The organism is Asticcacaulis sp. MM231 (assembly GCF_964186625.1).
Taxonomy (GTDB): domain Bacteria; phylum Pseudomonadota; class Alphaproteobacteria; order Caulobacterales; family Caulobacteraceae; genus Asticcacaulis.
The window spans coordinates 2,506,949-2,562,571 of record NZ_OZ075108.1 but is presented as its reverse complement, the minus strand read 5'-3'; the positions used below and the strand labels follow the sequence as shown (position 1 = coordinate 2,562,571).

Genomic DNA, 55,623 nt, shown 5'->3' with positions numbered 1-55,623 from the left:
GTGAAGCCATAGCTGTGCCATGGACGCGAGCGGCGACCTGCGCCCCTGGCTCCAGGCTAAACGCGTCGTCGACGTCAAGACGACCGATCAGGTCTGGGTGACCTGCAACGGGAACCCCATCTAATAGGGCTAGGATTGGCGCGCCAGTGGGGACTGGGGCAGCAGGCCCGCCAGTTTCTTCCTCGTTTGTGTGAATGCGGCTCGCCAGGCTTTGCGGGCAGATGTGCATGACGGCTTCAGAACCTACGATGCTGTCATGTGACAATTCGATGATCCGGCGTATCTCGGAAACCGGCAGGGCTACCAAAAGCGCGTGGTAATGGATGTCGGCAATCCGTGACCGGTGCAAGACCCGCCCACCTTGGGCGGCGGTGAAGGCACGGATTGTGTTTTCATTGTCATCAGACGCTATCGATCCATGACGAAAGACCAGTTCGATCTCAAGCGTGACAAGATCGTGGTCTTGAAGGTATTCAATTTCATCTACAAGAACGCTCTGATGGAATTCGCCGAGGCGATCTCGGGGGCCCCATAGCCGAATATCGGCCAGGTGAGCGAATACGTCACGCCAAGGTGTAAAGCCGCGTTCCATCGGCTCACCACGAAGCCAACGACGCCACATCGAACTCGATATTTTTTAGGGCGGCTAGGTCTGGGACCATGAGATAAAGGTGAGCGCTTTGACCTTCGCTGACCTCGATTTCATCCTCGTCAACCAGGTCTAACCCTGTCACTTTCTGCACGGCTTTGGCAAAAGCGGCGATATCGCTTTTCACTTCGAACACCATCAAGCGTTCCGGCGCCAGCGACTCCGGATCGGCGCGCAGCACCATGGCGCCATCTTCGCGTTCCAAGACTTGTCGCAGTCGATCAAACTTAGGGCCTAGCCGGCCGTGCTGAACTTGTGGCGTAAACCCTGGCGGCCGTGCTCGCTTATCCGCGTTTCCGAGGTGTCTTTGTTGTTGCTCGCCCACGTCCAGTCGAAGGAGTGGTTTGGTTGGATCTATTGCCATCAACACGATCGGGTATTACCCGTGCTCCCCATAGCTCTAATTCGGCGTTGATTGACGAATCAATATCAGCCTCGCCTAAGCCGAGTATATTACGGCGGCGCACGTTTTGGCAAAAGTCACGTGCTTCAGCATAAGACGACGCTTGAAGTTTATTCGAAAGTGTCGACGGCTTCATCTTAGGGGCCTGGGGCCAAGATAAGAATATGCGTTCCATAAACGCGGCGACTTCCGTTCTGGTTGGTTGCGGAAACGCGATTTTGGACTGGAAGCGGCGCCAAACCGCCCGGTCGAGCAGCTCCGCATGGTTCGTCGCGGCAATCGTCACAACGTAGCTTGGCAATTGATCAATCTGCAATAACAAGAACGAGACAACGCGCTTGATTTCCCCCGTTTCATGCTCGTCACCACGCTCTTTTCCGATCGAGTCAAACTCATCGAAAAACAGCACACAGGGGCGGGTTCGCACATAGTCGAACAGTTTGCGAAGCCGCGTATTGGTTTCGCCCAGGTAGCTTCCAATCAAAGCGTCGTAACGCACCACCAGGAAAGGCAAGGCCAAGGCCTCAGCGATCGCTTCCGCATAAGAGGTTTTTCCGTTGCCCGGAGGCCCGGATAACAGAATGCGGTGGCGAGGTTCATAGCCATTCGCCCTGAGTACATCGGCGCGAATATGCTCTTCGATGATCTGGTCGGCTTCCCGACGGGCGGGCAATGTGAGTAGAAGCTGATCAAGCTGAACCTGCGGATTGCTCTCCAGAATGAGGTCTTTGCCATCACTCCCTGGCCCACGCGAGGTGATGAGGGGCGGCGGGGTCACAGCTACCGCGTGCAGCGCTTTTTCCAATCTGTCGGCGACGGAGTGGTGCGAACGCGCGCGTTCTTCTGCCATCATGGCCTCAACCGTAGAGCGCAAAGTTGTCTTGTCGCCGGCCACACCGGCGCGGACAAGGGATACAATGTGGTCGCTTCTAGCCATAGATGTACAGTAAATGAATTGTTAACTTTTGCCACCTGATTGTGTAGGTGAAACGCTAAAGGAATGCTTAAGGCGTTAGCCCATGCATGCCCTGATTAATGGCGCGCGTTCTGCATTTGTTCTCATTGTTCTGTTTGAATGTCAAGGGCCGGTGGGAGATCGCAACGCGCACGCCAGGAAGCTGCCGCCCAGGGAGGCGTGGGTGCGATGGACAAGGTCCGGCAAATTAACAATCCGCGATCATTTTTGGATGTTAATTAATATGCTACGTTCGCCGACGGAATTCGCGAATAGGATCTCTGACGTTGACCAGCAAGTTTTTAAAAGGGCTTAAATTTTGATTGAACTGTCGGACGAAGAGCGTTTCATTGCCCAGATATTTATGCCAGAAAATCTGGAACGTACTGAAAATTTTTTTCAGAACCACGGTAAGTTCGCGCACTATACATCGGCAGAGACAGCGTTTCGAATTATACAATCAAAAAAAGTCTGGATGCGCAATGCCGTCACGATGAATGATTTTTCGGAAATCATTTATGGCGAACAGTGCCTATCTCCATTGTTTCAGCAGGAAGAAATCGGAGGAAAGCTAGGAGCGTTTCTCAACAGTATTCAGGCCGGTGTTACCGAAGAATTGAGTGCTAAGTTCAATCTGTATTTGCCGCATCTGAAGAACCACACCTATTTGACTTCGATGTCGGAGCATGACGAAGGAGAGGATGTTTATGGTCGGCTCTCTATGTGGCGTGCATACGCGCCAAAAAATGGAGTGGCTCTCGTAATTAATCATCACCCATTCGCTGAAGCAACGGAGAGACTTAAAGCAAACTCAAGTCCTGTATCTTACTTCACAGAGGAGCAATTCAGCGAAAATTATAAGCAAATTGTAGAGCGCGTCACAGCCAATGGAGCTTTCTTTAGTGAAATTCCACGAGAATATCTCGTTTCCGTTATTTTAAACTGGCTCAAGTATTCACTTTTGTGCACAAAACATCCCGGATTTAGGGAAGAGCGAGAGTGGAGAGTTATTTATTCGCCCACTGTTGAAGTTTCGCCAGCTATCGAAGAATGCATAGAAATTGTTGCCGGCGTACCTCAAGAAGTTCACAAGATCCCCCTGGAAAATCGCGAGGAAAGCGGATTGGTAGGCGCGGATTTAGGAGAATTGCTTCATCGAATTATAATCGGCCCTAGTGAAGACGCTTTTACAATCAAATGCGCGTTCGTTAAGCTTCTTAGCGGTTTGCGAATTGAAGGCGCGGACGCGAAGGTTGTCATTTCGAATATCCCATTACGGACATTTTGATGACAAGCCGTAGTTAGATGCTCTCTAGTTTCTCTCCGTAGTTACGTCTAATTGCTACGCAGTCGTCGCAAAGTCTGAGCATTGGAACACCTGGCATTGCTTCCGCTGCATTCAACAAGAAATAGTCGTTCGTGGGATCGTCTCCGCAGCTAGAACAAATATAAACTGAACCTGTACAGCTTATTGACGTGCGGGCTATGGCGGCAAGGCGAGGTTCAACACGGTCGACAATTGAAAACCATATGTCAGTATGAGGTTCAACTCGCTCAATATTCTTTTTGACTTCTTGTGGATAAAACTGCTTCAACCAGCTCAACGCAACGTTCCGTCGCTTTTCGTCGTTGCGCGTCAAAAGCTTGTAAAGTGCGAGAAGCTGCGCATCCGTCGTTCTGCCGTTCGCCTTGTGCATCGCCTCGTAGTGAAGGACGTTGCACGCATAGCGCCAATTGCCCGAATGAAATTCCTTAATTGTGTCGATTGCGTAACCGCGCAGATCCTCCATGCGGTCCGGTCGATTCATCTTTGCCATTTCATCGAGAGAATAGTGCCAGGGGTTGACCTCGAAATCTATCTTCCAGAGATCGAGGTAGCCGGACTCCCGAAACACTTTGGCTATGTCGTCGTCCCACTCCGGATGTAGCTGGACAGCTTGATCGAGGTCGCTGAAACTCTCGATATCGGCGTCTAAGGTCCGCGCAAAGTCGAGTACCTTGTTGGTGGCGATTTGAGTTGCAAGAATTGGATTTGGCCTTGAGGCCCAGGCAAGCCTTTCTGCCTCTGAGACTTCCTCCGTAATGTCGCTAATTTCAATTAGTAAAGGGCTTTGTCTAAGTTCGTCTGGCGTGCAGTAGTCGGGATCTTCTGCGAGGATGACCCCAACCTGTTGAAATGCGCGTGCGACGAAACGCGAACAAAATTGTTGTCTTGTTCTAGGCTTTGGCCCAGGAACCACCACCCTGAACGCTTCTCGTTTGGAATATCTGGTTCCCACTTCTGACCTGGCGAAAGTTACGACGGCCGCTAATTCCACGTCAGTGAGCATTTTTCGCAGCCTCAGGACAATAACTGCGTCGCGAGGCCCGTAAAGTTCCCGTTGTAAATTGCTTGCCTGCACTCCACCGTCCGTCGAGTTTATGATGGAGGAGTTTTGTACGCATATCATGGCGTGAGAAACCGTCCCATTCGTGACTTCTCTAACCCGCTCGCTTACCTCATCAGACGACGTTGTAAGAATAATATCGCCAGGTTCAAGGCGCTCGGTTTTTATTCGTCTAAAGTGGCTTGAAGTTTCCATGGCCAATGTTAGCAGACGAAGCGATACATGATCAACGTTCGCGACATTAGTGGCGCATTATCCCGCACATCTAGCCCCAAGGCTCACGACCGTGGCTTTTGAGCGCCGACGCCGGTGGGCGGGCCACCATCGCTAGAGCAGCTTTCCACGTCATACTCAGATCATTGCGCTTCCTATCGCGCGCTTTCTGTAGCGCACCCTTCCCATAATACAACTTACCCCTCGAACGTCCGCTTTTAGGCATCGACCTAGCTAAATCCAGCGATGTCCGCATAGGGTGCTAGGCGACCCTTCCGCTTTGCACCGCACCAATTAGAAACGGTCGCAAGGCAGGTATCCGCCCCGCGACCGCTGACATTATTTAACAGACTTAAGCTTGAAAAGCGGTCCCATATAAGTCCGCACCGGGTTTCCGCGTTCCAAGTTTTGATGTGACGCCCACTGCTCAACCTGAGCATCCTTAAGTGCTCCGGTGCGGCGCTCTTCAAGCATTATTGCCAGTTTGAGCTTCGCTAGTTTACGATTTGCATGCTGAGATCGCTGCTCCTGCGCAGTTGAAACCAAACCAGTCGGCCGGTGTGTCGCACGCACGGCACTGTCAGTTTTATTGACATGCTGTCCGCCCGGTCCACTTGCCCTCATGGTCTGAAAGTCAATATCTTCATCTCGCAAGTCGGGCACAGTCTCAGGTGATGGCGCCGGCGCGACACCCGCGAACCAGTTGCGACGCCTGTGGCCAGGGCGAAACGGGCTGTCGCCAACCCACAGGATGGTGCCAATCCGTTCTTGGGCAAAGGAATGTGCGTTGTCGCCGCTAACCCTGAAGAGCAGCGAGGCCGGGAGCGCATCGTGTTCTTCTAGGAGTTCGCATGACAGGCCCTGTTGTACGCCCTCGCGTGTGAAAGCTTGTGCCAATCGCTCCACCACCCAACGGCACTCGTCAGGTCCTTTGCCTGAAGTTAAATGCAGAATGAATTCAGTCATGATGCCCTCGTCTTGTAGCTTAGAAGTGGTCGGAGCCGAGCGATCACCCGGATAAGGCCGGCTGCCTCAAGATCACCGATAACCCCGGCGATATCCTTATAGGCTTCCGGCGCTTCTTCGTAGATGAGACGGCGGTCCTCGCAAATCACATGGCTTGACAGCTTCGTCCGCTGCAAGTCGGCCACCGTGTATATCCGGGAAAGGCGCGCGTGGGCGTCATTGCGGCTCCATTTACGCCCAGCACCATGGGCCAATGAGAAGAGCGCGTCTTCGCCACGATCCAGCACTGGCTCAGCCAGATAGCTGAAGTCACCTCTCGATCCCGGGATCACGACAAGCCCGCGATCCGCAGGTGCGGCGCCCTTGCGGTGCAGCCAACCCGTGCGATGTTCGGTCACGCTGTTATGGACGATATCCAGTAAGCAGCCACCAGACAGGCCGATAGCGTTTAGGAATTGTTCAGCGATGATCTTCCGGTTCACGACCGCCCATGCCACGGCCTGATCATGCCGTAATAGGTAAGCCTTCGCTTCCGGGCGCGTCGCGAGAAGGCCCAGCTTGCCGGTGAGTGCCATTTGCTCCTGAAGGATCGCCTGGCCCAAGCCGCGCGAACCGCTATGGACCATCATCCAGACGCGATCATCGGTAAGATTGAGCGCGTCGAACCGTTGTGGCGCGACGATTTCCTCGACTCTCTGAAACTCGACGAAGTGGTTGCCTCCGCCGATTGTGCCGAGTTCCAGGGCTGGCCAGGTGACTGGGCAGGCCAGCAGAAACCAACGCGTCTTCAACCGCTCCATCCCAGGGATCGTCGAGCCCATGAAGTTTGCGTTCCACCCGGCCAACGCGGAACTTGCGGACCGCCAGGCTGGTTTCCCACAAGGCCATACCACAGCCGATATCGCTCCCGACCAGGTGGGGCCAGATCCGATCAGGTGACCAGAAGGCCGCGCCCACGGCGATGCCGTTTCCCGCATGAAGGTCGGGAAGTCCGACGACCCGGCCCATGCCTTCCAGGCGTGCGGTGGCGTCCAGTTGATCAAGAGCAACGGGGTCGAAACGCACCGGGTCACGCCCGATCAGGGTAAGTTCACAACATCTGTTCATGCGCGACCTCCCATCAAGGCAAGATTTGCCGCTGGCAATCTCGCGATCAGCAAGGCGTGGTCCTTCAGGACGCCGTCCTCCGGATCTACGAAGAATTCGCGCTGCCTGCACCAACGTCCGTGAGCGCTCAAAACCTCGCCTTTGAACAGCCACTCACCGCTTCGTCCGATCGAAATCCGCGTGAGAACGAAATCCTCGATGTGTTGACGCACGTGCATCTTCACCGTGCTCCCGGTGTCGAGGGTGGTGCAAATTTCGCTGAACACGCTGTCCCAGGATTTGCCACGACGGCTGCGCAGAAAGCGCACCAGCGGTGCCAGGTTCTCGTTGAACGATTTGGTGTACCGGGTGCTTTCACAGGCATGACGCTTATGTCCGATGTGTTTTATGTTGTAGTCTTTAGTCCTTTTTAGTTTGGGGGAAGAAGCATGACCGGCGCCCCAGCGCGGCCGCTCGACGATCACCTTGAACATATCAGAACGCATGGCGAGCCTCCTTTGAGAAGGAGAGCGGGGCGCCGCAAGTATGTGAGAAGTCGGAAGTAGTGAGACAGGCAGCGCTCAATGTGCTGCCAATGGAGATCAGGCGTGCTTTTGCGCCTGATTGGAAATTGCCCATGCAATTTGTTCCTGAATATTTTGGATTGGGAAATCGGTTTCGAGATTGAGGAACATTGCTCGCATGATTTTCTCCTTTCCTGATTCAGGGACAATGCCGGGACTGGCTGTAGCGCCTCATAAGAGATTGAGCGGCACAAAGCAACAAGGTTTGCGATGGCGGTAGAATATGTGACAATGCCGCCACAATTTTCCAGAGCAGATAGCCTGCGTAGCCGTTTTAATACGAGGCGATAAAGTAGTTCGGCTGTGCAACTTGCCGGGCTACTAACCCATCAAACGCTCAGATCTTTGACTTTAGGCTCAAAGGAGCCGAACGTCCGAGATAAGGCCGAGCAGTACAGAAAGCGCCCTGGAGGCCTATCTGCGTTGCCCCTGTGGCGCGGTTGCCACGGTCGGCAGGTATACCTCTCTGCTGACTTGCATATCGTTTCAAGTTTAACTATAGCGCTAACTCTGCTGCGTCATGTGCGGCCAAATGGAGAGTATGGATTGTTGGGATCGAAGAACAGCCGGGGCCTTAAGCCCGCCGCGATCCTGCCTTTCGTCTAAGCGCCCTTCGGCGCTGCGGCGGGGCGGGAACGCCCGGACCGCACCCTGGTTCCTGAATAGATAGATGGAACATCGCGAGATGCGCTTTTGAACGCGCGTCCGCCAGATTGACGAAAAAAAACAATGAACGAACATTTTATTGTCCGCAGCATAGCGCTCCGGATTGCGCGCGACATCGTGCCAAGCTCAACGATTGCCGATCGATTGATGGCTTGGGCTAATGACAATGCTGCCTGGCTTTTCGCGGGGGCATGGCCTGCGAACGAAAAGCCTGATTGGGCACATTTTCTGGCTGGTTTGCAAAGTCCCTTAGAGGCAGAAGATCAACGCCCGCAAGTCCTCGACTTGGCGGATGAACTGGGACGCTTGCTGCAATTAGCGGCATTTGATGCGCGTCTGCTCACCCTGATGATTGCGTGTGATCGTCTTCCAAGAGTTGCCGATCTCCTCAACATCGTCGCCGAGCAAATTCGAGACTTACCGTCCGTTCTAGGCGAAATTGCTGGTGCAGATCCTTTGGAGGCTGGGCCGCACGTTCGTCGCAGCGACGTTCTGAAGCTTGGCCTGATGACTTTTGGCATTAGGTCACGTCACGATAATCCCGTGGAAATTCGCTGGCCGTTATCGCGTATTCTTGATCGTGAACCCGCTCCCGATCGTTTGGCGGAAGCCCTGGCAGGCCGTCGTCAGGTAGCGAACCTGGAACTCGCGGATTTTGCCCACGTTCAAGATGTTAGCTTCCTTGTGCGTCTCCTGGAGGGGGCGGTGCGCGAGCAAGCACATGGCGTCAACATCCTTATCTATGGACCCGCGGGAACAGGCAAGACAGAATTGGCACGGTCTCTGGCCGCCGCCGCTGGCTGCGCGTTGCATGGGATCGGAGAGGCAGATGAAGACGGCGAGGAGCCAACGCGGAATGACCGCGTCCTGGCGCTTCTGCTGGCGCAGCGCGTGCTGGGGGATCGCAGTGGCGCCATTCTCCTGTTCGACGAGATGGAGGATTTGATCGGCGGGGCACAACGCTCCGACGGTGATTGGTTCTCGAAGCGGGAAGGCAGCAAGGTATTCGTCAATCGTCTTCTGGAAACCAATGCAGCGCCTGTCATCTGGGTGACGAATGCCATTGGCAATGTTGACGATGCCATTCTGCGGCGGATGAGCTTCGTGCTCAAACTCGACCTGCCGCCACGGCGCGTCGCCCATCGCATTCTTAAGCGCATCATAAATGATGAAACGGGTGAGCCAAGTGATGCCATCGGCAAGCTTATCGATCAGGCGCCGGAAACAGCAAGCGTGCTGCGTGTCGCGACGCGGGCAGCGCGGCTGGCGGGAGAGGCTGACTGCGGCGCGCGCGCAGCAACATCTCTGGTGCGAGCATTACGTGGCGGAGAGTTGCCGCCGGAGGGGTTTGGCGCGCTCGACCTTCAGCTCTATGAGACCGATCGACCCCTTGATGCCCTTTTCGGATCTATCCGTGACCTGGGCATGGCCGATGTGTCCTTGCTCCTGACCGGACCGCCTGGAACAGGGAAGACTGCCCTGGCGCACCATTTAGCGCGTATTCTCGACCGGCCGCTGCTCGTCCGTCGGGCATCCGACCTTTTATCAAAATGGGTTGGCGAAACCGAACAAAATATTGCCGGTGCTTTCGAGGACGCGCGCCGGCAGGAGGGCGTTTTGCTGTTCGATGAGGCAAATTCCTTGCTATTTGACCGGACAAATTCCCGCACGACGTGGGAAGTCGGTCAGGTCAACGAGATGCTGACCTGGCTAGACCGCCACCCGTTTCCGGTTATTGCCGCAACAAACTATCGACATCGCCTTGATCCGGCCAGCTTGCGGCGGTTCGTCTTTAAGCTGGATCTTGCGCCACTGGGGCCAGAACGTCTGGTGCGCGCCTTTGAGGAATTTTTCGGCATGACAGCACCGAAAGCAATTGAAGGCTTACGGAACCTGACTCCGGGAGATTTTGCCGTGGTGGCGCGCCAATTGCGTTACTTGCCACCGCAAAATGCGCCGGCGATACTTGAGTGCCTTCGCCAAGAAAGCCTGCTTAAACCGGATGTGGGTGTGAAGATTGGCTTCTGACTTGTCCAATCGAGTCATTTTGATTTCGAAGGCGCGCCACAGATGCGTATCCGGCGATATGGACGGAAGGTAGAAATTATGGCGCGATGTGGGCTTCGCAAATTTGCTTTGTCTTCTCCGTCAGCAGGCCAACCCGCTCTTGCAGCCAGGTCAGCTCTTCGGCTGTGATTTCATATTCCGCTGAATAACGCGCCTCGACATAGGCGCGTTGTAACTTCGCGAAACAGCGCCGCGCGAATTTACTGTCATCTGGCCATACGTCCCGGAGCCGTTCATCTAAGCCTTCAGCTTGCGATCGCAGAAAGCTGAGCCGGTGCGATTTCGGGCTATAGAGAGTAAAGGTCAGAAGGGTACAATGGTATAGGCGCTCAGTGGCCTGGTGCAACAAGAATGCTGCGTCCTTAAGCTCATGTTCAGAGAGATAAAAGCCGACGCCTTTGATCGCGCTCTCTGCCTTCGGCATCCACTGTTCGTAATAGCCCTTCGCCTCAGCCTTGATCTCCTCTGGCGACAAAGGCTTTGCCTTCGCCAGCGGATGCCCCTCCGCCTCGAACAACATGATGCCATCGCGGGCAATGTCACTAAAGAATGGCCGCCCTTTGGCCAGTTGGTCATTCACATCCTGAAGGCTGTGCACGATAAAACTAACGGGGGTCTTCAGCTCGTGCGTCAGGGTGTATTCGCGCACGAAGGTGTCGTCCGCCACCGACCAGTATTCCTGCAGATCGGTGAGCTCATGGCTACTGACCACGATCAGGATGTCATAATCAGATCGATAGCCTGAAAGCCGGTCTTCAATCCAGTCGCCGCGCGCATAGGACCCGAACAGGATCACCTTGAGGATGCGGCCGGCCTTGCGCTTATCAGACTGCTTCGTCTTTGTGGCATCTCCAAAGGCGTCAAACAACACCTTCACCACGTGCTCAAGCTCGCGGCGTTTGATGTCCGGAAGATGGTCCAGGGCGTCTGGCGACATGAAGATTCCCGCAGTGTCCTACCGGTATAGTTCGCCCGGAACTCGGTCCGCAATACCTGCAAGGTTCCCTCTGAAGCAGAAGGCGCCTGAAGCGACCTCATTCATGCAACTTTGGACATAAGCCGGACCATCCGGCAACGCCGGGCTTGCGCCCGGCGTCCTCCACTGCGTTTCAGCCCTCACGGGGTGCAGGAGGTCCGGTCTCACGTCCATGGGCGCGGCATCGAGGTCGCGATTGGCGCGATCCGATTTCAGATAAGGAACGCTTTCATGGCTATCATCGGCACCTTTACGGCTTCGGGCCAAAACTTCACAGGTAAGATCAATACGCTCAAACTGGATGTCGACATCCACATCGTGGCAACCGAGGCCCCGTCAGAAAACAGCCCGGACTTTCGCCTGATGGCTGGAGATGTTGAGGTCGGCGCGGGCTGGAAGCGAACTGGACGCGACAGCCGTCGTGAATACCTTTCCGTCAAGTTGGATGATCCGACGTTTCCGCATCCGGTCTATGCCAGCCTTGTTGCCAGTGATGCGCCCGACGTCTTTCATCTGATCTGGAGCCGCCCCTCGGGGAGCTGAGCCAAACGTCAGGCCTCGTCGGTCATCGGCGAGGCCTTTTTTCATCCATCACGCCGACCATCTTATGCCGGATCAAACATCCCTTTGAACTCCGCGCAATCGCAAAAACGAAGCTTCCTGGCGCCCCTCGGCCTTTGAGCAATCAGGGAACAGAAATTGGAAATCCTGGCGCGGATTGTGCGTCTCGTCTGGTGTCAGACGCGGACGACACATATGCCGCTCTTAATATGACAATCGGCTGTCATTGCTGTCGAGGGCGCGGGAGTCGTGCTGCCAAAGGACGGGGGCTGAGCCAGGCGTTCTTTTGTGTGTTTGTTCAATGCAAAATTCCGCCACTACAGGCCGCCACTGCCCAATGTTATCGGCGCAGGTATGCCCTCTATTTGGCAGGCTTTTCCGAGCCGATCAGATCATCAAACAAAGCCTTGTCCGTCTCGCGTGTAAGAAACCCCGGTAGCTCGCGTTTGATGAAGTCGCGCAGGTAGTCGGCACTGGCTGCGTTGCCGTCTTCAATGCGGTGAAGAACCAATGCACCCAGCAGCACCTTGCGGCGGGTGTCTCTGGCTCGCTCGTCCTTGGTCAGCCTGGCCTGCAAGGTCTTGCGCTGAGCATCCAGTTGGGCCAGCCGTTCTTCGATGGATTTACGCGCCATTGTACCACCCCTGTAACAACTCCACGATGCTTTATTTTGCCAAACTCAACTCTTGATTGCAAGTGCTTTTATGGTACTCTGAGACCGTATGTGTTGTGTATCTCGTGCCTGACAAACGTGCAGCACACCTGAGCAATCGTAGCGTAGCGGAGATTTTGAAGGGCGCACTTACGAGTTGCTGTGCAACTCAGATGCGCGCCGGCAGGGGCCGGCGAAGGGATAGGTCAATGGCGATTTATCATCTGAGCATGAAAACCGTCTCCCGTGCATCGGGCCGCTCGGCCGTGGGCGCGGCCGCCTATCGCTCCGGTATCCGCCTGACCAATGAGCGCGATGGCGTGACGCATGACTACACCCGCAAGGGCGGTATCGAGCATTCGGAGATCGTCCTGCCGGAAGGCAGCACCGCCGAATGGGCGCGCGATCGGGAGACCCTGTGGAATGCCGCTGAGTTTGCCGAGAAACGCAAGGATGCCCGTGTCGCCCGCGAAATCGAAGTCGCCTTACCGCATGAGCTGACGGGGGAACAGAGACTGGAACTGGTGCGGGAGTTCTCGCAATCTCTTTCCGATCGTTATGGCGTGGCGGTGGACTTCGCTTTGCACACACCCGATCAGGATATGGATATCCGTAATCATCATGCCCACATCCTGTTCACCACCCGTCAGGTGACAGAGGAGGGGCTTGGCGAGAAGACCGACCTTGAACGCGAAAACAAATGGCTGAAGGCGCGCGAACTGCCGACGACCGACGAGCAGCTAAAGGCCTTGCGTGTCGAGTGGGAAGAAACGGCTAATCTTCACTTGGCCCGCGCCGGTCATGACATTCGCATCGATCACCGCTCGCACCAGGACCGGGGCCTGGAGATCGAACCGACCCAGCACGTCGGGGTTCATGCCACCCAGATGGACCGGCAGGGCAAGGAAGTCGAGCGCGAACGGCTGGCCGAGGAGGCAAGGGCGCGCAATGCCGAGCTGATCCGCGAGAACCCGGACCAGGTGCTGACGTTGATCACCGGCGAAAAGAGCGTGTTCGACCGGCGCGATGTGGCTCGCACCCTGCATCGCTACATCAATGACGATCCGTCTGAGTATCAGGCGCTTTACTCGAAGGTCATGGCTTCCGACGAATTGGTGCGTATTGCTGACGGGGCTGACGGCGTGCGTTATTCGACACGGGAAATGGTCGAACTGGAAACCGGCATGGCGCGGGATGTGTCGGCCATGTCCGGACGCTCAAAGCACAGCGTCCGTGATAGCCATGTCGCTCGTGCCATTAACGGCCAGGATGAGGCGATACGGCGCGGCATCGCTGCCGGCTTGCCGGATGACCTGGCCGCCGATCAGCGCGCGCGCCTGCTGCAAGGTGTTGGGATGAGTGACGAGCAACGTGACGCCGTCCGGCATATCACCGGCGACGCACAAGTGTCCGTCGTTGTAGGCTTTGCCGGCGCTGGCAAGAGCACCCTGCTGGCAGCCGCCAAGGACGCCTGGGAGGCAGGCGGGTACACTGTCCACGGGGCGGCGCTGGCGGGCAAGGCCGTCGCCGGTCTGGAGGAGAGCGCCGGCATCGAAGGACGTACCCTGGCGTCATGGGAGATGCGATGGAAAATGGGCACTGCCCAGCTCGGACCGCGCGATGTCATGGTCATTGATGAGGCCGGCATGGTGGGATCTCGTCAGCTCGCCAGGTTTGTCTCGGAGGCCGAACGCACGGGCGCCAAGCTGGTGCTGGTTGGCGACCATGAGCAGCTTCAGGCGATCGGCGCGGGGGCGCCCTTCAGGGCCATTGCCGAAGAGGTTGGTTACGCCTCTGTCGAGGATATACGCCGCCAGCGCCAGGACTGGCAGAAGGAGGCCTCACGCGCCTTCGCCACCGAGCGGACGGAGGAGGGGCTGTCGGCCTATGAGCAGCGTGGCCACGTCCATCTGAAGGCCGACCAGGACGCAGCCCGCGCGGGGTTGGTGCGTGACTATGTCGATGATGTGGAAGCCCGGCCGGATGGCACCAGAGCGGCCATGGCGCATCGTCGCGTTGATGTTCACGCCCTCAATGAAAGCATCCGCGAGGAACTGAAGGGCAGGGGCTATTTGCAAGGCCATGAGCTTGCCTACACGACTGAGAACGGCGAGCGCCAGTTTACGGCCGGCGATCGCATCGTCTTCCTACAGAACAATCGCGACATGGATGTGAAGAACGGCACGCTTGGCACGGCCGCCTCCTAACGCGCCTTGATGGCAGTGACCGGGCCGTCGCAATAGACGCTACAGACTACAAGACGTTCGATCACGGCTACGCCACCACCATACATAAGACGCAAGGGGCAACCGTAGACCGATCCTATGTGCTGGCATCGGAGACAATGGACCGGCACATGACCTATGTCGCCATGACCCGGCATAAGGATGCGGCAACGCTCTACGCCGGTGAGGACCAGTTCGCCGACATGGAGGCTCTGAAGTCCCGGCTAGGCCGCTCAGGCGCCAAGGAGACGGTTCTGGACTATGTAGATCGCGACGGCCGCCGTCGTGACACCGGTCAGCAGGTCAGGGCCACCGAGGCCTTTGCTCGGCGACGCGGCATCGATAGCGATATTGTCTATCCGGTCGAGCGCCAGCCATCGGGGCACGCGCGCGACAGGGACGCTGACCGCGATAGATCAAACGGGCCAGCCCAGCCGGCGAAGAAGCGCAGCATGTTCGCGGGCCTGAAGCTGAAGGCGAACGCGCCGGAGCGTGACAACGACCGCAGCAGGGATGCCATTGACGATCGACCCGGCAGACACGGCGCGTCACCGTTGGAGAAGGCGACGGACCGATATGCCCGCGCCTATAGCGATGCCGCCAGAATGCAGCGGGACGGCCTGCCGATCCTGGAAGGCCAGAAGCAGGCTCTGAACGAAGCCCAGCGTTCACTTGACCGGGCGCAGCCGGGTGCGGCCGGGGCCATGGAGTCGGCCCTGCGGCATAATCCGGCCATGCGGCAGGCCATGATGGATTTGTCGGGCGAGGCGCGAACGCAGACCATGATCACCGGCATGTCGCAGGAGCGCCAGGCGCTCGCAGACCCGCACGTGCGGGCCGAGCGCTTTGTGGGTCGGTGGAAATCACTAAGTGCTCGCCAGCAGAGCTTGCAGGGCTGGCAGCATGACGAGGCCCGCGCGCCCGTGGAGAAGGCCATGTGTGACGCCGCCAAAGAGATAGCCCGCGATCCTCAGGCGGAGTCATTGTTGCGCAATCGACGTCAGGAACTGGGGCTGGGCAAGGCAGGTGGTCAGGACAGCATCAGTCGTGAGCTGGAACGATCGATCCAGCGAGACCGCCACCGTGATCGGGGATTAGGACTGTAGGAGGGGAGCATGGCAGACAATAGGGCACCGACAGGTAGCGAAGAGGAAGCGGACGAGGCAACCAAGGCGTTTGAGGCGCTGCGCAAGTCCATTGACAGGCGCAACACCGCGACGACGGCTGAGCTAAAGACGATACGTAAAGGCGTCGAGGCCTTGTTCGACCAGATCGAGGCTTTGCAGGCCAAGCCTGACTTCGCGGCGGACCTGGCGCAATTGAAGCAGTTGGGTGTCGTCGTCGCCAAGCGGCTGGAGGCACTGGAAGCCTCGCCAGCTTTGAAGCAGGGGATCAATGCCTTCGAGCGCGCAGGCACCGAGCTTGTGAAAACATCGGCCCAGGCGTTCGACCAGAAGGCACAGCGTTTCGACTATGCGGCGGCCTCGCTCGAACGCATTACGAGGAATATCAACGACCGGCACATTTACCGACGGTATGTGGCGATCGCCGGTGGCGCCGGAATGGTCGTCGGAGCACTGCTATTGCTGTTCCTACCCCGACTTTTGCCATTCGACGCTGACAGCCATGTCGCGGCCGCCATAATGGGCAAATCTCGCTGGGATGCCGGTGCCGCTATAATGCGCGCCACCGATCCGAACAGTTGGAAAGCAATTACGTTTAATGTGCAACTAGGTACGGACAATGCCGAAGTTTTGGCCCGATGCCGGCAGGCTGCAACAAAGACCGGTCAGGCTCAGAGGTGCACCGTGAAGGTTATCCCAACTCAAAGCTGAGGGAAGAGCGGCCAACCTACCGCTCAATCTGCACTGTAATCAACAGTGATGTCGTCACGAAAGGACAGTGTAGGGTTAGCCTGCCTAAAAGGGCCAGATCACCTTATCGAATGCCAATTGGCAGGCGGCGCCGTAGTCAGGCTCAATTTGATTGGCAAACGTAATGAGCCCTTGGATATGGTTTCTCATGCCTACGATGGATGTGAATTCACGCTCGCGTGCATGACTTGCAGGGCCGTAAAGTGGGTCGCTTAGATAATGTAGGTGTCGGCGCATATTGCTTTTGAAATCACGTTTTAATTTGGGCGTATCGCCGCTGACAATTAGGCCAAGCACAACTTTGCGACCTCCTGGTGGAGAAACCTGTGCTTTTGTGATGTTCGGCGACAATCCAAAAGCTCCTAAAGCCGCATAAACTTCGCCAATAAGCTTTCGGCTTTGTGTACCAGTGAATGCCCGGTCCTTAGTGGAAAAAGTTAGGTCATCAGCGTATCGGGTGTAAGTGACGCCGATACGTTTGGCGATGGCCGTAACAACTCGATCAAACTTTTTCACGGCCAGATTTGCTAGCATAGGACTCGTTGGGGCGCCTTGAGGCAAGTGTCCCATGCGACCATTGATGTACGAGGTAATTATAGCCGGCGCGTCCAAGTTGCGCGTCCAACGCTTTGTAGATCTTAACGGCGAAACGCCGCCCAACCTTGTACAAAGCCGTGTCAACTCGAACGAGATTAGCGGCTGATACCCCGCCTGAAGAAAGACATTGTAAACGGCGATTTCATTTATCGATTCAAAAAAATTGCGCACATCCAGTTTAATTAGCCAGTTGCAACCGCAATGTATTTTGGCGGCGTCCACTAACCTGTCCCCGGACGAATAGGCGACACTCGCATCATGCACTGTCAACTGCTGTAAAATTTGCCTGTTGATCCATCGTTGAACCACCATCAACCGAGGATCAGGAATGGCGATTGTTCTGAACCTTAATTCGCCATTGTAGGCTGGCCGCTTACCTATGCGGAACACCCGATATGGGTTCTCATTTGCCCGAGAAATTACGTGCCTAAGAAAACCGTAATCGATTCCAGTTAAATGGGCTAAATGTCGAAGCGTCAGTATCGGTGGAAGGTTCGGATTTGAACCAAGCGTAATTTCCGCAGTGACAATAGCGTTGTCTAAAATTGACGGATCAATGCCCTTTTTCAGACCTTCCGACTTATAAAGTTGAGAGCGCCACCTAGACATCTACTTCGACACCCAGAGGTGAGACATGTCGCGCAGGAAAACCAGACCTCGCCGTGGCCGCCCTCTTGGGCGGATTACTGCGCGACAGGCCTTAGCTTCAAAGCGGACGCTAAATCTTAGAGACGCAGAATCTGCGCTCCGCAGATGGGTTTGCCTAAACTCCCCCATCGGTGCTGACACGTAGGCCAGCATCAACTAGACGTTCCAATCGGCGCCCTCAACGACCTTGGATGGTACAGATGTTCTTGGACAAGGAAAGAGATTTGTTTCGTTGTAGAACTCTGCCTGGCTCGATTTAGCTCGCCATAGCCCGTATCTGTCAAATGTCTGGCGCCATCAATCCATCCATTTGCCAATGCCGAACTTATGGCACTTTGAACCTCGGCAATGGCTAACCCCGTCTTTCGCGACAAATGCTCATCATTCCGAGGTGGGGTGCTCAGCGCCGCCATGACCGTAAATATAACCCGTGCTTCTGGACTCGCAGTCGTCAGCCAGTCGCCAGCAGAAAGCCGTAGTTGCCGCATGTTTTCCAGCTGCAACCTGATCGCGTCAACGTTACTGTCATCATCATCCCATTGCTCGCGTGTTTCAGAGGTAATTCGCTGAGGGAATAGTGGTATCCAGCCCTTCGAGGGCTTTCCTCGCTTGTATAATAAGCGTGGAGCGTTATTCGGAATGCCATGAGCAAATGCTATCAGTGCGCCACCGCCAGCATACCCCATAGAGGCATTCCAATCCGGCCGCACGGGGTCCATTTTGACGCACAACTTTTTAATTCTTAAGGCGTTAGTTCGACCAAATTTGGTTGCAATGGTCGGACAGGCAGAAACTATGCTCACGACCGGCCCGCTTGGATGGGCTTGGACAATTTGTTGACCTTCAGGTGTGGCGGAATAGGCGACAACTTCAAATGTCAGCCCTTTTGTGCGCCTTGCTGACCACCAACTTTTGACGCTGCCGACCTTCCAAGCTGCCTCCAAGTATGTTTTAGCGCGATGTCCACTTCCGATAAAATCGGTGACGAGCATCAAGCGTCTGATCTTAAACTTGCGAATGATGTCAGGACCTGGGTGATTATAAAACCTATCTGGGTTTAATCTGCACAGTTCAGAGATTAACTGGGTAACTATGCCTTCGCTCCCAACGTCCGCGCCTCTAATGGGAAAGATTGGGGACGGGCCTGGGCCATGTGCCCGGAAAGGCGGCCCGTCACTTTCGGCGAAAAGTTTCACCGGAGATTTGTCGATTAGTTCGATTTCTCTTTCGACGTACAACCCGACTGGCTGATTACCATTTCCCAGCCGCTCTAGTATGAGGGAACGAAGCCGGCTTATGAAGGCGTTGCGCGAAACTAGCTTAATTGATTTTAGCAGCCGCCCAGCAAGCTCCTGGTCCTCCTGATCAAACTGCGCAAGCCACGCTAACGTTGATGGCGCGTTTAGAAAATTTGATTTCTGGCTCACGTCAGTTCCGAAATTGCTTGTGCTGATTTCATTCGTTGTTCAACCCGAAGAAGAATTACGGACTTTTTTTCCGTTATGTCGAGTCATAGTTTATAGGTCGATAATCTAAAGCTCAACGACGCCTGCACGCTTCACACGCCGAGCCGTTGTGTTACGGACCTTAACCGCCACCTAACGGTGCCGATTACTTTGAGCCTTCTCGCGGCATGGAGTTTCCAATTGTATCATATTCTCGATGATTAGCGTCTGGTCGCAAGATCGCTTTGAAATGCGGGCCGTCCTAGTCTAAAGGTCAAGCCGTGCTAAGCAAGGAGAGCGGCCATGGCTTTTTTTTGGAGTAATATTTTTCCGGCACTGCTGGCCGGAGGATTAGCTGGGCAACTTGTAACCGTTTTTGGTGGCGCTTGGCTTACCAACAGGCGCGAGCAAAAGAGGTGGCTGGTTTCTGAGAGGTACAAGATTTTTGCTGAGCTCCTATCTATCGTAACCGCGATCCCGAAGTCCGAGGAAGACAAGAGTAAATGGACATATCAAATTCGAGCCTGCTCGCAACGTCTACACGTATTATTCAAAGAAGGCACGGCCCCTCGCGACCTAGCCGATGCACTTGAGGCAGTTTTTCAATTTGCTCGGCAAAGGAAAGATAACTCCATGCCTGCCGATTGGTCGGAAGAACAGCGAAACAGCGTCAGGAGTTTGCGGCAAGCTATGTCCAAGTCTCTGAACCGCGACTGAATCTGCGGTACTTTCAAGGCGCCGCTAAAAAGCATATTATTAGCTTCGCCCGCCGCCCAGGTTTATTGTCCAGGTTCTGCCGTCGCCATAACCTACTACGCAGCCAACCTTTCGTCTATCGACGCCGGCAGTTGGTAGTGTCTCAGTTTGAAATTTGCTCCCCTTTTTATACGGCCCACGCTTTATGGGCTAACTGACACGTGCTTCGATGCGTTCGGCAATATCTTCCAAAGTCCAGAGCTTGTCCGTGATACCAGCCGCCATAGCCGGGGTAACTTTAAGCGTCTTGTGTATGCGGGTGAAGTTATCGAAGGCGAAGTACAGCGCCAGAGCGTAAACGTGGTTATCGATCTTCTTTGAGAAGGCATTTGTTAGTCGGGTGAACCGGCGCATTGACATCCGTATGGTCAGATTGGAGCGTTCAACGTAGGACGTTGAAACGTGTTTCATTTCTGAGCCATCCTCAATTGGTGTCTTCTTGGCAGCGGTGAACTTGGCGGGGCTGTAGCGGCCAGCCGGGCCTTGAGCTTGGCTGTAAATTTGCAGGAGTTGCGCGTAATCGATATCGCCACCGAAAGCGCCCTCTACGGCTTGAAGATAGGCTTTATGGCCGTCCGTAATTAATTGAACGCGGTTGGCAATACGGCAGCGGAGATCGTCCAAAACGACCATTGCGCTTTCAGCCGACCGATCACCGACATAGTACGAAACCATAAGCTTCGTGTCGGCATCAAGGGCGGTCCAGGTCCATACATCGCCATCGCCTTCCGGTGTATCTTCTAGGCCGAGAACAGTGTGGGCCTTGGTATAGCGGAACGACCAGATTTCATTGCACTGTATGCGCGAGGCTTGAACGTCGCGCACAAGTTCATTGTGCAACTCAAGGCAGGTCTCGCCAGCGTCAACCAGCAACTTCGTCACCGTGTTGATCGAAACGTCAACCACGCGGCTGATAGAGCGCATGGAAGAGCCTTCGCAAAGCATGGCGAGGATTTGGGTGCGTTTGGCGAAGGTCAGCCTATTCATGAATTCAACATGAATTCTTCCAATCTCCAAGTCAAGCATTATGTTCATATTGACGTTTATAGTCAATTTCCATTGACGGCTTATGGTGCATGGCGTACAAGCGATCATGAGCGGTATGAGAATCGTGTTTGCTGATTGCAAACTTGCCTTGATAGAGACAGAAGACGCGGGTGCGACAAAGCTCCCAGTGGCCGTCATTAAGTCTGCACGTCGCAAGCTGACTGTCTTAAGGGCGGCAGTCGATGATCGTTCACTAAGGAACTGGAAAAGTCTCCACTACGAAAAACTAAAGGGAAACCGTGAAAGCCTGCGTTCAATTCGATTAAATGACCAGTATCGTTTGGTCTTTGAGTTGGATGAGACTACAGACCCGCAGACAATCACGATATTGGCAATTGAGGATTACCACTGATGGCTCGTGATGCACCATTGCCGGTCGAACACCCCGGCACATTTATTGAAGAGGAATTGGACGCCCGTGGCTGGTCTCAGGCGGACTTGGCGTATGTGTTGGATATTGATGTTAGCCAACTTAACCGCCTTATAAAAGGCACGACTAACATTACTCCCGACACCGCGCTGGCTCTTGCCGATGCTTTTGATATGCCTGCCGATTTCTTCTTAAATTTACAAAAAATGTACGATCTGAGGAAGGCCAAGCCCGCCGATCCCGGAGTAAAAACGCGTGCATCATGGCTCTCCGTCTTTCCCATAAGGGAAATGATAAAACGCGGCTGGATTGAGGACGCCGAACCGGAATTGCTCGACCTTCAGATGATGCGGTTTTTCGGCAAGAACCGGATTGAAGACATTCCTTTCGTAAGTGATGCGCCATTAATTGCGCACGCTGCCAAGAAGAGCGCATACGACGAAACCACACCGATCCAATATGCATGGCTTCACCGTGTTAGGAAAATTGCCGAAGGTGTTCCTTGCCCACTTTATTCCGAAGAAACCCTCAGAAATAACTTGCCTGCTATTCGGGCGCATATGCTCGACAAGGATGATTTTGTTCGCATACCGGAAATTCTACTTCAGTGCGGGGTAAGGTTTGTGCTTGTTGAAGGGTTGCCAGGGTCGAAAATCGACGGCGTCTGCGTTTGGCTAGGAGGTCAGCCGGTTATTGGAATGACCCTCAGGCTCGACCGGCCAGATAACTTCTGCTTTGTTTTAAGGCATGAGATTGAGCATATCCTCCGTGGAGACGGGAAGGCGGAAACCTTCACGCCAGTTGATGAGTTCGAGGCAGATGAACGTGACGCGCTGCCTGAGTGCGAAATTATTGCAAATGATGCTGCGGCCGATTTTTGCGTTCCGCGTGCGAGGCTTAAGTCATTTATCCTCAGAAAAAGCCCCTTCATTTCTGAACGAGACGTCTTGAGCTTTGCGGCGCTTATGGAAATTCATCCGGCTGTTGTGGTCGGGCAAATACAAAATGAGACTAAAAAGTTTAACTGGCTGCGTAAGTACCAGACAAGCTTACGAGATTATCTTTTGGAATGGGAATATAAGGACGGTTGGGGCTACCAAGCTCCAACTGGTCTGTAGGAGAGCGAAATGGCCGACTACAATGAGCAGGTGAACCGCCTTTGGGACGAGTGGATAGAAGAAACCCGTCAAACGTCTGGTGATGCTGGAGAATTCGTCGAGTGGGCGCTGGCGGGGAGGCGTCTTGCACCAAGGCCGCAGGACATAAAACACATCCTACGAAAGCAAGTGACCCAAGCTCTACGGCAAGCCAAGCGCTATGACGAAGATGGTGGCTTCACCTATCGTGCCAAGCAGTGCGTTACCCTGCTAGAAGGTGGGGTGGCGTTGAAGCACTATTTTGATACCGACACGGGAGGAACATCGACGCTGCGCCAGAAGTCTGTGCATCAACGCCGTGAGGCGGTCGCGCATGACGTATATCGTGCTGTTTGCGATGTTGAGCGGATGAACAAAATGTTCCCCAAAGACCCGCAATTGAGCTTTTTTCTTGAGTTCTCTGATGACGTGGAAGAGCTACGTGCCGCAGAACGATTGGATCGTGACGATGAGTCCGACGCGGCCTAGCTCTTTTTCCAGCGGGCGGTAGCGGCTAAACTGGCAATTTCCGATCTTTGAGCCGGCGTTAGCGCTTTCGCCCTAGCCGGGCCTCCTTTGGCTCCACCTTTTTTTGCTCGTGATACCTTGGGGGTATAACTTCCCTCTTCAATCTCGCCAGTCGCAATCTTAGCGACCATTACAGCGAGGCCGATAGCGTCGGCAGGGCGCTTTTGTCCGTTAGGGCCTTTAGGCATTAGTCATCCTTGCTGGCGCGTCGATCGACTTCGTTGTCTGTCGCCTCTTCTAAAGCTTCCGCGATGTAGTCATGGAGGTCGCCTACATATTCCTCCAAATCGTCCTCGCTAATCCCAGCGACCGCTGCGTCGGCTTTGAGCTGCTCGACGTGTCCAGATACAATCCGCTCGCCGGGGTCGTATGGACCGGCATTTATATTCTCTAAAACCCAGGTCTGTGCGAAATCGGTGATGTGCTTGCTCATATTGCCTCCATGCTTTTCGCTAAGCATATAGGAGGCCGGGACGGGATGCGATAGGCGATGCGTCAAATTTCAAACTGAGACACTAGGCAATGTTGACAGTCCGAAACCCTGCTGCTTTTAACCGCCTTTCGACACGACCAAGACTGCACGGAGCATGGCCTATACCGTGTAGCAGCATGATCGTTTCGGCAGGTTGTTCCATATCAGCATTACAAAGCCCGAAATTTGAGTGAATTGAACTGTCAAATTGTAAAGGGGGCCGGGTCCAAAAAAGTCGCCCTCTCGCACGCCACCCGGTCGAAGTCCGATAGGCCAAAACACTCGCCTTGCAGGCAGGAACAACATCTTGATTTCTAACACATAGGCTAGCACAAGTATTTTTCAATTGGCTAAATTATGTTTAAATTCATGATGATATGAGAATTTTTCTCAGGCTCATAACCTGAAGGTCGTCAGTTCAAATCTGGCCCCCGCAACCAGTCTTTATGACAACAATATCAAAGAGATAGCCGCCTCACAAGGCGGCTTTTCTGCGTCCAAAATCCGTCTTCAGCTACCGCATAGCTACCACTTGAATCAAAAAGACACACACGGAAAAATGTGAACAAAGGTGGACGGTGGAGTCGGCTGATTTTGGTCAATTGGCCCGTTTGACTACTGTAGTGACACGATGCCGAGTTTGATCAGGGCTGGATCTGAGAAGTGGTGTCGAGGTCTTACGACCTCATCAATATGAAACCCTACCAGATTGTTGATGCTGGCCGCCCGTTGCTGAGTAGAGGGTTTGTGGAAACTGGCTCGTGTAGGTAAGGACCGTAGCCAGAAACGCCTGGCTTTTCCCTTTGAGCTCATTAGTTAGAGAGGGGGAGGTGGAACCGAGCAGGAGTGAAAACATCATCGCTTGGTCTGTGAGTTGCCCGAGTTGATCAATCTGTCTCAAGGCGATCTGTATCTGTATCAACGTTGAAATTATTTGAGGCGTGAGAGTTGTACGATTGAAATCATTCACCAAAACAGCAGCCTCAGCTATGAGCCGAGAGCGCATAGCGGTCGCTTGTTCGCCTTGGAATATTTTTTCGGCGTCCTCAAATGCTGTTTCTAAACCCAGCCGGCCAAGCGAATTTCTCCAAGTTAGATGCTGCCCTACGACATCGTTATAGAGTGAATGAGTTTGGTGGTTATCAATCCAGTTTGCAATGACTTCATGTACTTGGGGGTCCGTGATGTAGTCGGCCTCTATCTCCAGCACGACTTCGGGCCATGATTTCATCTGAGAAGTGTTCTTTAATAGCCAAGCTTTGGCAATCTGCTGGTGCTCCTTAGAACCTAAGTAGACGCCGCAGGCCCGCCAAAGGCTCGGCCAGTTTGAGAGCATTGGATTTCCATTTTTGAGATACTCAATTGATTTTGAGACAACAAACGCGGAGGGCTGCGCCGTCGCGTTGAAAACTGTGATCCAAAAATTAGAAATGTCCGCAAGCTCTAAAAATCGCTCCCTGTCACCGTTCCAAATATCCGAAGACTGCGGATCCCAAAAAATGAGATTGAGAACGTTCTTTTGAAAGCCGAAATCGTTGTGATGAGCCCCCATTTGTTGGAGGCCTAAATGTGCTAATTCACTTGTCAGGCCAACCTCGTTTACCATCCCGCGAAAAACTTGGGCCCAACTCGATATTCTCACGCCCTTGGTTTTCGCGATGATCGCATCACGCAGAAACTCTGTGCCAAGTTTGGCGAGTGCCGGCGCTGCCTTTAGAAATCGTTTTCGAGTCGCTTTTCCCAACAACGACCAAATTTGGACCCAGTTCGAACTATAACGTCGTCCAGACAGTGCTGACAGGCTCAGATCGAAAAATCGAGCGTAGCTATGTGAATTGAAGAGCAAGGGTACGAGGACAAGCTCAGGCTTATGGCGCCCCCAGAAATCAGCGAGCCACTCTGACGCAATGTCTTCCAAAGTCCGTCTAAGGTATTCGTCGCGGGTCGAATTCCATGTGTTCGACCAGTAGACACTCCACATCCGATCATGAAATGTCGATCTCAGGCGTTGTATCTGTTCGGTTTCAGAAGCGCCTGTCGTACGACCGGTGCGGGACCGTTGAAGGCCCAGTAGTGGAGAACTGAGCTCTCGTCGTTTCCATGAACGCCTTACGTTGCGATTTTTGAACAAAGACGCAGCCGCTTCTACGGCCTTTGTCCGCTTCATGGCATCGCCAATAAAGGTATAGGCGTCTACGTTGAAAAACGGCGTTCCGAGCTTTCGCAGATTCACTTGTCGCAGTAGCCGAGCCAAATCCATGGCGGTTCCGTTGAGAATAGAACCATCTTTCAGTCTGACGGCAAAATGCGCAGCATCTCCCGAGGCGAGATTAATCTCTGCCGGCACTTTGTACTCCTGATAATACCCGTCGATAGATATTTCATAGAAAAAATCAACGCGGCCCGCCTCATCCACCTCATGCGCGAAAATCAAATTTGAGTTTGGTGCCGAAAAGTACGGGATGAGAAAACACGCGCTGTTCGGTCGAAATGATAGGTATCCAGCGAGACTATAGGTCAAGGCAGCAGGCCGTTGCGTTGGTAAAAATCCAAGACGCGGTCATAGATAGAGCTGTAGGCGCCTTGGACGCTTAACGTATGTACGGGATATGAAATGGGCTCGGCACCCCACGTCTCCGTAACTTGCTTTCGAAAATCAGCGTCGTCGAAATATTCGGACGGCGCTATGACTGCTAGGGGATTGTCAGCAACAAGATCTATTGGCGAACCATTTTGAATTTCGATAGTCATTCGTCGGTCGTCAAATTTATCGGAACCGCTGTCACCAGATAGACGGTGGAGACCGCGGACTTCAGCGTCGAATGCGCCCAAGTTATGTTCTGAAATGAAGTCATCTTCATTTACAGGTTTGGAACGAAAATAGTTCCAAGGGCTTCCGAAGAAAGCACCAATGATTTTGCCAGGCGTCTCCGTAGACGTCTCCGCTGTAAATTCCTCCAGCGGCATTCTCTGTATATAGCTTGGATAACGACCGCCAGCGAATGCGCCAGAATCGAACGGAAAAATGCGACGAATGTCCGAGAGGACCTTAATGTCGAAAATGAAACAGCAGGGATATTCCCAAGGCGATCCCTGGCCATCAGAGTCTAATTTGTAGGCAGGTCGACCAACAAAAAAGTAATTTAGCTCCTCGGTTTTAAAGACATCACACTCGGTTACTTGGAGCATGTTGCTTTGTCGAAGTTGGCCGAGATTGTATGCTCGTGTCGAGTGCACGACGGGAAGACCGTCGGCCACTTTTATAGTGTTCTTCGCCAAAAACGCTTTAAGTTTGCTCATTTATTTTTGCCCCTCGCGAAATTCAATATGCCCGTAAAGATTGAAAATACAAGGGCCGATTAGTAAAATTTGCAGTCAAGGTCGTCTGTTTCCGGCAAGTTTTGTAAGGTTTAAACCTGCGGATTGGGTAATGGAGCCCATCCTAGTATCTAGGTGCCTGTGGCTCTCGAAAGTCACTTCGAGGGGAGCCGTTCCCCATCAGGATGTCCGCTTTGGGGGGCACACCGGGCAGCAGGGTCATCTTGAGAAAATGGTAGTATGAGGCCTCACGGCACTCAGGAGGACAAGGTCGGACTGGCGTCTCGGCAGCTTTGTGTCGCCGTGAATTGCATGCAATCATCTCCGGGACACAAATGCAGGTGCGACACGTATAGTTGCGGGGCTCCACAGCTATAAATTTATGAAACAAATCAAAACTTGAAACAACCGGGCAATTTGTAGCCGACTTGACCAGGGCGCGTCGGCGTATGAAAATTTTTTGTCGCCTTCAGATATAGATATGGGTAGGTTCAACCGGGAAAGCACAAATGGGTCGGCTAGGGAACTCGCTCTATGATAACTCTGACATTTCATCAGTCTCACTTATCAATTGTTAGATTTCCACAAACAAGTCTGCCAGACTTTACTCTCATCACTGGGCCAAACGGCGCTGGAAAAAGCCACCTGTTGCAAGCCATTTACCAAGGCTTGATCAAGACTGACGTGGCACCAGAACAGAATGCGGGAGATTTATCACGGATACGGTTATTCGACTGGTCCACAATGATACCGCAAGATACTGGATTCTTTTCAAGTGAAAACATTAGGCAAGAGCGCCAGAATTTATATTCGCAATATACAAACCTAAAATTAAACCATGGGTGGCTAGAACCCGCGCGAAATATTATTCGCGATTATGGTTTGAGTGACGAATATTTGAGCGAGCCGGGCAGGGTGGCTTCACTCTCCGATATTGATTTAGCAAGCTTGCTAGGTGATATCGAAAAAGTAGCAGCCCTAAGGCAGGGCCTAATTCCTCAACTCAATCAGTTTGAGCATAACGTTTTGAGTAATCTTAGCGTGGATATGCGAGAGCAATTGCGCGCGGTTTCCGCGTCCACAAAGCGTCCGATTTCGGCACTCTTGGAGCGTGACATATTGTCACCTGCGATACCCACTTGGGGGCAAAATGACCTCTTTCAGCAGAATTTTGCGAAACTATTTGTCGCGTACCGGGATTTGTTGTTAGCCAATAATCTCGCGGAATACCGTGCGTCAAAAGGCAATGAGGCGACGTTCCTAACTGAACAAGAATTTATCGAGAAACATGGTCCCGCACCATGGGACTTCGTAAACGAATTTGTCCGGGACGCAGGCTTGGATTTCTCAATTAACTCCCCAGTGCTCGATGAATACACCCAATTTCAGCCGATGCTCACCAAGCGATCAACAGGTGTTCCTGTTGCTTTCAGCGCGTTATCATCTGGTGAAAAGGTACTAATGTCATTTGCGTTTTGTGTTTATTATTCGAATGATAGGCGGCAACTTTCAGTCCAGCCTAAGGTCCTTTTATTAGATGAGATCGATGCACCTCTACACCCCTCAATGTCAAAAAATGTAATCGATACAATTACTAAAACACTTATCGGCACTTTCGGCATTAAGGTTATCGCTACAACCCACTCGCCATCAACTGTTGCATTGGCGCCTGAGGAGAGCATTTTTACGATGATCCCAGGGCAGTCAGGCCTTCATAAAAGTTCCAAGGCGAGTGCGCTGAATATACTTACTGTTGGGGTGCCGACAATTTCGATTTCTTACGATGGCAGAAGGCAGGTCTTCGTTGAAAGCCCCACAGATGCACAAGTCTATGACAGCCTCTACAAGCTAATAAAGCCCAAAATAGTGTCGGATAGATCTCTTGAATTTGTGGCAACCGGAACTCGCACCTCAGGTGGGGGAGACGTAAACACTGGTTGCGACAATGTTAAACGTATCGTCGAAGATTTATCGTCGGCAGGAAATATTTCGGTATTTGGGCTGTTGGATTGGGACGGTAAAAATCGGCCCACGGATCGGATATCGGTATTAGCCTTTGGAAGTCGCAACGGTATCGAAAACGTTGTCTTTGATCCTTTGCTGATCGCAATCACCATTTGTCGCGGGTTTCCGGCCGAACGGCACCAGATTGGAGCAACTGGGGAATTTAGCTATTTTGAGTTGGCAACGTATACTAAAGAGCAGTTTCTGCCGTTAGTTACTACGGTTTGTGAAAAAATATTCCTCTCAGCCGCTTCAGAAACCATTGTGTCAAAATATGTTAATGGCTTGGAATTGGAAATTGACGCGCGCTGTGCAACCACGGATGACCATGAACTTGAGGGAATGATCCTAAGGGCTTTTCCCTTTTTGAATTCAATTTCAAAAAATCAAGCTGGCAAATTATTGGACCATGTCATCAATTTGGTTCTGGCCGACGGAGTTGGCTTCATGCCAATGGAAGTAATGGATGTGATGGTCGAATTACTGGAGCGACCTGCACACAGTTAGGTGCCTATCAAATCTACATGTGAAGCAAAAGCAAGATTAAAGCAATGCCTCCATGCCATCCGCAATGCCTTGTCTGCACGTCATTTGAGGGGGCACGATATGCCGCCAGTCGGCGTCGAACAGGCGCCAACCTAACTCAAGCGCCGAGGCACTCCTGGCAAACCGTTTGAACTGTATCGCGGAGACTGGCGATCCGCTCTTCAAGCCATTTCAGCTCATGTGTAAAGGTCGTACTTTGCAGGCAGTGAGTGTTGTTATAGTCGGGACAAAGTGGGATGATGTGCTACGTTTTTCAAAACGATATGAGCGGGTATCATCCAGTAGATTCGGATTGGGTTGCGATCATACGCGGTAACAGCTCAGAGGGCGCAGATTCAGACCATATAAGCAGCTTATCCAATACCGGACACAAGGACTGGCCCCAGTCTGTCAGGTGGTATTCGACTTTTGGAGGAACCTGCGCATGGACGATGCGGACGACGACGCCATCCGCTTCAAGCTGGCGCAATTGCTGAATTAGCATTTTTTGGGACACGCCCGGAATAGATCGTTCAAGTTCTGAGAACCGGCGCACATGACCGCCAAAGAGCTGGAAAAGAATCACCAGCTTCCAGCGTCCTTCAAGCACGCGAATAGTATTCTGCACGCTTTGCGCAGCGGAATCAGCTGTGTATTCAACACGCTTACTTTCGGGTAAGTCCCTTACTTTTTCGTCTGTTCTTGTCATTCCCGGAGCCTAATCCTAGTTTTGTGTAGACGCAATGCAGGATGAAAAGAGTTCCGATATGATTGATCTACCTAAACCTATCGCCGACTATGTGGACGCTAATGCCCGGCTCGATGCAGAAGGGATGCTCAAGTCTTTCACGACGGACGCGGTCGTCAAAGACGATGGCGGAACGCATAGTGGCCACGCCGAGCTACTGAGGTGGCTCCAAGAGGCAACGATCGCCAGTGAAGCGATCTTCACACCCGATACGGTCCGACGCGAAGATGGCCAGTTTGTTTTGGAGGGACTGACCTCAGGTAACTTTAACGGTAGCCCGTTTCGCTTCACCTTCCGCTTCACGATTGAAAACGATCTGATTACCGCCCTGGTGATTTCGATATGATGGCGCGTCCCGATCCCAAGGAATTTGACGGGCGCCGTGTCCTTATTACAGCCGGCACTAAAGGTGCGGGGCGGGCGACCGTGCAACGCTTTCTAGCGGGCGGCGCAAAGGTTATCACGGCGGCCCGGACAGCGCCGGACGACCTTAATGGCATCGAATTCGTGAAAGCCGATCTGACGACCGGCGAAGGGTGTGCGACTTTGGCGGAGGCAGCCCTTAAACGTTTCGGTGGCGTCGATATATTGGTTCATGTTGTAGGCGGCTCATCTGCGCCTGCAGGTGGTTTCATGGCGCTGACCGATGAGCAATGGCGGGCAGAGCTTGACTTAAACCTGATGACGGCCGTGCGACTGGATCGTCTGCTCATACCGAAAATGGTTGAGCTGGGCTACGGCAGTGTCGTGCACATCTCTTCGATCCAGCGCACGCTTCCGTTGCCGGAATCGACCATCGCCTACGCCGCGGCAAAAGCAGCGCTGTCCACCTATAGCAAGGCGCTTTCCAAGGAGCTCGGCCCGAAAGGCGTTCGGGTTAATGTGGTGTCGCCCGGCTGGATCTATACCGAAGCATCGGAAGCCTTGATGGAAAGGATCGCTGAAGCGACAGGCGGTACTTTGGAGGAGGCTCGTCAGAGCATACTCAAGGCTTTGGGGGGGATTCCGCTCGGACGTCCCGCCGAACCGGCGGAGGTTGCAGAGCTGATCGCCTTCTTGGCTTCTGACCGCGCGTCGGCCATCCATGGCGCAGAATATGTGATTGACGGCGGAACCATCCCCACCATCTGACGCCGATGCGTTGGCCTTTTCGATGAGGGCTGATGCGGGCGTGCAAAGTTATGGCTGCTGCCCTTCGTGTGGTTTGTCCGCACGTCTTCATATCTTGAAAAAAATACTGGACAGGCCGGAAAAAAGAATATATTCCGATAAATGTTATCGCGATAATGATTATCGCAAACTTTAAATAAGGAGCTATCATGAGCCAATCTAATCAAACATCCCGCCGAACCGCTTTGGCGGCCAGCCTCGGTCTGGCGACGGCAGCCTTGTCCATCGGTACGGCTGCTGGGGCCGCTTCGAAAAGGGCAAAGCCCACTGTCGCAAACCCTAAGCGCGTGGACAGCGGTTTCGTCACGACTTCTGACGGCGTGCAAATTTTCTATAAAGATTGGGGCCCGAAGACGGCCCAGCCGATCGTGTTCCATCACGGTTGGCCCCTGAGTGCCGACGATTGGGATGCCCAGATGATGTTCTTTCTTCTGAAGGGGTATCGCGTTATCGCGCATGATCGACGTGGGCACGGCCGCTCGACCCAAACCGACACCGGAAATGAAATGGACACCTATGCTGCCGATACTGCTGCGCTTACCGAGTACCTCGACCTGAAGAACGCCTTTCACGTCGGCCATTCCACGGGCGGTGGCGAAGTTGCTCACTATGTTGCTCGCGCCAAGCCCGGACGTGTCGCCAAAGCCGTCCTGATCGGCGCAGTACCGCCAATCATGCTCAAGACATCCGCCAACCCAGATGGTCTGCCTATGGAGGTGTTTGACGGCTTCCGCGCTGCGCTGTTGTCAAACCGGGCTCAGTTTTTCAGGGACATTCCTTCCGGCCCCTTCTTCGGCTTCAATCGACCGGGCGCCAAGGTCAGCCAAGGCTTGATCGATAATTGGTGGCGCCAGGGAATGATGGGTGGTGCCAAGGCCCACTACGACTGCATCAAGGCGTTTTCGGAGACCGATTTCACGGCCGACCTCGAGAAGCTCGATGTGCCAGTCCTGATCATGCACGGCGGTGACGACCAGATTGTCCCAATCAAGAACAGCGCAGAACTGGCTATCAAACTCGTCAAGAAGGGTACCCTGAAAGTTTATCCAGGACTGCCGCACGGCATGGCCTCCACCCACCCGGACATCATCAATGCCGACTTGCTGGCCTTTTTCCGAGGCTAACCTTGGCGCGGCTGGTCGCTCATTCAATTTTGGGCGACCAGCTCCTCAACACCACCCCGTCACGCCTTCTTCCGAGAGTCACATGAAGACGAAAGCACTACCGCTCCTGGCGCTCTTACTCGCCAGCACGGCGTCGGCAAGCGCCGAACCCTCCAGGCAAAGGATTGCTACAGAAAACGCACCGGCGGCGATCGGTCCTTATTCCCAGGCTATAAAGCTAGGGGATACCTTATATGTATCCGGCCAAATCCCGATAGACCCTAAGTCCGGGCAACTTGTCGCGGAGGACGTCCGCTCGCAGACCGAGCAGGTATTGCAAAACATTGACGCTATCCTGAGTGCAGCTGGTTATTCCCCCCGCCATGTGGTGCAGGTTCAGGTCTATCTCACGGACATGAATGACTTCGCAGCCATGAATGGTGTTTACGCGCGTTACTTCAAAATCCTTCCAGCCAGGACGACCGTCGCTGTCACTGCCCTGCCAAAGTCTGCAAAGGTCGAAATTGCTGTTACGGCAATAAAATAACACAAGAGCCTCCCGTACCGCTCCGGAGGATTTCCCGACGGACAGGCCGATCTGACAACCACAGACGGGGGCGCAAGGGCGGTTCAAGGACGGCTGAGTTGCGCATCTACGGCACGAAGCCGGGCCTGCACCGCCACCTGTTTGAGGGGTTCAACCCTTATGATCACTTGCCCGTTGCGGTCACGCACCTCGAAGATCAGGGGTATTTTATCCCGCTGTGACAGCGTGCTCCAGGCAGCAAGCTCTGCAAAGTCTTCGCCTGCCGATGCCGTGGAATAGAGGCTCACAAAGGGGGAGCGGGCGAGAGCGGCGTAAAGCGCTGTGCTTTTCGCCGCAGGGAGGCGAGGAGCGCGCCGATACACCGACTGCGCTAGCGGGCCCTGCGCATAGGGCTCGGCCAATTCCCGATAATCTTTCCACATGTCACCGAAGCTGCCACTGTTCCGCGTCAGGCCCAGCGAACGGTCAACCACGTGACTGGCCTCATGCAAAAGAAGGTAGGGCAGGGCCGGTGCCTCAGAGGCGATGACCTGCACACTCAGGCCGGAGCTATCATCGCTAAAGAGCGTACTCTCCTTTTGGGTCAGGAAGTACGACAAGGAGGCATCCAGTATGTCGGCGCGGATGGTAATATCGAAGAGAGGTTCGCCATTGGGCCCCTCGTACATGCGGGTGAGCGCCGTGCCAACGCTTGCCGGGGCCTCGATGAAGCTAAGGCGTGCAAGGTGCTTTTCCAGTATGCGCTGATGAAGGGGAGGCAGGCTGTTGATGGCCTGCTCTACCAGCGCCCATTCCCGATCCGTCAGTTCATGCGCCTTCGTTTCCGTGGCACCCGCCTGTACATAGGCGGCAATGGTGTCCGGATGCGGTGGGCCTACGCGGTCTTTGAGGGCATAGGCCAGCGCATTGGCTTGGGGTTCCGGCGTTTCAGAGGCAAAAGACGCGGGCGCGGCAAGTAGGAATATACCCATAAAAAAGCCGTAGGTGCCACGCCGAAGGATGACCGGCAGACAAGGGCAGTTCCACATCGGCAAATGTCTTTCATAAAAGGGACGGATGGCGGGTCATTGATATCCGTTTGAGCGTAACCCGATGCCTGTATCACGCTGAAAAAGCAACTGGAAGCGGCAGAGTCTGGAGCGCCGTTCGCTCCGGAGACAGACGGGCAGGCCGGTTAGCGCCCTTTTGAGACGGTTTGGGCCGCCACCTTCCTATCGTCACCGGCTTCGTTGATGACGGCCGACCCAGGCGGGCGAAACCGCCAGCATGCTCGGCGTAGCGGCGGTGGCAGCGAGAACCGAGTGGATCTGCTTTTCATCATGGTCTCCATTGTTTTTTTACAACTATTATCGCGATATTGTTTTTCGCAATGTTGCCACCTATATAGAGGTCAAAGGAGCGTCATATGTCAGACGAAGAAAGCGGTCCGCCTCCGCTGGAGGCGCAACTGTGCTACTCGATCTATTCGGTCGGGATTGCCATTCAGCGCATCTATAAGCCGCTTCTGGATGAGTTGGGGCTTACCTATCCGCAATACCTCGTGCTCAATGTGCTGTGGCTCAAGGATGGACAAAGCGTCGGTGCGGTCGCTGGGGCACTGGCTCTGGAATCTAGCACGTTGACCCCCATGCTCAAACGTCTTGAGGCGGCTGGGCTGATCATGCGGACTCGTAATCCGCAAAGCGAGCGCCAGGTGCTGCTGACCCTCACGCCCGACGGGAAGGTCATGCAGAGCCGCGCCGGATGTCTGGCGCAGGCCCTGCTTGAGGTCTCCGGGCAGCCCCCCAAGGCTCTGGACGACCTGAATTCGCATATCCGGGATCTGCGTGATACCCTCTATGCCGGGATGGACGGCTGGCAGACACCTGCCTGAGGGAATGCGCCCACTGACGATGCGGCTTTCACAGCTCAGATACCACCGGATTTTTCGCTTGCGAACCACCTCAACCTTATCGAGTTTCTGGACCAATACGATCCGCCGAAATCAATCCTTTAAGCTCTATGTGCTCAAGGAAAAAAATGGGGATGGCACGATTAAAGCAATGGTGGACCTATCGCCCGAGGCGCTCCTGGCAGACCGTTTGAACCGTATCGCGGAGAATGGTGATGCGCTCGTTGAGCCATTTCAGCTCTTCCTCTGAGACGGCATACTCTGCCGAATAACGCGCCTCTACATAGGCCCTACGAAGGCGGTCAAAGGCTTGCCGGTGCAGTTTGGCATCATTGGGCCAGATGGCCTTTAGGCGGTCGTCTAGCGCCTCTGCTTGCGACCGCAGCATGGTAATGCGGTGACTTTTGGGCGAATAGAGCGTCAGTACCAACAGGACGCAATGGTAAAGCCGCTCTGCCGCCTGATGAAGATTGAAAGCGGTGAGCTTTGCGTTGCCACGTTCACTATGGAAGTTTGCGGCTGCCTGAAACTCGACAGCATCTGGAAACCATTGGTCGTAGTTAGCCTGCGCTTCGTGTCTGACATCGACCGCCGTGAGCGGCTTCGGCTTAACCAATGTGTGCCCAGGCGCTTCGTAAAGCATGATGCCGTCACGGGCGATGTCAGTGAAAAACGGGCGGCCCTTGGCAAGCTGGTCGTTTACATCGGCCAGATCGTGGACGATGAAACTGACCGGCGTTTTGATATTCTGAGTGACCGTCACCTCGCGGATGAAATGCTCATCCGCCTTGCCCCAATATTCATGCAGATCGGTGAACTGATGACTGTTTACGACAATCAAAAGGTCATAGTCCGAGCGATAGCCTGAAAGCCGATCTTCGACCCAATCTCCCCGTGCGTAGGAGCCGAACAGGATGACCTTCAAAATACGACCGAGCTTACGTTTGTCCGATAGCTTGGTCTTGGTGACGTCCTCGAACTCATCGAACAACACCTTCACCACGCGCTCAAGCTCGCGGCGTTTCGTGTCCGGTAGGTGAGAGAGCTGATCGGCCAGCATCGAGATTCCTGTGAGGTGGAAATCCGAGTCTAGCACCGCTGCCGGGCGTGGGCTACCGCTTTTGCGGCGGCCCAGTTACGAGTGAGGCCTACCTACGCTTCTTCAATGGCAATTCGAGCTGTGTCCATTGTGGAAGCCCGTTGGCGTCGGGCTTCGTTGCCGGCACCTTCGCGGGCGCGGGCGGCGCGGGTGGTTTCACTGAACTCCCGCCATCGATAAACTCCAACAGGTCACGGTGCATGATCAGACGCCGTCCGCCAATTTTCACCGACCGCAAGGCCCCTTCGGCGATCCTTTCGTAAAGGAATGACCGGCCCAGGCCTGACGCCTTCGCAGCCTCGTCTATGCGGTATGAAATCTTGTCGTTGGCATCTGGCATGGGGAAGCCCTCCAGACCGAATAATACCATGCCAAGCCGGTTTGGCTGAAAGGCCTAGGAGGGTCAGGCAACGCCAAATGAGGTCAGGCGGCGCGCCGAGCGAGACCCTAATAAATTGGATCGGGGCGCAAACATCGCGGTCTGTGGGCTCTTGCCGGCCCGACCAACCATAGGCCAAAGGGCCAAAAAGAGCCCATTTTTTGTGGAATTTTGGCGCGCTGCAGCAAAAGTCAATTAACGCAATAAAAACAATATATTACAGCGAAATAACTCCTAATTTTTTTGTTAAATCCTGAAAAACGATGTGCAGACAAGGGCTTACGCGAAACGGGAGTTGAGCCTTTATCTTGCCTTCACTACGTACCTTTTTCGTTCCGATTTTATCGCGGTATTCAGGTGCCACATTTTGTGCGCCGCACACTAAGGTTGAGCGGATCGAGGAAATACTATCACTTCCCCCTAACTACTTGATGGACCAGTTTGCTGTAGGGACGGTTCAATAATAGTTGCGTAGAGTAAGATTTCGCACTTCTCCGGTGGCCAAAGTCAATCGCACCGACACGCGTGCATCCTCATGTTTCCATTTCTGTGTTTCAGCGTCCGTGAGCGACGAAACCGGGATGCCATCAATCCTGGCGATTTGATCGCCTTCCTTAAAAGCGCTTTCGGCGCCAGGGCTACTAGGCGCAACAAAAATTACCTTAAGAATATCGTTCTGTCGTTCGAAGGCTAGGCCGCTTCGTTCGCGTTCAAATGGGGCGCCCAAATTCCTTGAGGTTGCTGCCACCCATAGTTTTCCTCCAGGAATATCCCAAAAACTCCTAAACCGCTCCAGAAACGGTAAGCCAAGGTTGATTTCATATGAAAGTTGGGTCTCCGAAATCTCGGCCGGGACGTCGGTGAATAGCATTCCCCCTAACGCAGCGTGCTTTAGCGTGGTCATCGCAATTGTATGAATGCCGGTAAGATCGCCAGTTATCCAGGACGATAAAGCTCGGCCCTTCAAAAGGTCGTTTTCACTTGCCCACGATTTGCTGATCATCAATGGCGTATTGCTTCCTGAATCGAGCGAGGCTTTTGCCGACTTGCCCTCAATAAGAACATCCGTAATCAGAGAACCGCGTTTCCCTGCCGTAATGTCGACAGGTACCATACCTTGCCTGGGTTTTCTTTTCTGAAAACTTGCACGAAGATTTGGAGCATCAAGATCGAGGCTCGCCCTTTGGAGGATGTTTCGGCCGATCAAAAGATCCGCCCCCAGGCCTGCCGCGTCAAGTGAAGCAATAATTATGGGATATAGGAAATCTGCGTCTCCTATGCGGCATTTGATCGGGTCAGTGATTCCGGCATTAAAGTCGCCATAAATAGCTTTGCCTGTTAAAGGCTTTGTGGGTTTTATCCCCAATTGGTTTGCTATCTTTGTGTCTAGAATACAGTGGCTTGCACCACAGTCGAAAATTCCCCTTAAGTTACTCCCATTCAAATTGACCGGCATTATCAGCCCATCGTCAGATCGTAGTAGCTTGAAGCCTGTATCCGCCAATGCGGGACTAGCTGCGCACAAGCCTAGCGCAGTGCCCGCTTGTAAGAAATAACGCCTGTCCATAAATGCCCTCGCCTATGTCGCCACACCTTCAACCTAATATTTAATATCGAAAGCAGAAATGTGGCGTAGGTTCTGCCAGAAAGCCCTTGTCATCCGAAATTGAGAGCCTCGCTGATACTGTCTGCAATCCTGCTGGCGGCAACCTTGATTGGGGTATTGGCAAGGTGCGCATATCTCGCCGTGGTCTGTACCTGACTATGACCGAGCAATTTGCCGATCATCGGCAAGCCTTCACCGAGGGCGAGGGCGCCGCTGGCGAAAGAATGGCGCAGGTCATGGATGCGAACGTCATGCAAGCCGGCCACTGCGCGGATGCGTCGCCACGGATGTTGCAGATCGGTGAGGGGGCGTCCATCATTCTTTCCGGCGATGACGTAAGGGTTGCTGTTGATGCGGTCGATTTTGAGCAGGACATCAACCACACTCTGCCCGATATGTACCGTTTTCGCTCCAGTCTTGGAGTTTGGCAGGCGTAACTCATAGTCGGCCAGATAGACGTCGTCCCACCTGAGCGTCATGATCTCGTTGAGCCTGCAGCCGGTCAACATGAGCAGTCGGATGGCGTTGATCGCCGAAGCTGTCTCCGTCTGCCCGTGTTCGGCTTCATGCAGCGCCTGGCCTAACGCCTTGTACTCTTCCGCACTCAAGAAGCGGGCGCGCTTGCGTTCGGGATATTTTTTGACGTGCAGACAGGGGTTGCTACCGTCCGGGCGGATATTCCACACCTCGGCCAGATTGAACAACACCGACAAGACCCCCAAGGTGCGATTGGCCTGGTAGGGTATATGACTGAACGCGCCGTGCAGTTCGGCGATGTCCGCCCGACCGATATCCGTCACCTTGCGCGACCCAATACGTGGGACAATGAACAGATCTACATTGCGTTGATATTCCGCCTGCGTCCGGGGCTTGCACCGCACGGCGACGTGGTCACGCATGAAGCGCTCACATAGCAGCCTAACCGTTGGCGACTTGCGCATCTGATCGAGCTCGAAGGCCGGATCACGGCCGTTCTTCGCTTCCGACAGGATGTTGTACGCCCTGCTCCGGGCTTGTTCGGGAGACACCGGGCCATGTGGTCCCAGCGTGATAAAACGCTGCCGTCCTTTGACCCGGCACTTGACCAGATAGACCTTATGACCGGTGGGCCAGACGCGCAGACCGAAGCCGCGTAGTTCGTCATCCCACAGGCAATAGGTCTTGTCCTGGACGGCAGCGGATTCCACCGCGCGCTTGGTCAGTTTTGTCATGCCGTCAAACTCCCGCAGCTACCGCATAGCTACCACTTGAACGAAAAACAGGCGTGGACAGGAGCGTATCGCTACGGCGCGAAATGTCAATAAAGATAAGTTAAAACAATGCTCTACAAAACAAATGCGGACGGCGGCGGACGAAAAAGCCGCGTTTTCAGCTATCTCATAACCTGAAGGTCGTCAGTTCAAATCTGGCCCCCGCAACCAAAGACCCGCACACGGTGTGTGCCGGTGCAGGCTCATCAAGTAAAATCCTAAGCTTTCCTTGGATTACAGCTATCAGACCCCCAGCGGAAACGCCGGGGGTTTCTGGCTTTTGGGCGTCGGGATAAAGCGTGATCGAGTTGACCAGCTCACGCATCAGTTCGCCCATCACCGGAGAACCACCGTCGACACATGCGTGGATCTCGTCGTTTAGGCGCGTCAAGGCCATCTCATAGCGCTTGATCGTCTGAGGATGCAGTGCAGCGGCATCGAGCGGCGCAGGTTCGCGCTCGAATTCGGCCTTTGCTTCCTCGTATTCGGTCTGCTTGGCTTTCATCTCTTCGCCAAGCCGGCTGACATCGCCGACTCCGGCAATCAGCAATTCCATGATGCGCCGAATCCGGCCGTCGAGATCGGTGACCTTTTTTTCTAGCATGTTCCGCCGGCGCGCCGCTCCGCGTGCCAGTTCCTGCCGGGTCTGGTTATAGGCTGTAACGTAGTCGACCAGCATTTCAGGGTTTGTCAGCTCACTGCGCATCTTCTCGATCACGGTTTTTTCAACAGTGTCGAGATAGAAGGTGCGGGGATCGGGGCAGTGTTTCCCGTCACGATGGTTAGAACACATGATGCGTGGCCGCTTATTCCGTCCGGCGCCATAGGCAGACATGCCGCCGCCGCACGCTCCACATTTCAGGAGGCCTGACAGCAGCCGCTTAGGGCGCTGGGCGTGGCCGGTCTCTTGCCGGGTCATGACGCGGCCGGAACATATCGCCTGGGCGGCATCAAAGACCGCCTGATCGACTATGCGATATTGCGGAGCCTCTTTCACGATCCACTCTTCAGGCGGGTTCGTGCGCGACACGCGGCGGCCTGTGTCAGGGTCTTTTATCCAGCGGTTGCGATTCCAGACGATGCGGCCGGCATAGAGCTGATTACGCAGGATGCCTACGCCGGTCTTTTCCCAGCCATAAATTGTATTTCCCGCCCAGCCATTGCCGCGCGGGGATGGCAAGCCCTCGGCATTCAGCTCAACGGCGATCTTTTGCGGCGATTTACCGGCGACATAATCGGTGAAAATGCGGCGAACGACATCAGCCTCTTCCTGCACGATGATCGGCAGGCCCTTATTTGCCGCGTCCATGCGGTAGCCGTAGGACTTTCCGGAGGCGAGCAGGCCTTCACTGACCTTGCCCTGCATGCCACGTTTCGTCTTGTGAACGTTGTCTTCTCGGAAAAGCTGCCCGACCAGGCCTCGAAGGCCGATATCCATGGTGCTGGCCTTGCCTTCATGGATCGAAACGATGCTGATGCCGGCGAAGGTCAGGCGCTTGTGGATGCCGGCCATGTCCTCCATGTCGCGCGACAGGCGGTCGAGGTGTTCCACAATAACGACATCGAATTGACCGCGCTTAGCGTCGGTCAGGAGTTCCAGCAGGCCGTCACGCCCCAAAATCGATGCGCCGGACATGGCGGCATCGGAGTAGGCCCCTACAACGCTGAAACCGGCGCGGACGGCAAAGGCGCGCGCGACGGCTTCCTGATGTTCGATCGATTTCTCGTTCTGAAGATCAGTTGAAAAGCGGGAATAGATGACGGCGCGGTTGGTCACTTTCTTATGATGCTCAATAGCCTGTTGCGATAATCGATATCCGTCTCGCCCTCAGTGCGAGGGCACCCATACGCCCCTCCCCAATTATCTAACTGAAGGCCGGACATGAGCATAAAGCTGCCGTCCGGTTGATCGTCATGGAAGGCGTTGCCGCTACCATCATTGCCAGCTTCGGCAAGCGCCCATCCAGCACCATCATCTTTGATCACGGTGAGAAAGCGCTCTAAGGAATCAGCATGGTGTTTGTCGAAAATTTGTTCTACTTCGACCTTTTCCTTTTCATTCATGTCCGTCTCCTCATTGCCGCCTGATGATCCTCAAAAGCGGCCTGTCTGGCAAGCTCTCTGATCATTTTTCGCATGGCTTCCTTTGCCTGGGCGATTTGCTGGTCGCGCACGTCGATCAACGCCACGACATTGCTGTCATGGGAGGGTATAGCCTCATTTTCGTTGACCGGCGGCTTTTTCATTAGATACGCACATCCTCCGGCCGGAAGTGCTTGGCGCGGAGGCCTAGTGGCAGATTGATGCCGGTGTATGGGCCGGTGTGACCGCGTTCATAATAGAACCACGCGTGTTCCTGCGGCTTGCTGCACCTCGGATTATATAGGCCGAGCTGCATGGGCGCGCGTTCGCTACACGGCATGAAATATTTCAGGTTGCCGAGTGGGTTTTGATGGTGAAGCGCATAGCGGCCGGTGCTGCAAATGAAGGCCAGGCGGCACAAGACAAAGACGCGATCGCAGGTTTTTTGCGCCTGACGAACGAATTTCTCCGCCATATTGCCCAATTCGCCGTCAAAAGGCGGGTTGAAAATGGCGATGCTGTCATAGGGCGCACTGTCCGCCTCGAAGGCCATGGCGTCGGCTACCGGGTAGCCCTTGCCCCAATCGATGATATCGGACGGCCGGACATCGGAGAAATACTCGCCCAGGGGCACGGACATGTGGCCAAGGCCGGCACAGATGTCATAAACGACCATTGCCGGCGGGGTTTCCGGCCATGTCGGGAAGATCAGCGGGCACAGGGTTTCGACGGCCGCGCGGACATTCCACGGATGCGATGGGAAAAGCTGATGCTTATGGGCGAGGTCCATATAATCGGGCGTCAACAGGAGGTCGCCCTGTTGCTCGACAGGACCCTTTTTACGGCGTTCCGAGGATGCCGCGGATTTGAGTTTCGCGGCGGTCATGCGGCCAGCCTTTCCGTTTGGAACTGCGCCGCGTTGGGGCCGAAATTCGGCGCCGTCAGCACCTTCGCCATGATCGGGGACACGCTGTTGCCGATCCGGGCGATTTGATGGGTTTTCGGCAGACGGCCGAACTTCATCTTTCCGCTTTCGGTCTTATACCAGCACTCCGGATCAAGGACGTAGGTATCAGGGAAGCCCTGGGCGCGGGCCAGCTCACGTGGCGTGAGCATACGCATAGCGATATCGACCACCACATAGTCCTCGCCCTCGACGGTGACCATAACCAGCCCAAAGCGCTCTTTGGTAGTGACCGTGTGCAGAGGCTCATTGAGTGTCTGGCCGTTCGTCCGATTGCCATAGTATTTGACCAGATAGGCGTAGACCAAGCCCATATGCTGACCGCTGGCAGTGACGGTGTGAAGTGGTTCGCTGACCGGCTGGCCATGGCGATAACCGGTGCCGCGAAGCTTCACCAGGTGCGCGGTCACTAGCTGTTGCTGGGTGCCCTGCGCAGTGATGGTCGAGAGTGGTTCATTTAACGAACGGCCTGCGCCATCGTAAAAGCCGCCATTATGTTGCGCCATGAAGGCGACCACCTTTTCGGCGCGTTCGAGATCGACTGTTACCAGCGCCTGCTTACCCATGCCGTCGGCCGTGACAGTCGGAAGCGGTGCCTCGATGTCGGCACCTTTGGAATTGCCATACTGGCTGTCGATGTAAGCGAGTGTTTTGTCGGCACGTTCCAAGATCGGCGTGACCAAAGCGAATTCGCCGCCCTTGGCCGTAGTTATGGTGCGCAATGGTTCATCGATGCTATAGGCCGCGTTGCCGCCGCTGGTGTGGGTAATTGGAACGATGAACGGGCGGGGATTATTGACCACGAACTTGAAGAAACCGGCAACAATGCGCTGGTTGGTTTTATCCTTCAGGGGCGTATCGCGGTGAATGACGGATTTGCAGGGGATAGACCAATCGATACATTCGGCGGCCGTGCGGAATGGAAGAAGACGGCCGGATAGGACGCCGATGGAATTGGGCGCGCCGTGCGTAGGTTCTGGCCAGATGATCTTCAGGCCGTCGAATTGAGCGATCAGGAAAAGCCGTTTGCGGAGAGTAGGAGCGCCATAATCGCAGGCGCGAAGGGTGCGCCACTCAACTGAGGTGGCGCCGGCGGCGCGGATTTCGGAAACCCAGCGCTTGAACTCTTGGCCACGGCGATCAGGGCAAGGCACTAGGCCTTTGTGGCTTTCGATCAGCGGTCCCCACTGCTCGAATTCCTCGACGTTTTCCAGCAACAGCCCTTGGCGTATCTCACATTCGTTCGCCCATTTGACGCCGACATCGGCGAGACAGCGAATTTCCTTGCTGACAGGACGTCCGCCTTTGGCCTTCGAGAAATCTCGGCAGTCGGGTGACATCCACAGGATATCGATGGGCTTTCCGTCGCAGGCGCCGTTAGGGTCGAGTGTGAGAATGTCTTCCTGATAGTGCTTGGTGGCCGGATGGTTGACCGTATGCATGGCGATGGCGGACGCGTCATGGTTGGCCGCGATATCGACTATTCGTTCCATCCCCTGCTCAATTCCTTCGGATGCACCTCCGCCACCAGCGAAGAGGTCAACGATCAGGCCTGGTGCAGTTGCGACAACGGCAGATAAGGCGGTGGCGGCAAGTAATTTGCTCATTATGCAGCTTTCTTATTTTTGAAGATTTAGGGATTTCAGGCGGTTTGGATTTTGGGGAGGTCGATTTCGAAGGACGGCGGGCGGGGTTCCCAGCCGTCTTCCATCAGGGCGTCGCGGGCTTTGGTCAGCGCCTCGAGCGTGAGGCCGTACATGATCCGGCCTATGGAGCGCTCGGCGCCGTCAGGTGCGCGCATCAGGATCAGGACTTCGCCGGGGGCTTTTTCCTGATCGCCTTTGCGGAAGCCTATGCGGATCGGCGTCAGGCCGAAGCGGGTCAGCATCCGTTTCAGGGTGGCGACAGCGTTCTGGCTGAAGAGAAGGTCGTGCTCGGCAACGCAGGGGCTGTTCGGCAGGTACTCGACCACGGTTGAGATATCGGGGATGGCCATGCCTAAAGAGCCTCCCCGATCGATGCCGCGTAGAGCTCCAGCAGCTCGCGCTCTTCGCGCCGTTTGGCCGGGTCTTTTTGGAGTTCGGACAGGAGCTTGCGCATGACCTTCACGTCGAAACCTTCGCCCTTGGCCTCGTCCAGGACCTCTTTCAGGTCGCCGCGCAGACCGGCAATATCCTCCAAAAGGCGCTGGCAACGTTCGACCAGGGTGCGCAGGCGAGTTTGAGCGGCCGATGTGATGGCGTCGGCATCGGCCCCTGCGGCGGCGATTTCCTCGGTTGACATGCTGCTGGTAGCGATGCGCACGGCATTTTTGGCGGCGCAGTCAGGGCAGCGGTGCATGGTGCCAAGGATGGCTGAATATTGCTCATACCAGCCGATCGGCAGTTGTGCGGCGTTGCCGGCTTCCTCAATGTCACAACCGCTACAGGTGTAAATCGTGCCATCATCGGGTAGGCGTTCGACGGCCGGTGGAGGCGCGGGGGGAGGCGCTTCGGCTTCCGCCAGCGTTTCGGCATCCGCTGGTTTCTCTGCCACATCATCGCCTTCCCAAGGCGGCGTATCGTCGGCGGGGACTGACTTGGCGTGTGCAGCGAGCAGAGCGCCGGGCGTTAGATACTCGGTCGGTACATTGATGATCTTGCGCTTGCCGACATGATTGGCGGCGCTGACGATGCCGTCCGTCTCCATGCGCTCGATCAGGGCTGCAGCTGAGTTGTAACCGATCTGAAGCCGACGCTGGATGTAGCTGGTCGAAGCCTTGCCATCCGTCAGGACAATGTGTTTTGCCTTGGCGTAAAGTTCGTCGGGGGCGCTCATACGGCACGCCCTGCGACCATAGCCGCCAAGAACCCGACCGTAATTCCGGCCCAGAACCATAGCATCGCGATCTCCGCGATGCGGAAGTGCTTTGTGGTGCGGCTGGGGCCGCGCGCGCAAAGTTCGTCTTCCATCCATGGGTCGCTAAGGTGACCGATGTTCGTCGGCGGCCAAGACTTGCTTACGGTGTAGGTGATCTCGCCCGTTTTCAGCTTTGCGCTGATACCGGCGATCCAGAGCGGCACGCCACGCCATTCGTCGTATTTGCAGGTCATATTGGCCTCGACGGGCTGGCCGATGGTGAAACGTGTGGGAAGGCTCAATGTCAGGCTCCTTTTTTGGCCGCTTTGGCGGCTTCGGCGGTTTGGAATACCCAGCAGTGGACTTTCTTGCCGGTGATGGAATCGACCGTCTTGTCGTCAACGAATGGGCGGGATTTGGACGAACGCAGGTGCTTGCGCAGATCATCGAGCGGCGGGCAGGCATTGCCTTCGCGGCGGCATCGCGCTTCAAATTGCAGAAGGTTGATGGCGATCGTGTCGGGGTTTTTGGAGTGATTGAGCTGGTTCGGGTTGCCAGACGGATCGAGCGTCTTATCGCTAAGGGCGAACCACTCGTAGCTTTCCCAGAATTGCGACACGACGGGGTGGTCGCCCTGTATGAGCTGGTCGCGCGTCTTGGCGATATGCTCAATATGATCATGACCGGCCGCGATAATGGCGGGATCTATCTTCATGATGGCGGCGAGCGCATCGAGGCCAGCATGAAGCTGGGAATGGGTCTTGCGGATACGGTCGTTCCGGACCTTCTTTTCCGCCATCATCCGTTGAATATGAACCGGGAAGGCCTTGGTGAAAGCGTCAATCCATCTGTCTTCCTGCCGGATGATATGGATGATGCAGCCTGACAGCTCTTCCATCGGCCACTGTTCTAGCTTTTCCGCCGCCGCCTTGGTGGCTGGGGAATATCCTTCCTTGGTGAAGTTGAGGGACATAATCCGCTCCATCACCGCCTCGGTCGAATTGACCCCGAAATTCTGCATAATCACAACCGAAGCGCGGAAGCTCGGTTCGTAAGTTTCGTTGCCGCCGGTCGCCTTGCCGCGCGCCCTGACCGTGTTGCCGCCGTAAATGTCCTTCAGCTCGTCAAAATCGAACTTCTTGGCATGTGAGGCCTCCTGCCTGTCGCCTTCCATTAAGACAACGGGGAGGTTCGCGACCTTGGCCAGATTGCGGGATGTCGCGGCCAAGGTGGCTTTTGCGGGGTTGAAGCCTTCGTAGTTTTCCCGACCGCACATCTTCCACATCAGTTCAACCAATGTGGATTTACCGGTTCCCGGCAGACCGCACATTTCTAGGAAGCCAAGGCTTTTATGGAGTGGTTTGCCCTTGCGGATATGCTCGGCAAACATCGACATCACCCAATAGGTGAGGGTGACCAGGCCATTGCCGCGATACGCGGTCCAGAGGTAGGGGAACCAATCGGTATTAAAGCGCTCGGCGTCATATTCGATGTCGAGCTTCGGATCGGCCGAACGCAGCTTAAGCTGGCAGTCGCCAAAATCGAAATAATCCTCGTCGTTCACATCATAGATGCGCCCGTTTCTGACGGCGATATCGCCAAGCAGCCAAGCCTTGTTGTCGCGGCAGTAGCCGACGAAATCGACTGTCTGGATTTCCTTGATGTGCGGCCGCTGACGCTCCACGATCTTGTCAAGCTGGTAGGATGACCCTGTCCAAAGACCGGCGGTCGAAACATCCGCCAATACCTTGCGAAATTCACCGGCGCTTGTAATCGCGGCGGTGGCACACTTGCCACGATAGACGTGGTTGCTGTCTGACATTTCGACGCGCAGGAAGTAATGGCTTTCGCCAATGGCCTTGTCAGTCTGTTTGTAGAGAAGGCGAAATGCGCAGTTAGCGATCTCTGAAACGTTGGCGCATTTGCGGGCTGCGAATTTTTCGCTGACCCCTTCTTTGTTCATGGACTCGGCTATCTTCGTTTCATCAAATGTGGCCCACCATGTGCGGTTTTCATGGATGAAGCTGAAGCTCGACCATTTGTGTTTTTGCCACAGCAACAGCGCCTTATCGGTGGCGTTTTCAGCCAGAAGGACTTCGCCATTCCAGAGATAGTTGGCGAGGTCTTCCGGCTTTAGGCGGTCGCGGCGCTTAAGGTCATTCCAGTCATGCTTTTCAGTTTCGCCCTCTGGCCGAGGCTGCGCAGCCGTGGCGCGCCAGCCTTCGTCACGGGCCTGCTCAACGAATTTTCGGGTGTATTCGGTCCCTGCTTTTCCGATGTCATAGGCAAAAACGAGGCGCGGGCCGCGAACATTTAGGGCGGCACAGACCTCCTTCAGTTTGTGAAGGGCCTTTTTCGGATAGACGTTACACGACATCGTGGAAACGGCGTGACGGCTGGCGCCGGGTGCAACATCGCCCAAAGACCAGGCATCGAATATGCCTTCGGCAATCCATAAATCATCGGCGCGGGCTAGATCTTCCCATGACTGGTCTGGACGCTGCCACCACCAGCCGGACCAAGAGCCGTCTTTCTCGAAATGCGCCTTGCGATCAAAGCGCGATTCCTGATCGATCAGGCGCTCCCAATAGGTGCCGCCTGGCAGGGTGAAGCGGACAGTGGCCGACACCATGTTGCGTTTGTAATCGCGGAAGGTCTCCTGACGATACGCACCCTTCATGCCCGTCAGGTTCAGGCCACGCTTATAAATCATATAGGCGTCGGCTGAGGCGTTCGGGTCTTGCTCTGTCGGCTGATATCGAGTTCGACCAGCTCTCAAACAGATCGCGGTATTCGTCTTTTACGTCGATTTCATAGCCGCAACGATTGGAGCGGCCACACCGCACTACCCACGGATTGTCCCGGCGGGTGAAGAGTTCTCGCTTTTTACAGGACGGGCAGCGACCTTGCTGCATCCACGCGCCCTTGGTCTTGAAGCCGAAATCGCTTTCAAGCCGCGCTTGGACGTCTTCTAAAATGTCGGGAGCCATAGGCATCGGTCAGGGCATCTTTCAGGTGGTCCGGCATTCGCCGGATTGCAGGCAAGGCGGTAGCGTGCGCGCTTTGCAGCGCGTCGTTTGGTCGGGTGTGTGGGGCGGGTCAGTTAGCGGGCGTGAAGGTCAGGAGGCGGGGATCGGTCTTTGAGATTGAGGTGCGGCACCTCGCCGGGGAAACTGCCGAGCCGGGACGGGGTGGTGGTCCTGACGTAGGACAGGTGCGCCGAGAAACGCAGCAAGCACGCCTCATTTCGACAGCGATAGTTAAGCTGCCTGACAAGTGGGCTCATATCCTCGGAGTAGCGGGCATGAACGGCGCCACCGCATTTTGGGCAGGTGAAAGCAGGGGAGCGGCCGCCTATCCACTTGCGCCGTTCAGTTTGAATTTCAGGTTGTTCCATATATTCCCCCTTACGCAGCATCAGAATCACGCGTTTTACTCAGGCCGAGCAAAACCGCCCGGAAGGTTTCGAAATTTTTGAGGGCGTAGCGGCGCAGCTCTTCGCGGACGTGCATGCCCAGATCGACGCCGACCAGCTTTTCAAGGCACGTCCAGCCGAACGTGATCAGAAGTTCCTTGTCGAGCGCGCGATCGCGCTGCAAGGCCTCCGCGCCCTTGATCAGGCGCATAAAGGGATTGTCGCGGACGCCCTGAAACTCTTCTGGCAAGGTCGCCGCGGTTGCCTTGATGGCCGCTTTTTTCAGCGGGCCGAGGTCGGACACCTTGGGGTTGGTCAGGCGGATGGCCTGGGCGATCAGATCGAGCCAGCGGCCTTCGTCGCGAGAGGTGATGGGCAGGCTCATGCGTGCCTCACCATTTCGACAGGTTCACGTGAAGGCCAGTCGTTCATGCAAACACCGCCCAGGGTATAGATCTCGATCAGTTGACGGGTCTTGCTTGACGCCGGCACAAAACGCCTGTGTTCCGGAGGAAGAATATTTCTTTCCAGAACCTGTTGTTTGACGCCAATAATTCCGGCGACGGCGGCAATGCTCATGCCTCGGTCGTCACACCACATTTTCAGCGGCGATCTGTACGCAGGCTTAGGGGGTGGTGGAAAGGTATGGGTCAGTATCATTGGTCTCACCAGAATCGGCACAAATTAGCCATTCAGGTGATTTGGTGTAAATTACAATGGTAAATGCGTTATTAACACAGAATGTACACCGTTTCTTACACATCTTCGGTGCGCCACAATCCGATTATGACAAACATTTTCGGTATCAGTGACGCGGACAAAGCCAATCTGGCAAAGGCTTACGGGAAGGCTTTAAAGCGTCTTCGTGGCCTCGCGGATATGTCCCAGCAAGAAGTGGCGGACCTGACGCCCTATACCCAGCAGACCATCCAAAGATATGAAAAAGGGACCGGCTTTGGCTTCTTGGACGTTGAAACGCAAGAGAAGGTTTTGCGGGCACTTGGGTTTACTCTCGCCGATTTGGAGAAGCAGGTCCAAGCTTTAGATGAGCCTATCGCGCTGGCCGTTTCAACTCCGCCGTTGCGGTTGTCGGTCCAGGTCGAAACCGAGGCGAGGTTAGGCGATGAAGGATATAATGTTTATGAAAGCAACAGGGTTGCGGACTTTGACTTAGAGTCCGCACTGGGTGCTGACACCCGCCTGTTGCAGGTAGTCAATGAAGATGCCGTTCCCTACGCCGAGCCGGGCGGGTTCGTGATCTATCATCTGACCAATGCGCCGCGTCGAAATCAGGGCGTGGTCATCAAATTGAAAAATGGCGTTTTTATCATTCGGAAGTATCTGCGCACCACAGCGTCACATATTGAAACAACGCGCCTAGAGCAGAAAACGCTTGAGGGCGAAGCGTGCTATGTTGAGGTGCAGCATAATATCCCGTTATCCGAGGCGCGTCGCCCGTACCCTATCACCCTGCGGGGCGATTGATTCTGTGTAATGTGTAAATTACACAATTTCTATTGACGGAATTACACGCGTAAATTACACATTCAACCCATGGCAAATCACGCCATGGGAGAATGCAATATGTCCGCAACTGAAAAGAAGACGCCGCACGCCATCGATTTGCAGGTTGGCGCCAATATCCGCCAGCGCCGCCGCGCGCTGAAAATGTCGCAAGAGACACTGGCGCAAGGCGTCGGTATGACCTTCCAGCAGATCCAGAAATATGAGCGTGGCTCGAATCGCGTGTCCTGCTCGGTGCTGGTGCAGGTGGCTGAAACCCTGGGCGTTTTGCCCGCAAGCCTGTTGCCTCAATCGACGGGCGCCGTCACGGCTTTCACCGCCGACTGGTCCGAGCGCGCGCGCCTGGTCTACATGACGTCGCCGCGTCTCTTCGACGCCATCGCCGCGATGGATGACACCGAGCTGAAGGCCTTCACGATCGCCGCCGAACTGATCACCGGCCGTCAGAAGCGTCGGCTCGCCGCCGTGCCGAAGGTTGAGCGCTATTCGCTCGGTGACGCCGATTGCGATGATGACGCCGGCCGCGATGCCAATATCTTCCGCAACACGCGCCATGACGATGATGACGAAGACGAAAGTGCCGATGTTCAGCAGTTGGCGGTGGCGTGATGGGAACGGTTGTCGATCTTTCCAAGCGCCGAGCCGCCAGCCCGACGCGTACCTATGGTGTCAGTGACACGCCGTTTGTCATGCTCGCGGGCGCTGACGGTACTGCCGAACAGTCGGCCTCTCACGCGCCGCCTTCACCGGTGGCGACCGCCGCGAAGTTGCTGGCACGGGCTATCCTGTGGGCGCGGGATCTCACGCCACGGCAGAAACTCGAAGCGCGTTTGTTGCGCCAAACCCTGCTGGCGCGGAGCGAGGCGTTTCAAAAGATGTGGCAGGAGAAAGCCGATCTGGCGGCGCTGTCGGTGGCGGCAAGGATCAAGCCGCGTCCGGCCTTGGCCATCACAGGCCGTCGCTACCGTCACGTCACGCTCTGGCCCTGGCTGCTAGTAGGCGTTGTCGTCGCCATGGCGATCGCCGTCACGCCCGTCGTGTGGTTCGGGCTGTGAGAACGCTCTCTCCGCTCGGCTGGGTTCTCCTCGCTTGCGGCCTTTTTGGGGTCGCTGTCATCGTCCTTCTTGTCAAGGTGCTCTCATGATGAACAAGATGATAGGCTCTTTTGGGCCTTATTGTATTTTCCAGACGCGCGAGGGCATTTTCGTGCGGTTAGAGACATTGACCGAAGATCCGCGTCGTCCGGGCAAGCCTAAACGCACCTATCGCACCCTCAATACCTTGCCGGTCGCCAGTCGAGAGGATGCGGATGATATCATCACCCGAGCGATGCTGCAATGAGCGCGAGCCTTCCCCGTATCTATTTAGAGCAGGAAGAGAACGCACAGCTCATTCGGGAAAGCTCAAAGCATGGTCCGCTGGCTTGTAGCTTCGGCGGCGGGCGTGTCTGGCTCGCGTATGATGATGAAGGCAAGCTTCGGTCGTCTTGGGCCTTGCCACTGCTGTCTGAGTGGCGAGGCTACACCGTCAGCGACGGCGCCGGAATTTAGGGAGATCTGCCCGCCCTTTACGCGTCCTGTTCCGGCGGGGCGAGTTGTCTTTAGGTCTCTAAAAAGTGTTAACAGCTTTCGCGTAACGGTTTACCATTTGGCTTGACTCGCGCCCCCTAAAAAGAGAACAAAGGAGGAACAAATAGAGCTCGAAGGGGACAAGAAATGAATGCCATCAACCTGACCGATGTGATCCATGCCGCAACTTACGTCAAAGATGTTACGCATGCGCTGAGCATAGACTTGCGGCAGCTTGCGGCGGTGGCCGCGATAGATGTGCGGCATCATCTGACCGTGGCGGCGGCTGCGGCCGAAGCGGCTTCGGAAAGGGCAATGCTGATCGTTGAAAGCACAAGGGAGGTCAACTAGCGGGCAGAGGCCTCGCTCGGTGATTTGGGCGGGGTCAGTCCCACAACTGGACTATCTTATTCTCTGGCACCGCCTCTTTTTCTTTGTCGGTCAAGGAGGCAAGGCAAGCTTCATATTTTTCAGTTACGTTTTTCTTGTTACTATTAAGAACAACGTTTGCGCCGGCTGATGGCTTTGCATCAAATTTAGACTTAAGCGCACCATACCTTCCCGCTGCCTCAAGGAAGGCAGGACATTCGCCAACTTTCATAGTCGAATATATGTCAGTTTGACCGGTTGGCGTTAGATAGCCAGGTATATTCTTTACGGCGCATTGCTCAACAATATTTGCCGATACGCCCGTCTCAACGGCTTTCTGACATGTGTCGGCCGTCGCTTTAACCGCTACCAATTGCTGACGAACTGTCGCTTCATCGGCAAGGGTGGGCGTCGCCAACAACAACATGACTGCGTATAATACGGTCTTCTTCATGGTAGTCCCCAAATGTGATTTGGTTGCGTTCATGCCGTAAATCTTTCTTAATTGCAATCTAGACGAAATGCCGAAATCAAAAAAGCCCCGGTGCATAAGCGCCGGGGCTTTTATATTCAGTGGACGGACGCGGGCCTATTCGGCGGGCGTGAAATCCACATAGTATTTTTCGCCAACGGTGAACTTCCCGATCAATTCGGGGTTTGCCACCATGATTTCCACCTTGGCCGAGGGCGAGAACTTGGCATAGGTATTGTCTTCGTCCGAGCCATCTTCCGGGTAGCGGCTGGCGGCTACGGCGTTGAAATTCAGTTGTTCCGAACCGGTATATTTCGTGATCGAGTTCAGTTGCAGTTTTGCGCGCATCTTCGGCATAGTCGTCTCCTAAAACTTCCCCTCAAATCCATAATCGCTGCCAGCAGGGGAAACCGGTAACGGGAAGGGCGTCAGGCCTTGGCGGCCGCCTCCAGCGATAGCCGGGTCGAAAGCGCGCCGTTGCCGTCCATGCTGTGCGACGTCTCGATCACCAGCCAGTCGATAGCGTTGACCTCGGCTTTCCATCCGGTGAGCCTGATCGGCCTATCGGGAAAGATATCCGGTCGGCCCAGCGCCAAGGGGAAGCTCATGGTGGCCTTGCCGCGTTCCATGCGCCCCTGTTCGGCTTCGGCGGCCGTTCGGGCATCGGCCTCGTTGGCATAGACTTTCCGCAGGAGCTTGGCCTTCGGCTCTGCCGAGCCGCCCACCACAACCGTCTCCTGCTGGTTGGTGGCCTTATTGTGCCACTTGGCCTCGACGCCGTCATAGGTGCCGCGATCTGGCTCTGAGAAGGTAAAGCCGGGGCTGGTCTGCTTCCGGTCGATCGTCTCGGTGGGGATGGCCTTGCCGCCGGGGCTGGCGCTCTTGCCGATAGGCGAAAAGATCAGGGTTCCGGATTTGACAGTGGCCACAGCATCGAAGCGTTTTCCCAGTAGCTTGAGCAGGGCGGCATCGCTCTTGGCAGTATGGCCGAGCGCCGGAATCACCTTCGCGCCTAGATCCGCGTCGATGCTGAGTTTCAGGCCATTGTCGGCGGCGATGGCGGACATGATGGTTTTGACCGTCTGGCCGACAAAGCTACGCTGTTTCCGCACCTTGAAGGTGTCGGTGAAATCGGCTGAGCGGGCGCGAATGGTGATGATATCGGGCGGGCCGGACAGGCTGCGCTCATCCACCTTAAAGGTGCCCTTATAGACCAGGCCCTGCGGCAGTCCGGTGCCACGTTCCCAGCCCAGCCACACCTGAAGCACCACGCCCTTCTTCGGCATGGCCACGGTGCCATCGCGGTCATCGACGCGGATCTCCAGCTCATCGGCCTCATTGCCGCGCTTTTCCGTCAGGGTGAGGGCCAGCAGGCGCGGATTGATCCGGTCGGTGATATCCTTGTCCGCCTGCTCGACCTTCCATGCGGCCTTCGGCAAGACGCTCGGCTGGCTAGTCATCAACGCGCTCCAGCTCGAGCGTGAAATCCGCCTTGCGCGGCACACCGTCGATCAGGAATTCTGATCGGTTCTCATTGAACGACAGGATGATCCATTGGCCCATCACGTCTCCGGTGCCGGAGATCAGGGTGTAGCTAAGCCCCTTACTGCCCATCGTGCGGATCTGCTCGATCGAACTGAAGGTGCCCGCAAAGCCGGGGTATAGCGCGCCGGTGAGCGTGATCTTGTCGTCGCCGGGGCCGACAAACTGGACAGCGTCGCGCGCGCCGAAGCGCTCCGACTTAGCGAACTTCCATGCGGTGGCGCGCTGAAGCTGCTGATATGGCAGGGTGCCGATTTCAAAAATGAAATCCTCGAGCGCTAACATCATGCGTCATCGTCTCCATAGCTGGCGCGGCTAGTGGCATTCGCCTTGTCGAGGACGTTCTGCACGGCGTTCTCGACGGCCGTTTGCAGCTCGGTGACCGATTGACCGGGCTGGGCGTAGATGTTGATGGTGATGCCGCCCATATGCACCGCCGCTGCACCGCTTGCGTGGCGCGCGGCCGGCAGTTGCGAGGCCGTGATGCCGCTGGCGCTGGCGGCCAGTGATGGCGTTCCGGCCGTGATCGCCATGGCGCCTGCCACACCGGCCGCGAGATTGCGCGCCTGGTTGAGAGGGCGCTTCACCGATCGGGCGATGCCGATATTCAGGCCCTCGGTGATATTTTCACCGAAGCCCATGAAGACGCGTGACGGGCTGTGGATCTCGGCCTTTTGCTTAAAGGCATTGATGCCCGCCTCGGCCGCGCCTTTCAGCACCTTGCCCAATGGCCCCAGCATGAAGACGATGCCGTTGATCAGGCCTTGGATGATGTCGCGCCCCATGGCCGCCCAGTCGATGGTTTTCAGCCAGTTGATCACCGGCATGATGCCCGAAATGATCGCGCCCAGGGGGGTGAACTGCAGAAAGATATCGAGCGCCATTTTCAGTCCGGCCGCCAGCGGGGCCTTGATCTTGTCCCATATGCTGCCAAGGAAACTGATCACCGCCATGATGGGCGCAATGATCGGCTGTAAGGCGGTCATCAGATAGGCGGCGGCCGCGCCAAACCCTGCCTTGAGCGCGTCCCAGTTCTTGATGATCCATGGCACGGCGAAGGCCAGCACCGCGACCAGGGCGACAATGGCCAGAATGATCGGGTTGGCCATCAGGAAAGCGCCGGCCGTGGCCATGGCCCCGCCAAAGGCGGTGGCGGCGGTGCCGATGACGGCGAAGTTCCCGGCCAGCAGCGGACCGGCCACGCTGACAATGCGGGCGATGACGCCGATCTCCTTCAGCCAGCGATAGGCCTCGATGGCTTGTGTGATCGGGCCGACAACAGAGCCAAAGGCAATCCGGCCGGCGCCAAGGGCCAGATTGAAGGCCAGAAGCGCCACAACGCCTTGCATGATCATGGCGGTGAGCTTGGGATTCTTTTCCGTCCAGGCGGCGACCTTGTCGGTGACCGCAAGCACCTGCCCGGTGATTTTGACCAAGGGCGGCAGGAGCTGGGAGCCCGCGGTTATAGCCAGCCGCTGCAAATCACCCATCAGGGCGCGCGCATTGGTGCCGGCGCTTTGCGATCGCACAGCAAAATCGGCATCGACCGTTCCGACCGCCTGCATGGCATTGGCGCGGATCTTGCGATATTCGTCCATGTTGGCGATCAGAGGCCGCAAGGCCTGCTGGACCTGCATATCGCTAAACAGGAAGGCGAGCTTTGACATATCGCCGCCGGTGGCCTTGGTGGTCAGCTCGGCAATGGCTTCAAGGGGCGTCTTGCCCTCGGCATAAGCCTTCTTCATCGCTGCCGGCAGATCGACGCCAAAGTCCTTGAAATTCTTGATCGTGTCCTTGGTGTTGATCTTGGCCAGCAGGTTCTGCACGTTGTTGGCGGCCGAGGCGGAATTGCCCGCGCCTTTACGGGCGATCTGAAGCGCGGCGGAGAGGTCAGCCACCGCGCCGATGCCGCTCTGACCCAGACCTTGCGCGGCGGCGGTCAGGGC

General features: G+C 55.2%; 59 protein-coding genes and 3 pseudogenes (2 of these 62 only partly in view). 22 read left to right on the top strand and 40 right to left on the bottom strand.

What is annotated here, in order from left to right; translation table 11 throughout:
- From ABQ278_RS12590 to ABQ278_RS12580, 3 genes are all read right to left on the bottom strand, one after another.
- Nucleotides 1-592, bottom strand: the 5' end (the start) of a protein-coding gene (locus ABQ278_RS12590) for a S8 family peptidase (protein ID WP_349319911.1). It extends 1,511 nt beyond the left edge of the window; only the first 592 of its 2,103 coding nucleotides appear in the window; its start codon is at nt 590-592; its stop codon lies off the left edge, out of view.
- Nucleotides 593-596: 4 nt separating this feature from the next.
- Nucleotides 597-833, bottom strand: coding sequence for a hypothetical protein (locus tag ABQ278_RS12585; RefSeq protein WP_349319910.1), 237 nt, complete (start codon nt 831-833; stop codon nt 597-599).
- A gap of 100 nt (nt 834-933) precedes the next feature.
- On the bottom strand, nt 934-1,905 hold the full coding sequence (locus ABQ278_RS12580; protein ID WP_349319909.1) for an ATP-binding protein: 972 nt from the start codon (nt 1,903-1,905) through the stop codon (nt 934-936).
- A gap of 421 nt (nt 1,906-2,326) precedes the next feature.
- Between ABQ278_RS12580 and ABQ278_RS12575 the strand changes: the two genes are divergently transcribed.
- Nucleotides 2,327-3,295 carry a DUF2971 domain-containing protein gene (locus tag ABQ278_RS12575; protein WP_349319908.1) on the top strand — a complete coding sequence of 323 codons (969 nt, stop codon included), beginning with the start codon at nt 2,327-2,329 and terminating at the stop codon, nt 3,293-3,295.
- A 13-nt stretch (nt 3,296-3,308) separates the two neighbouring features.
- On the opposite strand, the gene ABQ278_RS12570 is transcribed toward ABQ278_RS12575, so the two are convergent.
- The 5 genes and pseudogenes from ABQ278_RS12570 to ABQ278_RS12550 form a co-directional block, all read right to left on the bottom strand.
- Nucleotides 3,309-4,589, bottom strand: coding sequence for a YiiX/YebB-like N1pC/P60 family cysteine hydrolase (locus ABQ278_RS12570; protein ID WP_349319907.1), 1,281 nt, complete (start codon nt 4,587-4,589; stop codon nt 3,309-3,311).
- Between the two features lie 357 nt (nt 4,590-4,946).
- Nucleotides 4,947-5,573 carry a peptide chain release factor H gene (gene prfH / locus ABQ278_RS12565; protein ID WP_349319906.1) on the bottom strand — a complete coding sequence of 209 codons (627 nt, stop codon included), beginning with the start codon at nt 5,571-5,573 and terminating at the stop codon, nt 4,947-4,949.
- A complete protein-coding gene (locus ABQ278_RS12560; protein ID WP_349319905.1) occupies nt 5,570-6,394 on the bottom strand; it encodes an RNA ligase RtcB family protein in 825 nt (274 codons plus the stop codon). The genes prfH and ABQ278_RS12560 overlap by 4 nt, the downstream gene beginning before the upstream one ends.
- Nucleotides 6,395-6,479: 85 nt before the next feature.
- Nucleotides 6,480-6,581 (bottom strand): annotated as a pseudogene (locus tag ABQ278_RS12555) (hypothetical protein); the annotation flags it as partial.
- Between the two features lie 95 nt (nt 6,582-6,676).
- The gene (locus ABQ278_RS12550) at nt 6,677-7,165 is read right to left on the bottom strand and encodes a hypothetical protein (protein WP_349319904.1); all 489 of its coding nucleotides are present in this window, start codon (nt 7,163-7,165) and stop codon (nt 6,677-6,679) included.
- An 807-nt stretch (nt 7,166-7,972) separates the two neighbouring features.
- On the opposite strand from ABQ278_RS12550, the gene ABQ278_RS12545 reads away from it, so the two are divergent.
- Entirely contained in the window at nt 7,973-9,937 is a 1,965-nt protein-coding gene (locus ABQ278_RS12545; protein WP_349319903.1) for an AAA family ATPase, read from the top strand.
- Nucleotides 9,938-10,013: 76 nt separating this feature from the next.
- Here the strand turns inward: ABQ278_RS12545 and ABQ278_RS12540 are convergent, their stop codons facing one another.
- Nucleotides 10,014-10,913 carry a HEPN domain-containing protein gene (locus tag ABQ278_RS12540; protein WP_349319902.1) on the bottom strand — a complete coding sequence of 300 codons (900 nt, stop codon included), beginning with the start codon at nt 10,911-10,913 and terminating at the stop codon, nt 10,014-10,016.
- Between the two features lie 270 nt (nt 10,914-11,183).
- On the opposite strand from ABQ278_RS12540, the gene ABQ278_RS12535 reads away from it, so the two are divergent.
- Nucleotides 11,184-11,495 (top strand): DUF736 domain-containing protein, encoded by a 312-nt coding sequence (locus ABQ278_RS12535; RefSeq protein WP_349319901.1) that lies wholly within the window; start codon nt 11,184-11,186, stop codon nt 11,493-11,495.
- 379 nt (nt 11,496-11,874) lie between these two features.
- Here the strand turns inward: ABQ278_RS12535 and ABQ278_RS12530 are convergent, their stop codons facing one another.
- On the bottom strand, nt 11,875-12,147 hold the full coding sequence (locus ABQ278_RS12530; RefSeq protein WP_349319900.1) for a mobilization protein: 273 nt from the start codon (nt 12,145-12,147) through the stop codon (nt 11,875-11,877).
- A 227-nt stretch (nt 12,148-12,374) separates the two neighbouring features.
- On the opposite strand from ABQ278_RS12530, the gene traA reads away from it, so the two are divergent.
- The 4 genes and pseudogenes from traA to ABQ278_RS12510 all read left to right on the top strand — a co-directional run bounded on the left by traA (nt 12,375) and on the right by ABQ278_RS12510 (nt 16,225).
- Complete coding sequence (gene traA, locus ABQ278_RS12525; protein ID WP_349319899.1) at nt 12,375-14,372, top strand: Ti-type conjugative transfer relaxase TraA; 1,998 nt, start codon at nt 12,375-12,377, stop codon at nt 14,370-14,372.
- Between the two features lie 32 nt (nt 14,373-14,404).
- Nucleotides 14,405-14,509: pseudogene (locus ABQ278_RS12520) on the top strand (hypothetical protein); the annotation flags it as partial.
- 12 nt (nt 14,510-14,521) lie between these two features.
- Nucleotides 14,522-15,496, top strand: coding sequence for a hypothetical protein (locus ABQ278_RS12515; protein WP_349319898.1), 975 nt, complete (start codon nt 14,522-14,524; stop codon nt 15,494-15,496).
- Between the two features lie 9 nt (nt 15,497-15,505).
- A complete protein-coding gene (locus ABQ278_RS12510) occupies nt 15,506-16,225 on the top strand; it encodes a DUF6118 family protein (protein WP_349319897.1) in 720 nt (239 codons plus the stop codon).
- Nucleotides 16,226-16,309: 84 nt separating this feature from the next.
- On the opposite strand, the gene ABQ278_RS12505 is transcribed toward ABQ278_RS12510, so the two are convergent.
- Together ABQ278_RS12505 and ABQ278_RS12500 are read right to left on the bottom strand one after the other, a co-directional pair.
- A complete protein-coding gene (locus ABQ278_RS12505; RefSeq protein ID WP_349319896.1) occupies nt 16,310-17,470 on the bottom strand; it encodes a reverse transcriptase family protein in 1,161 nt (386 codons plus the stop codon).
- Nucleotides 17,471-17,661: 191 nt separating this feature from the next.
- Nucleotides 17,662-18,504 carry a hypothetical protein gene (locus tag ABQ278_RS12500; protein WP_349319895.1) on the bottom strand — a complete coding sequence of 281 codons (843 nt, stop codon included), beginning with the start codon at nt 18,502-18,504 and terminating at the stop codon, nt 17,662-17,664.
- Nucleotides 18,505-19,257: 753 nt separating this feature from the next.
- Between ABQ278_RS12500 and ABQ278_RS12495 the strand changes: the two genes are divergently transcribed.
- On the top strand, nt 19,258-19,671 hold the full coding sequence (locus tag ABQ278_RS12495; RefSeq protein ID WP_349319894.1) for a hypothetical protein: 414 nt from the start codon (nt 19,258-19,260) through the stop codon (nt 19,669-19,671).
- A gap of 189 nt (nt 19,672-19,860) precedes the next feature.
- On the opposite strand, the gene ABQ278_RS12490 is transcribed toward ABQ278_RS12495, so the two are convergent.
- Complete coding sequence (locus ABQ278_RS12490) at nt 19,861-20,697, bottom strand: IS1 family transposase (RefSeq protein WP_349319893.1); 837 nt, start codon at nt 20,695-20,697, stop codon at nt 19,861-19,863.
- A 106-nt stretch (nt 20,698-20,803) separates the two neighbouring features.
- Here ABQ278_RS12490 and ABQ278_RS12485 point away from each other — a divergent pair, with 106 nt between their 5' ends.
- From ABQ278_RS12485 to ABQ278_RS12475, 3 genes are read left to right on the top strand one after another with little or no spacing between them, the layout of a single operon-like run.
- Nucleotides 20,804-21,109 (top strand): type II toxin-antitoxin system RelE/ParE family toxin, encoded by a 306-nt coding sequence (locus ABQ278_RS12485; protein ID WP_349319892.1) that lies wholly within the window; start codon nt 20,804-20,806, stop codon nt 21,107-21,109.
- Nucleotides 21,109-22,245 (top strand): HigA family addiction module antitoxin, encoded by a 1,137-nt coding sequence (locus ABQ278_RS12480; RefSeq protein ID WP_349319891.1) that lies wholly within the window; start codon nt 21,109-21,111, stop codon nt 22,243-22,245. Before ABQ278_RS12485 ends, ABQ278_RS12480 begins: the two co-directional genes overlap by 1 nt.
- Nucleotides 22,246-22,254: 9 nt before the next feature.
- A complete protein-coding gene (locus tag ABQ278_RS12475) occupies nt 22,255-22,752 on the top strand; it encodes a hypothetical protein (RefSeq protein WP_349319890.1) in 498 nt (165 codons plus the stop codon).
- 226 nt (nt 22,753-22,978) lie between these two features.
- Here ABQ278_RS12475 and ABQ278_RS12470 read toward each other — a convergent pair whose 3' ends face one another.
- From ABQ278_RS12470 to ABQ278_RS12460, 3 genes are all read right to left on the bottom strand, one after another.
- Nucleotides 22,979-23,224, bottom strand: a complete 246-nt coding sequence (locus tag ABQ278_RS12470; protein ID WP_349319889.1) for a hypothetical protein — start codon at nt 23,222-23,224, stop codon at nt 22,979-22,981.
- Nucleotides 23,225-23,951: 727 nt separating this feature from the next.
- Nucleotides 23,952-25,784: a hypothetical protein gene (locus tag ABQ278_RS12465; protein WP_349319888.1), complete on the bottom strand. Its 1,833-nt coding sequence runs from the start codon at nt 25,782-25,784 to the stop codon at nt 23,952-23,954.
- Complete coding sequence (locus ABQ278_RS12460; protein WP_349319887.1) at nt 25,781-26,563, bottom strand: hypothetical protein; 783 nt, start codon at nt 26,561-26,563, stop codon at nt 25,781-25,783. The genes ABQ278_RS12465 and ABQ278_RS12460 overlap by 4 nt, the downstream gene beginning before the upstream one ends.
- A gap of 552 nt (nt 26,564-27,115) precedes the next feature.
- On the opposite strand from ABQ278_RS12460, the gene ABQ278_RS12455 reads away from it, so the two are divergent.
- Nucleotides 27,116-29,092, top strand: coding sequence for an AAA family ATPase (locus tag ABQ278_RS12455; protein WP_349319886.1), 1,977 nt, complete (start codon nt 27,116-27,118; stop codon nt 29,090-29,092).
- A 313-nt stretch (nt 29,093-29,405) separates the two neighbouring features.
- Here the strand turns inward: ABQ278_RS12455 and ABQ278_RS12450 are convergent, their stop codons facing one another.
- Nucleotides 29,406-29,819 carry a helix-turn-helix domain-containing protein gene (locus ABQ278_RS12450; RefSeq protein ID WP_349319885.1) on the bottom strand — a complete coding sequence of 138 codons (414 nt, stop codon included), beginning with the start codon at nt 29,817-29,819 and terminating at the stop codon, nt 29,406-29,408.
- A gap of 58 nt (nt 29,820-29,877) precedes the next feature.
- Here ABQ278_RS12450 and ABQ278_RS12445 point away from each other — a divergent pair, with 58 nt between their 5' ends.
- From ABQ278_RS12445 to ABQ278_RS12430, 4 genes are all read left to right on the top strand, one after another.
- Nucleotides 29,878-30,204, top strand: coding sequence for a nuclear transport factor 2 family protein (locus tag ABQ278_RS12445; RefSeq protein ID WP_349319884.1), 327 nt, complete (start codon nt 29,878-29,880; stop codon nt 30,202-30,204).
- Entirely contained in the window at nt 30,201-30,989 is a 789-nt protein-coding gene (locus ABQ278_RS12440) for an SDR family oxidoreductase (RefSeq protein ID WP_349319883.1), read from the top strand. Before ABQ278_RS12445 ends, ABQ278_RS12440 begins: the two co-directional genes overlap by 4 nt.
- Before the next feature lie 188 nt (nt 30,990-31,177).
- Nucleotides 31,178-32,152 carry an alpha/beta hydrolase gene (locus ABQ278_RS12435; protein ID WP_349319882.1) on the top strand — a complete coding sequence of 325 codons (975 nt, stop codon included), beginning with the start codon at nt 31,178-31,180 and terminating at the stop codon, nt 32,150-32,152.
- Nucleotides 32,153-32,234: 82 nt separating this feature from the next.
- On the top strand, nt 32,235-32,678 hold the full coding sequence (locus ABQ278_RS12430) for a RidA family protein (protein WP_349319881.1): 444 nt from the start codon (nt 32,235-32,237) through the stop codon (nt 32,676-32,678).
- An 83-nt stretch (nt 32,679-32,761) separates the two neighbouring features.
- On the opposite strand, the gene ABQ278_RS12425 is transcribed toward ABQ278_RS12430, so the two are convergent.
- On the bottom strand, nt 32,762-33,649 hold the full coding sequence (locus ABQ278_RS12425; RefSeq protein WP_349319880.1) for a hypothetical protein: 888 nt from the start codon (nt 33,647-33,649) through the stop codon (nt 32,762-32,764).
- 434 nt (nt 33,650-34,083) lie between these two features.
- Between ABQ278_RS12425 and ABQ278_RS12420 the strand changes: the two genes are divergently transcribed.
- A complete protein-coding gene (locus ABQ278_RS12420) occupies nt 34,084-34,551 on the top strand; it encodes a MarR family transcriptional regulator (RefSeq protein ID WP_349319879.1) in 468 nt (155 codons plus the stop codon).
- 178 nt (nt 34,552-34,729) lie between these two features.
- Here ABQ278_RS12420 and ABQ278_RS12415 read toward each other — a convergent pair whose 3' ends face one another.
- The 17 genes and pseudogenes from ABQ278_RS12415 to ABQ278_RS12335 form a co-directional block, all read right to left on the bottom strand.
- The gene (locus ABQ278_RS12415; protein ID WP_349319878.1) at nt 34,730-35,629 is read right to left on the bottom strand and encodes a nucleotidyltransferase and HEPN domain-containing protein; all 900 of its coding nucleotides are present in this window, start codon (nt 35,627-35,629) and stop codon (nt 34,730-34,732) included.
- Nucleotides 35,630-35,717: 88 nt separating this feature from the next.
- On the bottom strand, nt 35,718-36,008 hold the full coding sequence (locus ABQ278_RS12410; protein ID WP_349319877.1) for a helix-turn-helix domain-containing protein: 291 nt from the start codon (nt 36,006-36,008) through the stop codon (nt 35,718-35,720).
- 496 nt (nt 36,009-36,504) lie between these two features.
- Nucleotides 36,505-37,614 carry an aspartyl protease family protein gene (locus tag ABQ278_RS12405; RefSeq protein ID WP_349319876.1) on the bottom strand — a complete coding sequence of 370 codons (1,110 nt, stop codon included), beginning with the start codon at nt 37,612-37,614 and terminating at the stop codon, nt 36,505-36,507.
- Nucleotides 37,615-37,703: 89 nt separating this feature from the next.
- Complete coding sequence (locus ABQ278_RS12400; protein ID WP_349319875.1) at nt 37,704-38,864, bottom strand: tyrosine-type recombinase/integrase; 1,161 nt, start codon at nt 38,862-38,864, stop codon at nt 37,704-37,706.
- Nucleotides 38,865-39,030: 166 nt separating this feature from the next.
- Nucleotides 39,031-40,680 (bottom strand): recombinase family protein, encoded by a 1,650-nt coding sequence (locus ABQ278_RS12395; protein WP_349319874.1) that lies wholly within the window; start codon nt 40,678-40,680, stop codon nt 39,031-39,033.
- Entirely contained in the window at nt 40,677-40,967 is a 291-nt protein-coding gene (locus ABQ278_RS12390; protein WP_349319873.1) for a hypothetical protein, read from the bottom strand. Before ABQ278_RS12390 ends, ABQ278_RS12395 begins: the two co-directional genes overlap by 4 nt.
- Nucleotides 40,964-41,149, bottom strand: coding sequence for a hypothetical protein (locus tag ABQ278_RS12385; protein ID WP_349319872.1), 186 nt, complete (start codon nt 41,147-41,149; stop codon nt 40,964-40,966). Before ABQ278_RS12385 ends, ABQ278_RS12390 begins: the two co-directional genes overlap by 4 nt.
- A complete protein-coding gene (locus tag ABQ278_RS12380) occupies nt 41,149-41,871 on the bottom strand; it encodes a hypothetical protein (protein ID WP_349319871.1) in 723 nt (240 codons plus the stop codon). The genes ABQ278_RS12385 and ABQ278_RS12380 overlap by 1 nt, the downstream gene beginning before the upstream one ends.
- Nucleotides 41,868-43,556 (bottom strand): DNA cytosine methyltransferase, encoded by a 1,689-nt coding sequence (locus ABQ278_RS12375; protein ID WP_349319870.1) that lies wholly within the window; start codon nt 43,554-43,556, stop codon nt 41,868-41,870. Before ABQ278_RS12375 ends, ABQ278_RS12380 begins: the two co-directional genes overlap by 4 nt.
- A 35-nt stretch (nt 43,557-43,591) precedes the next feature.
- Nucleotides 43,592-43,945, bottom strand: coding sequence for a hypothetical protein (locus ABQ278_RS12370; RefSeq protein ID WP_349319869.1), 354 nt, complete (start codon nt 43,943-43,945; stop codon nt 43,592-43,594).
- Between the two features lie 2 nt (nt 43,946-43,947).
- A complete protein-coding gene (locus ABQ278_RS12365) occupies nt 43,948-44,484 on the bottom strand; it encodes a GapR family DNA-binding domain-containing protein (protein WP_349322161.1) in 537 nt (178 codons plus the stop codon).
- 96 nt (nt 44,485-44,580) lie between these two features.
- A pseudogene (locus tag ABQ278_RS12360) lies at nt 44,581-44,754 on the bottom strand (DNA translocase FtsK); the annotation flags it as partial.
- 8 nt (nt 44,755-44,762) lie between these two features.
- Nucleotides 44,763-45,089, bottom strand: coding sequence for a hypothetical protein (locus ABQ278_RS12355; protein ID WP_349319868.1), 327 nt, complete (start codon nt 45,087-45,089; stop codon nt 44,763-44,765).
- A 2-nt stretch (nt 45,090-45,091) separates the two neighbouring features.
- Nucleotides 45,092-47,500 carry a toprim domain-containing protein gene (locus ABQ278_RS12350; RefSeq protein ID WP_349319867.1) on the bottom strand — a complete coding sequence of 803 codons (2,409 nt, stop codon included), beginning with the start codon at nt 47,498-47,500 and terminating at the stop codon, nt 45,092-45,094.
- Nucleotides 47,490-47,777: a hypothetical protein gene (locus ABQ278_RS12345; RefSeq protein WP_349319866.1), complete on the bottom strand. Its 288-nt coding sequence runs from the start codon at nt 47,775-47,777 to the stop codon at nt 47,490-47,492. The genes ABQ278_RS12350 and ABQ278_RS12345 overlap by 11 nt, the downstream gene beginning before the upstream one ends.
- Before the next feature lie 417 nt (nt 47,778-48,194).
- Nucleotides 48,195-48,587, bottom strand: a complete 393-nt coding sequence (locus tag ABQ278_RS12340; protein ID WP_349319865.1) for a hypothetical protein — start codon at nt 48,585-48,587, stop codon at nt 48,195-48,197.
- A complete protein-coding gene (locus ABQ278_RS12335) occupies nt 48,584-48,781 on the bottom strand; it encodes a hypothetical protein (RefSeq protein WP_349319864.1) in 198 nt (65 codons plus the stop codon). Before ABQ278_RS12335 ends, ABQ278_RS12340 begins: the two co-directional genes overlap by 4 nt.
- A gap of 162 nt (nt 48,782-48,943) precedes the next feature.
- Between ABQ278_RS12335 and ABQ278_RS12330 the strand changes: the two genes are divergently transcribed.
- From ABQ278_RS12330 to ABQ278_RS12310, 5 genes are all read left to right on the top strand, one after another.
- Complete coding sequence (locus tag ABQ278_RS12330; protein ID WP_349319863.1) at nt 48,944-49,687, top strand: helix-turn-helix transcriptional regulator; 744 nt, start codon at nt 48,944-48,946, stop codon at nt 49,685-49,687.
- 99 nt (nt 49,688-49,786) lie between these two features.
- Entirely contained in the window at nt 49,787-50,335 is a 549-nt protein-coding gene (locus ABQ278_RS12325) for a helix-turn-helix domain-containing protein (RefSeq protein ID WP_349319862.1), read from the top strand.
- Nucleotides 50,332-50,781: a hypothetical protein gene (locus tag ABQ278_RS12320; protein WP_349319861.1), complete on the top strand. Its 450-nt coding sequence runs from the start codon at nt 50,332-50,334 to the stop codon at nt 50,779-50,781. Before ABQ278_RS12325 ends, ABQ278_RS12320 begins: the two co-directional genes overlap by 4 nt.
- Before the next feature lie 85 nt (nt 50,782-50,866).
- The gene (locus ABQ278_RS12315; RefSeq protein ID WP_349319860.1) at nt 50,867-51,067 is read left to right on the top strand and encodes a hypothetical protein; all 201 of its coding nucleotides are present in this window, start codon (nt 50,867-50,869) and stop codon (nt 51,065-51,067) included.
- A 374-nt stretch (nt 51,068-51,441) separates the two neighbouring features.
- Nucleotides 51,442-51,645: a hypothetical protein gene (locus ABQ278_RS12310; RefSeq protein ID WP_349319859.1), complete on the top strand. Its 204-nt coding sequence runs from the start codon at nt 51,442-51,444 to the stop codon at nt 51,643-51,645.
- A 34-nt stretch (nt 51,646-51,679) separates the two neighbouring features.
- Here the strand turns inward: ABQ278_RS12310 and ABQ278_RS12305 are convergent, their stop codons facing one another.
- The 5 genes from ABQ278_RS12305 to ABQ278_RS12285 form a co-directional block, all read right to left on the bottom strand.
- The gene (locus ABQ278_RS12305; protein WP_349319858.1) at nt 51,680-52,117 is read right to left on the bottom strand and encodes a hypothetical protein; all 438 of its coding nucleotides are present in this window, start codon (nt 52,115-52,117) and stop codon (nt 51,680-51,682) included.
- Between the two features lie 135 nt (nt 52,118-52,252).
- The gene (locus tag ABQ278_RS12300) at nt 52,253-52,492 is read right to left on the bottom strand and encodes a hypothetical protein (protein WP_349319857.1); all 240 of its coding nucleotides are present in this window, start codon (nt 52,490-52,492) and stop codon (nt 52,253-52,255) included.
- Between the two features lie 71 nt (nt 52,493-52,563).
- Nucleotides 52,564-53,595: a contractile injection system protein, VgrG/Pvc8 family gene (locus ABQ278_RS12295; RefSeq protein ID WP_349319856.1), complete on the bottom strand. Its 1,032-nt coding sequence runs from the start codon at nt 53,593-53,595 to the stop codon at nt 52,564-52,566.
- Nucleotides 53,588-53,965 (bottom strand): phage tail protein, encoded by a 378-nt coding sequence (locus ABQ278_RS12290; protein WP_349319855.1) that lies wholly within the window; start codon nt 53,963-53,965, stop codon nt 53,588-53,590. Before ABQ278_RS12290 ends, ABQ278_RS12295 begins: the two co-directional genes overlap by 8 nt.
- On the bottom strand, nt 53,962-55,623 hold the 3' portion of the coding sequence (locus ABQ278_RS12285; protein WP_349319854.1) for a phage tail tape measure protein. Its footprint extends 762 nt past the window's final position; 1,662 of the gene's 2,424 nt are visible here — the last part of the coding sequence; the start codon falls outside the window, past its right edge; the stop codon is at nt 53,962-53,964. Before ABQ278_RS12285 ends, ABQ278_RS12290 begins: the two co-directional genes overlap by 4 nt.

Coding starts and splice junctions, on each gene's coding strand:
- ABQ278_RS12400 (WP_349319875.1), bottom strand. CDS start 38,864: ATGACAAAACTGACCAAGCGCGCGGTGGAATCCGCTGCCGTCCAGGAC.
- ABQ278_RS12425 (WP_349319880.1), bottom strand. CDS start 33,649: ATGGGTATATTCCTACTTGCCGCGCCCGCGTCTTTTGCCTCTGAAACG.
- ABQ278_RS12340 (WP_349319865.1), bottom strand. CDS start 48,587: ATGAGCCTGCCCATCACCTCTCGCGACGAAGGCCGCTGGCTCGATCTG.
- ABQ278_RS12480 (WP_349319891.1), top strand. CDS start 21,109: ATGGCTCGTGATGCACCATTGCCGGTCGAACACCCCGGCACATTTATT.
- ABQ278_RS12305 (WP_349319858.1), bottom strand. CDS start 52,117: ATGAAGAAGACCGTATTATACGCAGTCATGTTGTTGTTGGCGACGCCC.
- ABQ278_RS12485 (WP_349319892.1), top strand. CDS start 20,804: ATGAGCGGTATGAGAATCGTGTTTGCTGATTGCAAACTTGCCTTGATA.
- ABQ278_RS12475 (WP_349319890.1), top strand. CDS start 22,255: ATGGCCGACTACAATGAGCAGGTGAACCGCCTTTGGGACGAGTGGATA.
- ABQ278_RS12570 (WP_349319907.1), bottom strand. CDS start 4,589: ATGGAAACTTCAAGCCACTTTAGACGAATAAAAACCGAGCGCCTTGAA.
- ABQ278_RS12295 (WP_349319856.1), bottom strand. CDS start 53,595: ATGACTAGCCAGCCGAGCGTCTTGCCGAAGGCCGCATGGAAGGTCGAG.
- ABQ278_RS12510 (WP_349319897.1), top strand. CDS start 15,506: ATGGCAGACAATAGGGCACCGACAGGTAGCGAAGAGGAAGCGGACGAG.
- ABQ278_RS12535 (WP_349319901.1), top strand. CDS start 11,184: ATGGCTATCATCGGCACCTTTACGGCTTCGGGCCAAAACTTCACAGGT.
- ABQ278_RS12375 (WP_349319870.1), bottom strand. CDS start 43,556: ATGAGCAAATTACTTGCCGCCACCGCCTTATCTGCCGTTGTCGCAACT.
- ABQ278_RS12435 (WP_349319882.1), top strand. CDS start 31,178: ATGAGCCAATCTAATCAAACATCCCGCCGAACCGCTTTGGCGGCCAGC.
- ABQ278_RS12530 (WP_349319900.1), bottom strand. CDS start 12,147: ATGGCGCGTAAATCCATCGAAGAACGGCTGGCCCAACTGGATGCTCAG.
- prfH (WP_349319906.1), bottom strand. CDS start 5,573: ATGACTGAATTCATTCTGCATTTAACTTCAGGCAAAGGACCTGACGAG.
- ABQ278_RS12415 (WP_349319878.1), bottom strand. CDS start 35,629: ATGCTGGCCGATCAGCTCTCTCACCTACCGGACACGAAACGCCGCGAG.
- ABQ278_RS12310 (WP_349319859.1), top strand. CDS start 51,442: ATGAATGCCATCAACCTGACCGATGTGATCCATGCCGCAACTTACGTC.
- ABQ278_RS12410 (WP_349319877.1), bottom strand. CDS start 36,008: ATGCCAGATGCCAACGACAAGATTTCATACCGCATAGACGAGGCTGCG.
- ABQ278_RS12540 (WP_349319902.1), bottom strand. CDS start 10,913: ATGTCGCCAGACGCCCTGGACCATCTTCCGGACATCAAACGCCGCGAG.
- traA (WP_349319899.1), top strand. CDS start 12,375: ATGGCGATTTATCATCTGAGCATGAAAACCGTCTCCCGTGCATCGGGC.
- ABQ278_RS12580 (WP_349319909.1), bottom strand. CDS start 1,905: ATGATGGCAGAAGAACGCGCGCGTTCGCACCACTCCGTCGCCGACAGA.
- ABQ278_RS12560 (WP_349319905.1), bottom strand. CDS start 6,394: ATGGGCTCGACGATCCCTGGGATGGAGCGGTTGAAGACGCGTTGGTTT.
- ABQ278_RS12545 (WP_349319903.1), top strand. CDS start 7,973: ATGAACGAACATTTTATTGTCCGCAGCATAGCGCTCCGGATTGCGCGC.
- ABQ278_RS12380 (WP_349319871.1), bottom strand. CDS start 41,871: ATGACCGCCGCGAAACTCAAATCCGCGGCATCCTCGGAACGCCGTAAA.
- ABQ278_RS12370 (WP_349319869.1), bottom strand. CDS start 43,945: ATGGCCATCCCCGATATCTCAACCGTGGTCGAGTACCTGCCGAACAGC.
- ABQ278_RS12345 (WP_349319866.1), bottom strand. CDS start 47,777: ATGGCTCCCGACATTTTAGAAGACGTCCAAGCGCGGCTTGAAAGCGAT.
- ABQ278_RS12420 (WP_349319879.1), top strand. CDS start 34,084: ATGTCAGACGAAGAAAGCGGTCCGCCTCCGCTGGAGGCGCAACTGTGC.
- ABQ278_RS12445 (WP_349319884.1), top strand. CDS start 29,878: ATGATTGATCTACCTAAACCTATCGCCGACTATGTGGACGCTAATGCC.
- ABQ278_RS12335 (WP_349319864.1), bottom strand. CDS start 48,781: ATGAGCATTGCCGCCGTCGCCGGAATTATTGGCGTCAAACAACAGGTT.
- ABQ278_RS12490 (WP_349319893.1), bottom strand. CDS start 20,697: ATGAATAGGCTGACCTTCGCCAAACGCACCCAAATCCTCGCCATGCTT.
- ABQ278_RS12585 (WP_349319910.1), bottom strand. CDS start 833: ATGGTGCTGCGCGCCGATCCGGAGTCGCTGGCGCCGGAACGCTTGATG.
- ABQ278_RS12350 (WP_349319867.1), bottom strand. CDS start 47,500: ATGATTTATAAGCGTGGCCTGAACCTGACGGGCATGAAGGGTGCGTAT.
- ABQ278_RS12315 (WP_349319860.1), top strand. CDS start 50,867: ATGATGAACAAGATGATAGGCTCTTTTGGGCCTTATTGTATTTTCCAG.
- ABQ278_RS12330 (WP_349319863.1), top strand. CDS start 48,944: ATGTACACCGTTTCTTACACATCTTCGGTGCGCCACAATCCGATTATG.
- ABQ278_RS12455 (WP_349319886.1), top strand. CDS start 27,116: ATGATAACTCTGACATTTCATCAGTCTCACTTATCAATTGTTAGATTT.
- ABQ278_RS12505 (WP_349319896.1), bottom strand. CDS start 17,470: ATGTCTAGGTGGCGCTCTCAACTTTATAAGTCGGAAGGTCTGAAAAAG.
- ABQ278_RS12550 (WP_349319904.1), bottom strand. CDS start 7,165: ATGCGTTCTGATATGTTCAAGGTGATCGTCGAGCGGCCGCGCTGGGGC.
- ABQ278_RS12515 (WP_349319898.1), top strand. CDS start 14,522: ATGACCTATGTCGCCATGACCCGGCATAAGGATGCGGCAACGCTCTAC.
- ABQ278_RS12495 (WP_349319894.1), top strand. CDS start 19,258: ATGGCTTTTTTTTGGAGTAATATTTTTCCGGCACTGCTGGCCGGAGGA.
- ABQ278_RS12450 (WP_349319885.1), bottom strand. CDS start 29,819: ATGACAAGAACAGACGAAAAAGTAAGGGACTTACCCGAAAGTAAGCGT.
- ABQ278_RS12390 (WP_349319873.1), bottom strand. CDS start 40,967: ATGAATGAAAAGGAAAAGGTCGAAGTAGAACAAATTTTCGACAAACAC.
- ABQ278_RS12430 (WP_349319881.1), top strand. CDS start 32,235: ATGAAGACGAAAGCACTACCGCTCCTGGCGCTCTTACTCGCCAGCACG.
- ABQ278_RS12470 (WP_349319889.1), bottom strand. CDS start 23,224: ATGAGCAAGCACATCACCGATTTCGCACAGACCTGGGTTTTAGAGAAT.
- ABQ278_RS12405 (WP_349319876.1), bottom strand. CDS start 37,614: ATGGACAGGCGTTATTTCTTACAAGCGGGCACTGCGCTAGGCTTGTGC.
- ABQ278_RS12385 (WP_349319872.1), bottom strand. CDS start 41,149: ATGAAAAAGCCGCCGGTCAACGAAAATGAGGCTATACCCTCCCATGAC.
- ABQ278_RS12325 (WP_349319862.1), top strand. CDS start 49,787: ATGTCCGCAACTGAAAAGAAGACGCCGCACGCCATCGATTTGCAGGTT.
- ABQ278_RS12290 (WP_349319855.1), bottom strand. CDS start 53,965: ATGATGTTAGCGCTCGAGGATTTCATTTTTGAAATCGGCACCCTGCCA.
- ABQ278_RS12300 (WP_349319857.1), bottom strand. CDS start 52,492: ATGCCGAAGATGCGCGCAAAACTGCAACTGAACTCGATCACGAAATAT.
- ABQ278_RS12460 (WP_349319887.1), bottom strand. CDS start 26,563: ATGAGCAAACTTAAAGCGTTTTTGGCGAAGAACACTATAAAAGTGGCC.
- ABQ278_RS12440 (WP_349319883.1), top strand. CDS start 30,201: ATGATGGCGCGTCCCGATCCCAAGGAATTTGACGGGCGCCGTGTCCTT.